Origin of the sequence: Methanobrevibacter sp. UBA212 (assembly GCF_905233225.1) — an archaeon.
In the GTDB taxonomy this organism is placed as follows: domain Archaea; phylum Methanobacteriota; class Methanobacteria; order Methanobacteriales; family Methanobacteriaceae; genus Methanocatella.
Map to the genome: position 1 here is coordinate 1 of NZ_CAJODJ010000013.1, position 54,884 is coordinate 54,884.

Annotated in this window: 54 protein-coding genes and 1 pseudogene; 42 read left to right on the plus strand and 13 right to left on the minus strand. The window is 36.6% G+C overall.

The features are described from left to right. The first annotated feature begins 504 nt into the window (after nt 1-504). The 4 genes from QZ138_RS04550 to QZ138_RS04565 all read left to right on the plus strand — a co-directional run bounded on the left by QZ138_RS04550 (nt 505) and on the right by QZ138_RS04565 (nt 5,810). Nucleotides 505-2,640 (plus strand): hypothetical protein, encoded by a 2,136-nt coding sequence (locus QZ138_RS04550; RefSeq protein ID WP_292886753.1) that lies wholly within the window; start codon nt 505-507, stop codon nt 2,638-2,640. Nucleotides 2,641-2,810: 170 nt separating this feature from the next. Then, nucleotides 2,811-4,373, plus strand: coding sequence for a hypothetical protein (locus QZ138_RS04555; RefSeq protein ID WP_292886754.1), 1,563 nt, complete (start codon nt 2,811-2,813; stop codon nt 4,371-4,373). An 8-nt stretch (nt 4,374-4,381) separates the two neighbouring features. After that, entirely contained in the window at nt 4,382-4,537 is a 156-nt protein-coding gene (locus QZ138_RS04560) for a hypothetical protein (protein ID WP_292602597.1), read from the plus strand. Nucleotides 4,538-5,165: 628 nt separating this feature from the next. Further along, a complete protein-coding gene (locus tag QZ138_RS04565; RefSeq protein ID WP_292886756.1) occupies nt 5,166-5,810 on the plus strand; it encodes a queuosine precursor transporter in 645 nt (214 codons plus the stop codon). Nucleotides 5,811-5,882: 72 nt separating this feature from the next. On the opposite strand, the gene QZ138_RS04570 is transcribed toward QZ138_RS04565, so the two are convergent. The 9 genes and pseudogenes from QZ138_RS04570 to QZ138_RS04610 all read right to left on the minus strand — a co-directional run bounded on the left by QZ138_RS04570 (nt 5,883) and on the right by QZ138_RS04610 (nt 15,143). Next, nucleotides 5,883-6,296 (minus strand): hypothetical protein, encoded by a 414-nt coding sequence (locus tag QZ138_RS04570; RefSeq protein WP_292886758.1) that lies wholly within the window; start codon nt 6,294-6,296, stop codon nt 5,883-5,885. A gap of 5 nt (nt 6,297-6,301) precedes the next feature. Beyond that, nucleotides 6,302-6,691 carry a hypothetical protein gene (locus QZ138_RS04575; RefSeq protein WP_292886760.1) on the minus strand — a complete coding sequence of 130 codons (390 nt, stop codon included), beginning with the start codon at nt 6,689-6,691 and terminating at the stop codon, nt 6,302-6,304. A 188-nt stretch (nt 6,692-6,879) separates the two neighbouring features. Beyond that, entirely contained in the window at nt 6,880-8,751 is a 1,872-nt protein-coding gene (gatE, locus tag QZ138_RS04580) for a Glu-tRNA(Gln) amidotransferase subunit GatE (protein WP_292886762.1), read from the minus strand. 9 nt (nt 8,752-8,760) lie between these two features. Next, nucleotides 8,761-10,031 (minus strand): annotated as a pseudogene (gatD, locus tag QZ138_RS04585) (Glu-tRNA(Gln) amidotransferase subunit GatD). 9 nt (nt 10,032-10,040) lie between these two features. Continuing rightward, on the minus strand, nt 10,041-11,480 hold the full coding sequence (locus tag QZ138_RS04590; protein ID WP_292886764.1) for a 2-oxoacid:acceptor oxidoreductase family protein: 1,440 nt from the start codon (nt 11,478-11,480) through the stop codon (nt 10,041-10,043). Between the two features lie 13 nt (nt 11,481-11,493). Beyond that, on the minus strand, nt 11,494-12,609 hold the full coding sequence (locus tag QZ138_RS04595; RefSeq protein ID WP_292886767.1) for a 3-methyl-2-oxobutanoate dehydrogenase subunit VorB: 1,116 nt from the start codon (nt 12,607-12,609) through the stop codon (nt 11,494-11,496). Beyond that, the gene (locus QZ138_RS04600) at nt 12,610-12,888 is read right to left on the minus strand and encodes a 4Fe-4S dicluster domain-containing protein (protein WP_292886770.1); all 279 of its coding nucleotides are present in this window, start codon (nt 12,886-12,888) and stop codon (nt 12,610-12,612) included. It lies immediately after the preceding gene. A gap of 15 nt (nt 12,889-12,903) precedes the next feature. Then, nucleotides 12,904-14,571 (minus strand): AMP-binding protein, encoded by a 1,668-nt coding sequence (locus tag QZ138_RS04605; RefSeq protein ID WP_292886773.1) that lies wholly within the window; start codon nt 14,569-14,571, stop codon nt 12,904-12,906. 20 nt (nt 14,572-14,591) lie between these two features. Continuing rightward, on the minus strand, nt 14,592-15,143 hold the full coding sequence (locus QZ138_RS04610; RefSeq protein ID WP_292886775.1) for a helix-turn-helix domain-containing protein: 552 nt from the start codon (nt 15,141-15,143) through the stop codon (nt 14,592-14,594). Nucleotides 15,144-15,369: 226 nt separating this feature from the next. On the opposite strand from QZ138_RS04610, the gene QZ138_RS04615 reads away from it, so the two are divergent. Further along, complete coding sequence (locus QZ138_RS04615) at nt 15,370-15,741, plus strand: hypothetical protein (protein ID WP_292886777.1); 372 nt, start codon at nt 15,370-15,372, stop codon at nt 15,739-15,741. Nucleotides 15,742-15,755: 14 nt separating this feature from the next. Here QZ138_RS04615 and QZ138_RS04620 read toward each other — a convergent pair whose 3' ends face one another. Further along, a complete protein-coding gene (locus tag QZ138_RS04620) occupies nt 15,756-16,562 on the minus strand; it encodes a CPBP family intramembrane glutamic endopeptidase (RefSeq protein ID WP_292886779.1) in 807 nt (268 codons plus the stop codon). An 11-nt stretch (nt 16,563-16,573) separates the two neighbouring features. Then, nucleotides 16,574-17,506 carry an NAD-dependent epimerase/dehydratase family protein gene (locus tag QZ138_RS04625; RefSeq protein ID WP_292886782.1) on the minus strand — a complete coding sequence of 311 codons (933 nt, stop codon included), beginning with the start codon at nt 17,504-17,506 and terminating at the stop codon, nt 16,574-16,576. 112 nt (nt 17,507-17,618) lie between these two features. Here QZ138_RS04625 and QZ138_RS04630 point away from each other — a divergent pair, with 112 nt between their 5' ends. From QZ138_RS04630 to QZ138_RS04795, 34 genes are all read left to right on the plus strand, one after another. Next, nucleotides 17,619-18,008 (plus strand): energy-converting hydrogenase A subunit A EhaA, encoded by a 390-nt coding sequence (locus tag QZ138_RS04630; protein WP_292886784.1) that lies wholly within the window; start codon nt 17,619-17,621, stop codon nt 18,006-18,008. Next, a complete protein-coding gene (locus tag QZ138_RS04635) occupies nt 18,001-18,498 on the plus strand; it encodes a hypothetical protein (protein WP_292886787.1) in 498 nt (165 codons plus the stop codon). Before QZ138_RS04630 ends, QZ138_RS04635 begins: the two co-directional genes overlap by 8 nt. A gap of 4 nt (nt 18,499-18,502) precedes the next feature. Then, a complete protein-coding gene (locus QZ138_RS04640) occupies nt 18,503-18,754 on the plus strand; it encodes a DUF2109 domain-containing protein (protein ID WP_292886882.1) in 252 nt (83 codons plus the stop codon). 2 nt (nt 18,755-18,756) lie between these two features. Then, on the plus strand, nt 18,757-19,026 hold the full coding sequence (locus QZ138_RS04645) for a DUF2108 domain-containing protein (protein WP_292886790.1): 270 nt from the start codon (nt 18,757-18,759) through the stop codon (nt 19,024-19,026). Beyond that, complete coding sequence (locus QZ138_RS04650) at nt 19,019-19,279, plus strand: DUF2107 family protein (RefSeq protein WP_292886793.1); 261 nt, start codon at nt 19,019-19,021, stop codon at nt 19,277-19,279. Before QZ138_RS04645 ends, QZ138_RS04650 begins: the two co-directional genes overlap by 8 nt. Then, the gene (locus QZ138_RS04655) at nt 19,276-19,869 is read left to right on the plus strand and encodes an EhaF family protein (protein WP_292886795.1); all 594 of its coding nucleotides are present in this window, start codon (nt 19,276-19,278) and stop codon (nt 19,867-19,869) included. Before QZ138_RS04650 ends, QZ138_RS04655 begins: the two co-directional genes overlap by 4 nt. After that, nucleotides 19,869-20,549, plus strand: coding sequence for an EhaG family protein (locus QZ138_RS04660; protein WP_292886798.1), 681 nt, complete (start codon nt 19,869-19,871; stop codon nt 20,547-20,549). Before QZ138_RS04655 ends, QZ138_RS04660 begins: the two co-directional genes overlap by 1 nt. 8 nt (nt 20,550-20,557) lie before the next feature. Further along, nucleotides 20,558-21,229, plus strand: coding sequence for a hypothetical protein (locus QZ138_RS04665; RefSeq protein ID WP_292886801.1), 672 nt, complete (start codon nt 20,558-20,560; stop codon nt 21,227-21,229). A 7-nt stretch (nt 21,230-21,236) separates the two neighbouring features. Next, nucleotides 21,237-21,452: a DUF788 domain-containing protein gene (locus tag QZ138_RS04670; protein ID WP_342765666.1), complete on the plus strand. Its 216-nt coding sequence runs from the start codon at nt 21,237-21,239 to the stop codon at nt 21,450-21,452. A 9-nt stretch (nt 21,453-21,461) separates the two neighbouring features. Continuing rightward, nucleotides 21,462-22,334, plus strand: a complete 873-nt coding sequence (locus QZ138_RS04675; protein WP_292886807.1) for a respiratory chain complex I subunit 1 family protein — start codon at nt 21,462-21,464, stop codon at nt 22,332-22,334. Continuing rightward, nucleotides 22,331-22,585, plus strand: a complete 255-nt coding sequence (locus QZ138_RS04680) for a hypothetical protein (RefSeq protein ID WP_292886810.1) — start codon at nt 22,331-22,333, stop codon at nt 22,583-22,585. Before QZ138_RS04675 ends, QZ138_RS04680 begins: the two co-directional genes overlap by 4 nt. Before the next feature lie 8 nt (nt 22,586-22,593). Then, on the plus strand, nt 22,594-22,905 hold the full coding sequence (locus tag QZ138_RS04685; protein ID WP_292603554.1) for an energy-converting hydrogenase subunit EhaL family protein: 312 nt from the start codon (nt 22,594-22,596) through the stop codon (nt 22,903-22,905). A gap of 5 nt (nt 22,906-22,910) precedes the next feature. Then, nucleotides 22,911-23,303, plus strand: coding sequence for a DUF1959 family protein (locus tag QZ138_RS04690; RefSeq protein WP_292886813.1), 393 nt, complete (start codon nt 22,911-22,913; stop codon nt 23,301-23,303). 35 nt (nt 23,304-23,338) lie between these two features. Then, nucleotides 23,339-23,788, plus strand: coding sequence for an NADH-quinone oxidoreductase subunit B family protein (locus QZ138_RS04695; protein ID WP_292886816.1), 450 nt, complete (start codon nt 23,339-23,341; stop codon nt 23,786-23,788). Beyond that, nucleotides 23,785-24,909 carry a nickel-dependent hydrogenase large subunit gene (locus QZ138_RS04700; protein WP_292886819.1) on the plus strand — a complete coding sequence of 375 codons (1,125 nt, stop codon included), beginning with the start codon at nt 23,785-23,787 and terminating at the stop codon, nt 24,907-24,909. Before QZ138_RS04695 ends, QZ138_RS04700 begins: the two co-directional genes overlap by 4 nt. Next, nucleotides 24,910-25,938 carry a 4Fe-4S binding protein gene (locus tag QZ138_RS04705; RefSeq protein ID WP_292886824.1) on the plus strand — a complete coding sequence of 343 codons (1,029 nt, stop codon included), beginning with the start codon at nt 24,910-24,912 and terminating at the stop codon, nt 25,936-25,938. Then, nucleotides 25,935-27,305: a 4Fe-4S binding protein gene (locus QZ138_RS04710; RefSeq protein ID WP_342765667.1), complete on the plus strand. Its 1,371-nt coding sequence runs from the start codon at nt 25,935-25,937 to the stop codon at nt 27,303-27,305. The genes QZ138_RS04705 and QZ138_RS04710 overlap by 4 nt, the downstream gene beginning before the upstream one ends. A gap of 3 nt (nt 27,306-27,308) precedes the next feature. Next, nucleotides 27,309-28,352, plus strand: a complete 1,044-nt coding sequence (locus QZ138_RS04715; protein ID WP_292886830.1) for a hypothetical protein — start codon at nt 27,309-27,311, stop codon at nt 28,350-28,352. Between the two features lie 8 nt (nt 28,353-28,360). Next, nucleotides 28,361-29,251: a formylmethanofuran--tetrahydromethanopterin N-formyltransferase gene (locus QZ138_RS04720; RefSeq protein WP_292886833.1), complete on the plus strand. Its 891-nt coding sequence runs from the start codon at nt 28,361-28,363 to the stop codon at nt 29,249-29,251. A gap of 9 nt (nt 29,252-29,260) precedes the next feature. Continuing rightward, entirely contained in the window at nt 29,261-30,199 is a 939-nt protein-coding gene (locus tag QZ138_RS04725) for a carbohydrate kinase family protein (RefSeq protein WP_292886836.1), read from the plus strand. A gap of 34 nt (nt 30,200-30,233) precedes the next feature. Continuing rightward, nucleotides 30,234-31,064, plus strand: a complete 831-nt coding sequence (locus QZ138_RS04730; RefSeq protein ID WP_292886839.1) for a 4Fe-4S binding protein — start codon at nt 30,234-30,236, stop codon at nt 31,062-31,064. A gap of 13 nt (nt 31,065-31,077) precedes the next feature. Then, a complete protein-coding gene (locus QZ138_RS04735; RefSeq protein ID WP_292886841.1) occupies nt 31,078-31,713 on the plus strand; it encodes an HPP family protein in 636 nt (211 codons plus the stop codon). Nucleotides 31,714-31,730: 17 nt separating this feature from the next. Next, nucleotides 31,731-31,994 carry a hypothetical protein gene (locus QZ138_RS04740; protein ID WP_292886843.1) on the plus strand — a complete coding sequence of 88 codons (264 nt, stop codon included), beginning with the start codon at nt 31,731-31,733 and terminating at the stop codon, nt 31,992-31,994. Nucleotides 31,995-32,192: 198 nt separating this feature from the next. Beyond that, a complete protein-coding gene (locus tag QZ138_RS04745) occupies nt 32,193-34,058 on the plus strand; it encodes an Ig-like domain-containing protein (protein ID WP_292886845.1) in 1,866 nt (621 codons plus the stop codon). Between the two features lie 118 nt (nt 34,059-34,176). Then, a complete protein-coding gene (locus QZ138_RS04750) occupies nt 34,177-34,611 on the plus strand; it encodes an EamA family transporter (RefSeq protein ID WP_292603891.1) in 435 nt (144 codons plus the stop codon). A gap of 11 nt (nt 34,612-34,622) precedes the next feature. Next, nucleotides 34,623-34,724: a zinc-ribbon domain-containing protein gene (locus QZ138_RS04755; RefSeq protein WP_292603893.1), complete on the plus strand. Its 102-nt coding sequence runs from the start codon at nt 34,623-34,625 to the stop codon at nt 34,722-34,724. 144 nt (nt 34,725-34,868) lie between these two features. Next, complete coding sequence (locus QZ138_RS04760; protein WP_292886848.1) at nt 34,869-35,306, plus strand: helix-turn-helix domain-containing protein; 438 nt, start codon at nt 34,869-34,871, stop codon at nt 35,304-35,306. A gap of 212 nt (nt 35,307-35,518) precedes the next feature. Beyond that, entirely contained in the window at nt 35,519-36,904 is a 1,386-nt protein-coding gene (locus QZ138_RS04765) for an MFS transporter (RefSeq protein WP_292886851.1), read from the plus strand. 469 nt (nt 36,905-37,373) lie between these two features. Continuing rightward, the gene (locus QZ138_RS04770) at nt 37,374-38,462 is read left to right on the plus strand and encodes a tocopherol cyclase family protein (protein ID WP_292886853.1); all 1,089 of its coding nucleotides are present in this window, start codon (nt 37,374-37,376) and stop codon (nt 38,460-38,462) included. Further along, a complete protein-coding gene (locus QZ138_RS04775; RefSeq protein WP_292886856.1) occupies nt 38,459-39,157 on the plus strand; it encodes a diacylglycerol/polyprenol kinase family protein in 699 nt (232 codons plus the stop codon). Before QZ138_RS04770 ends, QZ138_RS04775 begins: the two co-directional genes overlap by 4 nt. 126 nt (nt 39,158-39,283) lie before the next feature. Beyond that, nucleotides 39,284-39,535: a 2TM domain-containing protein gene (locus tag QZ138_RS04780; RefSeq protein WP_292886858.1), complete on the plus strand. Its 252-nt coding sequence runs from the start codon at nt 39,284-39,286 to the stop codon at nt 39,533-39,535. Between the two features lies 1 nt (nt 39,536). Next, a complete protein-coding gene (locus QZ138_RS04785; protein WP_292886860.1) occupies nt 39,537-39,809 on the plus strand; it encodes a 2TM domain-containing protein in 273 nt (90 codons plus the stop codon). A gap of 2 nt (nt 39,810-39,811) precedes the next feature. Further along, a complete protein-coding gene (locus QZ138_RS04790; protein ID WP_292886862.1) occupies nt 39,812-40,252 on the plus strand; it encodes a LytTR family DNA-binding domain-containing protein in 441 nt (146 codons plus the stop codon). 8 nt (nt 40,253-40,260) lie between these two features. Further along, complete coding sequence (locus QZ138_RS04795; protein WP_292886865.1) at nt 40,261-40,686, plus strand: DUF3021 domain-containing protein; 426 nt, start codon at nt 40,261-40,263, stop codon at nt 40,684-40,686. Between the two features lie 13 nt (nt 40,687-40,699). Here QZ138_RS04795 and QZ138_RS04800 read toward each other — a convergent pair whose 3' ends face one another. Further along, nucleotides 40,700-42,265: a hypothetical protein gene (locus QZ138_RS04800; protein ID WP_292886868.1), complete on the minus strand. Its 1,566-nt coding sequence runs from the start codon at nt 42,263-42,265 to the stop codon at nt 40,700-40,702. Nucleotides 42,266-42,837: 572 nt separating this feature from the next. Here QZ138_RS04800 and QZ138_RS04805 point away from each other — a divergent pair. Beyond that, nucleotides 42,838-45,819, plus strand: coding sequence for a right-handed parallel beta-helix repeat-containing protein (locus QZ138_RS04805; protein ID WP_292886871.1), 2,982 nt, complete (start codon nt 42,838-42,840; stop codon nt 45,817-45,819). Nucleotides 45,820-45,923: 104 nt separating this feature from the next. Further along, on the plus strand, nt 45,924-49,007 hold the full coding sequence (locus QZ138_RS04810; protein WP_292886873.1) for an Ig-like domain-containing protein: 3,084 nt from the start codon (nt 45,924-45,926) through the stop codon (nt 49,005-49,007). Between the two features lie 27 nt (nt 49,008-49,034). On the opposite strand, the gene QZ138_RS04815 is transcribed toward QZ138_RS04810, so the two are convergent. Next, nucleotides 49,035-50,513 carry a hypothetical protein gene (locus tag QZ138_RS04815; RefSeq protein WP_292886875.1) on the minus strand — a complete coding sequence of 493 codons (1,479 nt, stop codon included), beginning with the start codon at nt 50,511-50,513 and terminating at the stop codon, nt 49,035-49,037. 214 nt (nt 50,514-50,727) lie between these two features. Between QZ138_RS04815 and QZ138_RS04820 the strand changes: the two genes are divergently transcribed. Next, nucleotides 50,728-54,747 (plus strand): right-handed parallel beta-helix repeat-containing protein, encoded by a 4,020-nt coding sequence (locus QZ138_RS04820; protein ID WP_292886878.1) that lies wholly within the window; start codon nt 50,728-50,730, stop codon nt 54,745-54,747. The last annotated feature ends 137 nt before the right edge of the window (nt 54,748-54,884 follow it).

Here is a 54,884-nt window from a genome sequence, read left to right on the forward strand (position 1 = left end):
ACGGTAAATACTATATTCCAATGTTTTATTGTACACAAAAGCACTGGCATTAATATTAAACCATAATTCCTTTTCCATCTCTTCATCAGGAACAAATTCAACCTTATCAGTTAAAATAAAAGTTTTATCGCACATATTCAACATCTTTTTTTCACATTTTATTAAAATTATAAAAAAAATCCTAAAACATCATCCTAATGACTAAAAAAATAATAATCACTAAAAGGATTGTTTTTTTTTTAGAATATATTATTATGAAACCGTGCTTAAAAAAGAAAGGAAAAAAATTAACTTATTGAAGTTTTTCCCCATCTTTCTATATTACATATTATAAACCTACATATAATATAGCATTTATCCGAGAGCATTTGAAAAGTAATCTCACCACCCCATCCACATAAAAAAATAGACACTAACCCACTAAATGTGCAATTCATCCCCGGCTTAAAGAAGCCGGAGAATTCTTGCACAATAAAGTTAAAAGCGCAAGATTACAATGAAGAGATGATATGTGAATCTGATAATGTTCCGGTTTTCGATGACAATGATACCTTAACTGTTTCACAGGAGGATTTGTGTGAAAATTCATATGATGAAAACGTTTCCATCTCTGAAACTGATGTTGTTTTGGAAAAAGACGACGAATCTGTACAAAAAAGCGAATCTCCATTGTATGGTATTGTTGATATAGGTGCAAACAGCATGAAATTGGAGATATACAAGATTAAGGATAGTGGAAATCCTAAATCTGTACTCTCATTATCTGAAAAGTCTGTGACTTCAATTTATGTTGAAAACAACAATCTGACAAAAGAGGGAATTGATGAGCTGGTGTCTGTTTTGAAGGATTTTGATGAAGTGATGAACCTTGTCAATGTCAAAACAAAATTTGTGTTTGCAACAGCCAGCCTGAGAAAGATTGACAATTCCGCAGAGGTGATTGCAACAGTCAAGAAGAAAGTCGGATTGGACATTAATCTGTTGAGCGGTGAAAAGGAAGCGAATACGACTTTTAACTCTGTAAAGGATAGTGAATTGACAACCGATAAGGGTATTGTAATTGATTTGGGAGGAGGAAGCTGTGAAGTAATTGATTTTGTAAATAAGCAAATAATAACTTCTGAAAGCATTCCGATTGGTGCAGAGTCCTCATACCAGGAATATGTCAGCGGAATGTTTCCAAATCAAACAGAAATTATTAATATAAAAAATAGGGTATTGTCCGAGCTTGACAAGCTTGTTGTGGATAATTCAACTCAAAGGAATGATTTGTTTGGTATTGGAGGGTCAGTTAAAAAAATTAAAAAAGTTCTTCAGTATCTCGGATATATTGATGATGATAGTTCTATTCGGGTTTCAATGCTGGATGACCTGTTAAATGAATTCAGCGAGCCGACCGGGGAGAATTATGAAAAGATTCTCAATGTCGATGCGGAAAGGGTCAACACTTTCCTGCCGGGTTTAATCATTACGAAAACAATTGCCGAATATTTCAACGTGACATATCTTCATTTCTGCAAAAATGGCGTAAGGGAAGGAATCCTGATGGAAATACTTGAAAATGAAAGCCATGAATCTCAAAGTAAGCAGAATGTTTCATTGGATGTTGCAGATATCATCCTTACCGCTGATGAAAATGCTGAAATTCCAATAGTCCTTGCGCAAAACGCAACAGGAACAGTAACAGTTAAATTGGCAGATAATGTCTACACCGCTTCACTTTTAAACGGAAGTTGCATAATCGTTCTTCCAAAACTTGAATCAGGCAACCATTCCGCCAAAATAACATACAGCGGTGATGACAATTATGTGTCAAACAAGACAAAAATCAACATTTATGTCAAATCAGCATCACTTGATGCACATGACATGGTTCGCTCCTGGAATAGTGGCTATGACTATCAGGTTAAACTTGTTGATGAGAATGGAAACGGCATTGCAAATAAACTGATTTCATTTACTGTCCTGTCAAATCAATATTTTGCAATGACTGATGAAGGGGGAATTGCCAATGTCAGGGCAAACCTGAATGAAGGCACATATTCAGTGTTTGTTTCTTCAGAGATTGCGGGAAATGCGACAAGGACATTGAAGATTGTAAACCGCATTGAAAACAATAATGACCTGACAGTATATTATGCAGGCAATGCCGAATATAAGGCCAGAATCATTGGGGATGACGGAAATCCTGAAAGTGAAGGGAAAAACGTAGCTGTTCTCATTGACAACAAGATGCAAAACCTCAAGACAGATAAAAACGGATTTGTTACAGTTAGGATTGGCAGTAACTTTAAGGTGGGCACACATTCCATTGAAATCAGATATAATGGGGCAAGCGCCAAGAATAAGGTTGTCGTAAAGCATCTGGTGAGTCTCAAATCAGCATCCGTCAAAAAATCCGGCAAAAAATTGGTATTGACTGCAAGTTTGGCAAAGGTCAACGGCAAATATCTTAAGAATAAGATAATTGTCTTCAAGTTTAAGGGAAAAACCTACAAGGCAAAAACCAACTCTAAGGGTGTTGCAAAAGTATCAATTAAAAAGTCAGTCTTGAAAAAGCTCAAAGTTGGCAAGAAGGTAGCTTATCAGGCAACATACATTAAAGACACAGTCAAAAAGACTGTAAAAGTTAAAAGGTAGCTCGCTTCGGCGGTTACTTCTCTTTTTTTATTTTTAGCTGATTTCAGCTGATTAAATGCCCTAAGATTCATTTCATATTGTCACTATTTTTTGTTTATAATTCTGAGACATCAGTTTTTTTAAGTAGTTTAAACATAGTTATTTTATATAGTCTTAGGTTGAGGGTAATTATGAAGTTGAATTTCAAAAAGACTTTTAATATGGTTCTGATATTTTTAATTTTATTGTTTGCTTTGTGTGCCGTTTCAGCTCAGGATAACGATACACAAACTATTTCGCAGAACATGGCTTCCCCTGAAAATGGGGATAATGAATTAGGCATTGATTATATGGAAAATCCATGTGATGATTCTCAAATTGGCACTCAAATCGAGATGAATGAACTGGATTGGTATTGTAATGAGAATAATGTTCTTGAAAGCTATATAACAGATGCTGATGGAATTCCAGTTAAAAATAAAGAAATTAATATATTTATAGATGGAAAACAGTATAACAAAACCTCTGATGATTTGGGAAAAATCACATTGGATTTAAAACCGAACAGCTATGGGGATGTCAATAGTGATGAAAACAGGATATTTCCTTCAGATAATGATTTTAAGATAGGGAATTATAAAATGCCTGTTCAAATCAAAGATTCTAAAGCCAAGCTAACCTCAAAAGCAAAAGCCCCTGCTGGTGAGGACTGCTGTTCTTTTTATTTGCAGGTGAGTGATACCGAGGCAGTCGGAGGCTTTAGAAGGGACAATACCGGGGGAACTACTATCACTGTAAAACCCTGTAAAATAAAAGGATTGTCTGCCGTGAAACATTATAATTCCAACGGTTTTGTTCACTTAATTGTCTTTTCTAATGGATGGATAGTGGGTAATGGCGGACTCGACTCCGATGGTTTCATCAAAAGAATGCAAAGTCTGGCTGTGGATATGGTCAAGTCAAATAAGATTAAAATGTCCTCCATAAAAAAGATCTATAGGTATAAAAGAAGCATAAATTTCGGGCATTTTGCAATTAAGGCTCCAAACGGCAGATATGCTGTTGCATGGAAAAATAAAATCATCACAGGCAAATTAAAACCTGGCCAATTCCTTTGCACACCTAATTTTAAACAGTATTATCGTCACAGTACCTTTGGAAAATACAGCAAGAATCCTGCTAAAGCCGCAATCAAAGTAGGTGCTACTGACAAATATGGTGTAAACAGAAGGCAGATTGTAGTTCTTCATTGGAAAGCCACTTCAGATAAAAAGTATAGGGCAACATCTTCAGTTAAATGTTATTCTGCTAACGATAACGGCAGATATGTTGGCGTGTCATCAGGCGGATTGGTGGACACCGTTAAATTTAAAGGCAAGACTGTCGGTGGACATAAACTTCCAAAGGTTCCAAAAATGAAATATATGGGCCGTCATAAATTTGGAAACATTGACAGGCTTTTTAAGACTCCAACAACTGTAAAAGCTCCTGGTATAAAGAGCCAGTTCAATACTGACAAATACTTTAAAGTAAAAGTTAAAAACAAAAATACTAAAAAAGTCGTTAAGAGAATAAAAATTAAAATTAAATTGACTTCCGGAAGCGAATCAAGGGTATTCACTGTCAAAACAGATAAGAGGGGTGTTGCTAAATTGAATACTAAAACCCTAACTGAGGGAATATATAAGGTTAACATAAAAACTGCAGATTTTAGATATAAAATTTCCGGAAAAAGCAGAATAACCATTATATAATCAGGAAAATGTCTGATGAAATCATTTTCACAGGCATTTTCATTCCATCACCAAAAAACTTCAATGTATTGACTCTATACGGGGGTTTCTTGAACAAAATCAAGAATGGTAAAAAGGTAACCTATACTGCAACATACGGCAAAGTTGCCAAGAAAGTGCCGTGAAAGTTAAAAAGTAACTCGCTTCGGCAGTTACTTTACTTTTTTTTATTTTTTTTAATTAATTCTAGATTAACCATTCACAATATACATATTTTCCAACATGCTTCGTTATATTATCATGAATGGTAAATATTTCACTTACTTTTTAATTTGAATATGTATATTCTTAATCGTTAAATTGAGTATATGGTAATTATTTGTTGGAGCGAATAAAAAGAGAGAGTGTTGGTGTTTAAGTGACTAGTTTAAACACCGTGTGTTTTTTGAGGAAAATTATATATTGGTAGATTTTTTTAATTTTCCGACGACTTGTATCAAATTAGCAAATTGTGAAAATCTAATTCAACACAATTCTAATTTTGGAGAGTATTAGTATTTTTGACTAATAATGTAGAGTGTTTAGGTTTGCCTAAATTTTAACTCTATTAATTACTTTGTCACCATAGTATATAAAGCTTTGCATTTTTTTAGGTATACCTAAATTTAATCATGCTCTTTTTGGAGGTGATTAAAAAAGAAAAAATGGTGATGTTTGTGGTTTTTACAATATTTGCCAAATTGTTGCTATTTCTAAATCAAAAGATAGATTAATGCCCTATAACAGATTGATATTTAACACTGGTGATTTTGAATGTTTGAAAATTTGAATAAAACTAATGTATATGCATATTTGGCAGGAATATTTTTTGCCTGCATGATTGCATCCAACATATTGGCTACCCGGACACTGGAAATAGGTTTCATAGCTTTGCCCTGTTCGATATTGACATTTCCGATACTGTTTATCGTCAATGATATCCTGTCTGAAATATACGGTTTTAAACTGACAAGGGATGTTATCTATTTGGGTTTCATCATCAATGTTGTGGCGGTTGGGCTATATCAGGTTGCCATGCTGTTTCCTTCAAGCAGTCCCAATGCCCCTGCATTTGCAGCTCTTCTCTCAACAACACCCAGACTCTTTGTTGCAGGACTTGTTTCCTATATGCTGGGCAATCTCTTAAACTCCCGTGTACTTGTCAAATTAAAGGAAAGATACCATAATCTGCTTTTTGTACGTGTTGTCGGAAGTACCGTAATAGGGGAAACTGTCGATTCTGTTATTTTCATTTCAATTTCATTCTATGGAGTTCTGCCGAATGAGTTGGTCGTGACCATGATCTGCTGTCAGATAGTGTTTAAGGTATTGTATGAACTGATATTCTATCCGGTAACCCGTAAAGTGATTTTAAAAATAAGGACCTTGGATGAGGGGTCACTGTTTAGTCAGAATTAAAAAAATAAGGGTATTTTAATCAGATATTATGGATTTTTACCATAGTATTAGATTAAAAAACAATTCTTTAAATTAATTTAGTTCATCGAGCAGTTGTAAAACTCTTTCAGATTTAATTTTAGATTTTAACATCATCTTGTTTAATGAATCTGAAGTAATTTTATTGTAATCTGCGTCATTTCTCATTTTTCTTAACTTGTCTAATTCTTTAGAGATGGTTTTTCCAATATTATTCTTCTTGAATCTTTCATGCTTTCTAAAGATTTTTGAAGTTTCCCCATGAACATCTGATCTTTTGGAATGCATTGTTTTAGATTTTTCATTCAAAAAAATATCATTTTCGTTTAAAAAATCACGTGTTGTACAGAAAGTACCGTAATAATATCTACTGACACCAGTTCTTTGTTTTGCTTCGTTAGATTGATTAATATATGAATCTGCCAGATTGTTGAATTCACACCACTCAAATTCTTCGGATTGTTTCATTTAGATTACTCCATAATTAATAATATTTTGTCTGCGGAATTGCTTTCAAATAATTCGTATAATCTTTGTTCTAATCGGTCTTCAATTTTCAAGGAGATTAGGGTATCTATTGAAGTGAAGATGTTTACTTCTAACTGGAGATAATCTTCTTGGAATTCCTCATAGAATTTGATTTGTAATTTATCGTAGGTTATTTCTTTTTGAATTAAATTTGGCAGTTCAAAAATAATTTTTTCCAGTTCTTTGTCATGACTTACAAATTCACATATTTTTTTTAAATCATCATTTGGGATTTGAAAGTTTTCTTTTATGAACTTTTCTAATGTTATGGTGCTAGTTTTTTCTTCATAGGATGGAATAAATATTCTTTCTGTTTCTTGAAACTTTTGAATCATTAAATTAACCTCCTAATGGTGGTAAATTATAGAATATGATATGTTCTAAATTCTATATAAATATTTGCTATTAAATGAGGTCAATTTTCTTTAATGAGGTCAATATTGATGTCCTTTCTGTAAAATACATCAAAAATATTAATTTATATAATTAAAAAAAAGAGTTATGGGAACTCAATTGAGTTTCCCTAAATTAGTTTTTGAATTTCTTCACGAACGATTTGGTTTACAAGTCCGCCGTCCGCTTTTCCTTTAAGCTCTTTCATGCACATTCCCATCAATGGACCCATGGCACCCATTTGGCGTTCCTTAACCATTTCCTCATTGTCTGCAACGATGCCTGCAATGATTTCATGCACCTCCTCGTCGCTCATCATGACAAGATTGTTGTCCTCTGCGATTTGTGAAATGTCTGTGTTAGGTGCCTTGATGGTTTCAACGGCCAGCTTACGAACGCTGTCCTTTGCGATTTTGCCGTCGGCCAGAAGGTTAAAGATATCTTTGAAGTGGTCAAGAGTTAAGGCAGTAATCTCATGTCCTTCCCTTTTGATTTCCCTGAGGTCATATGCAAGAAGTGAGGCGACTGGTGTTGCATCAACGTCAACTTCAGCTAAAATGGCCTCAAATGTATCTGCAACCTGTCTTTTGACAAGCTGTGTTGCAAGGTCTTCACTTAACATGTACTCTGCAATGATCCTGGCCTGTTTGACGTCAGGCAATTCCGGAAGGCTGTTTGCAATAGGCTCGATTCTGTCTTGGGTAATCTTGAACAGTGGAATGTCTGTTTCAAGATACATTCTGTTTGCTGTAGGTAAAGGTCTCATGTATTCGGTGTTGCCGTCATCAAGAGCTTTTCTAGTCTCTTCAACAACACCTTCAAGACCTAAGTTTGCTCTTCTTTTAACCTCTTCAAGTGCAGATACAGCAATGTCCTCGTCATGAGCTACAATGATGAACGCATCCTCTTCACCGATGTTTAAGAACTCTGTGATTTTGTCAACTTCGTCCTGTTTGATTCCGTAGGCAGGAAGCTCGTCTGAGTGGAAGATTCCTGCAACTCCACGTTTTTTGGCATAGCTTGCAATTTCGGTACCGAACCTTCTTCCCGGCTGCACTTCACGGCCGATTAAACCGGCGTAACCTTTCAATACAACGGCCTTGATTGTTTCAGCGGATTTCAATATCTTGGATTCTGTGTCTTCAAGAAGCTCATCAAGGTCATGAATCTCTTCTAAAACTTCTGCGTTTCTTGCCTGAAGCTCATTTCTGATGTCGATCAATGCCAGTTGCCTTTGAACTTCACGGTTGACTATTTCGGCCATCAGGTCCAAGTCCTGAACACCCTTGATTTCCACACGTGCACCTTCGGCAATGGAAATATTCAGGTCCTGTCTGATTGTACCGAGGCCTCTTTTGACGTTGGTACTTCTCAATATCTGACCGAGCATGTATGCAACTTCCCTTACCTGTTCCGGATGATGCATTGAAGGGTCGGTTGTGATTTCAGCAAGAGGTATTCCCAAACGGTCCAGTCTGAATTCGGTAAATCCGTCTTTTGTTTCTACCCTTCTTGCTGCGTCCTCTTCAAGACCAAGGCTTTCAATGACAACTTTTCCGTAAGGGGTAAGCAGATAACCGTCGGTTGCAACCATACCTGTTCTCTGGAAACCTCCGGTGTTACTTCCGTCAATAACCTGTTTTCTCATTGTGTGGAATTCGTCAACTATGTGCATGTTCATGAGGCATGCGATTGTAATACATATGTCCAGTGCCTCTTCGTTCAGGCTGTGGGGAGGTTCGTCATCGTTTTCAACAAGGCAGGTGTGCTTTGCAAAGTTCTCGTATTTGAAATTGAGTCCTCTTAAGGATTCCTGCAGTGCAGCACGGTCGATTTCTCCAAGCTCTGACTGGGTCGGCCTTAGCTTTCTTTGAACGAGTTCATCAAAATCGTCATCAACAAGCTCTGTTTTACATGGGCAGAACAGCTTGTGCTGACTGTTCAACTGTTGGTGAATCTCAAGTCCCATTTTCAATCCTAATTTTTCATAATCATAATCCATGCTATCACCTTAGTTCAAGAAATCCCTGATTGTGGATTTTTCTTTAAATTCACCTGCAACATTTGTTTGCATAATCTCTTTTACCTTTGCATAATCGTCACTTTGACCTAATGCCCAGCATAATTTAACATATGTTGTTTCGGGGGTCATGTCACGGCCGGATATGACTCCTGCATCAAGAATGTTACGTCCGGTTGAGTAGACGTTCATGTTGACCCTTCCGTAAAGGCACTGTGAGGTCATTATCACAGGGATGTTTTCATCCTGTGCCCTTTTGAATGAGTCAATGAGGTCATTAGGCACATGTCCGAGACCGGTTCCCTCAATTACAAGGCCTTTGTATCCTTTGTCAATGTGATATTCGATGAATTCTTTGGAAATGCCAGGGAAACTTTTGATGAATCCGACTTTCTCTTCAATGCCGGTATTAAGCTCCAATTCATTTTCTCCACGTTTGGTATAGTTGTACTCAGGGTTGATTTCAACATTCTTGTTTTGGATTTTGGCTATTGGCTGAGCGTTTATGCTTCTGAATGTGTCCCTTCTTGAAGTGTGCATTTTCCTGACCTTTGTTCCTTTATGTAAGTATGTGTATTCGTCATTCAGGCTTCCATGCATACAGACGCAAACTTCTGCAATGTCTGATTTTGCAGCGATTACCGAATCGATCAGATTGATGTTGGCATCGCTTGAAGGTCTGTCGGAACTTCTCTGAGCAGTCTTAAGCATGAAGCTCAATGCGGCTGAAGTGTAGTGCATTGTGTCGGTACCATGTGCTATTACAACACCGTCAGAGCCATTGGAAATGTCATTTGCGACTTCCTCTGCTGCCTTAACCCAGTATTCAGGTTTCATGTCTTCACTTAAGATGTTATAGAGTGCCTTAACATTGTAGTTGGCATAATCCAATAATTCAGGATTTGCCTTTACCAGATCTGATGCGGTAAAAGCAGGGTGTACCGCTCCTGTCCTGTAATCGATGACGGAGGATACTGTACCTCCTGTTGAAACTATTGAAATGTTCTGTTTGGCATCATCATAGGGAATTTCGGTTTGGCCAAATCCTATTTTTGGCTAAGTTCCGCAGTGGTATCTTCGATAGCCACACCAATGTTGTAACCGCTTGATAATTTTATTACAATATATCCGTCGTCCGCATCTTCCGGCCTGTCAAGCAGAATACCGGTATAGGAGATGTCCTGCTTGTTGACTTTGATTTTGTCCCCTATACCTAAACCGTAATTTTCTATATAATTTTTAGCATTTTCTTTATAAGTCATCAAATCACGCTATGAATTGTTTTTTATCCATTCAGCTCCAGCTTCTAGAACTTCAATGTTCACATCAATGACCTTAGGTTTGGATGCAAACATTTCTCTTATTGCATTTTCGTAGGATTCGCGTTTTAAAACATCGCCCAGTTCGGTTAATGCTCCTAAAAGTGCAGTGTTTGCAGTTCTGGCATTGCCGTGTTCCTCTGCAATGTCCACACAAGGCATTGCAATGACCTTAACGTCACGGTCTGTTTCAAACTCTCCTATTTTAGCGTCATAAAGTATTACTCCGCCTTCTTTAACGTCCTGTGAGAACTGCTCTAAAGATGGCTTGTTTAAGGCAATGAGAATGTCAATGTCATCAACAACAGGAGTTCCGATTGTTTCATTGGAGATTACAACAGAACAGTTTGATTTTCCTCCTCTCTGTTCCGGTCCGTAGCTAGGATACCATGAAACATGTTTTCCCTCTGCACATGCGGCCTGAGCGATTGTCAATCCTGCACTCAATACTCCCTGACCGCCGAATCCGGAAACCTTGATGCTTACAGGTTCCATCTCATCATCGACATATCCTGTTCCTTCGCCTCTGTTAACATTGAATATCTTGTCCAGTGATTCGGTTGAAAAGTCACTGGCAGGTCTTTTGACAGGTTCCTTGGTATATAGATTATTCCTGAAGTTTTTGACTGGGAATTCCTTTTCCATCTGTTCCTCAATGAATTTCTGTGCACTTGCAACGTCCTGTTTGAGGTTGGTAGGACAAGGGGATAGGACTTCCACAAATGAATATCCCTTTCCTTCCTTTTGAACTGTCAATGCCTGTTTGATGGCATATTTTGCAAGTCTGATTTTCAATGGATTTGCAAGTGAAACCCTTTCGATGTATACTGGTGCCTTTAATGTGTTGATCAGTTCACACATGTGTGTAGGGTGTCCTGCATAGTCAGGGTCCCTTCCGGTCTGGCATGTAACTGTCTTTTCACCAATAAGGGTAGTTGGTGCCATCTGTCCGCCTGTCATTCCGTAAACTGTGTTGTTTACGAAAAACACTGCTATCTTTTCTCCACGGTTTGCAGCCTGCAGGGTTTCATTCAAACCGATTGAGGCAAGGTCTCCGTCTCCCTGGTAGCTCATGACAATTGCATTGTCTTCAGCTCTGGAAATTCCTGTAGCAACGGCAGGTGCCCTTCCGTGAGCGGTCTGGAAGTTGCCGCAGTTGAAATAGAAATAAGCATATACTGAACATCCAACAGGGGAAATCATAACGCATCTTTCCTGGATTCCAAGTTCGTCCATACATTCCGCAATCAGTTTGTGTAAAATTCCATGTCCACAACCGGCACAGTAGTGGGTAGATTGAATATTTGTTCCTTTTCTGGGATATTCTTCTAAAAGGGATTGTGGATTTCTACGTACCTGTAACTCATAATCTTTATTTTCCTTTTCACTCATTTTTCCACATCCTCTAATCAATTATATTTGGACTGGCCTTTTCCTCACTTCTTTCGGATAGGTCTATGTCTTCATCGTCAATGCCTGCTATCTCATAAATCTTAGCAAGTACATGTTTTAGTTCAATCAGGTTTCCGCCCATTCTGTTGACCAGATGGGTGTCATCTTTTCTGAGTGCTGCAAAATGCACGTCAGCCAAGAGTTGGCCATTGCTCATTTCAACTGAAATGAAGCTCACTCCTTTATCTGCCAATTCTTTCACTCTGTCAACAGGGAAAGGTGATAATGTAATCGGTCTTAAAAGTCCGACTTTCACGCCTTTTTCACGGCTTTTGTCAACAGCGGATCTTGCAATTCTTGAACTGATGCCGAATGATACCAGAACGATATCCGCATCATCAACCTGATATTCGTCATAGATTACCTCTTCAGCTTCGATTTGCGCATATTTTTCCTGAAGCTTGAAGTTGAAGTCTTCCAAGTCGTTAAAGTCATTATAAATTGAAGTAATGAGATTGTCCATGGTTTCTGCATTACCTTTCACTGCCCAAGGCTTGTCGTTTTTAGGTTCGATTGCCTTTTCCGGAAACACTAAAGGTTCGGCCATCTGGCCTAGGGTACCGTCGGCTAAAACCACAACAGGATTTCTCCATTTGTCTGCAAGTTCAAAGGCTTTCATGGTCAGGTCGCACATTTCCTGCACGCTGTTTGGAGCAAGAACTATGTTTTTGTAGTTTCCGTGACCTCCGCCTTTTACGACCTGGTTGTAGTCTCCCTGTTCAGGTCCGATGTTTCCAAGTCCAGGTCCTGCCCTCATGATGTCCACAATCACTGCAGGAAGTTCAGCTCCCGCAAGGAATGTGAATCCTTCCTGCATTAGGCTGATTCCAGGTCCGGATGATGAGGTCATTACTCTGTGGCCGGTTCCTGATGCACCATAAACCATATTGATTGATGCCTCTTCACTTTCAGCCTGCACGAAGTTTCTTCCAACCATAGGGAAGTATTTTGAAGCTTCATGCAAGATTTCACTTGCAGGGGTAATTGGATATCCGAAAAAACAGTCGCATCCTGCATACATTGCGCCGATGACAACCGCAGTATTTCCTTTTACCATCTGATTGCTCATTTATTTCCCTCCTGCTTTGACCTTAATCATTTTGGCCACTGAATCGTTTACTATCTTTTTATACTGATGTACTTCCAGCGCCAGTGGTTCAGGGCATGTAAAGTAGCAGTCCTTACATCCTGTACATCCATTGCCGCTGTAATAGGCAAATTGATATCCTGCGTTGTTCATGTCTTGTGAAAGTAATATTGCATTTTGAGGACATCCGACTATACATCTCATACAGCCTTTGCATATTTCCTTATTTATAACTGGATAAGATATCTCTTCTTCTGTCATTTATATCATCTGAATTTATTTATTGTAATCTTTCTCTCTGATTTCAACCCTTCTTGTTTTACCGCTGATGGTTTCGGGAAGTTCATCCACATATTCAACCATTCTTGGATATTTATAAGGGGCTGTTACTTTTTTAACATGATTTTGAATGTCTTTTGTAAGTGAATCTGATGGCTCGAAGCCAGGCTGCAAGACAATGCTTGCCTTTACGATTTGGCCTCTTATTTCATCAGGATAACCTGTAATTGCACAGTTTTGAACCGCTTCGTGAGATAAAACTGCACTTTCAACTTCGTACGGTCCTATACGATATCCTGAAGATTTGATTATGTCATCGTTTCTTCCGACAAAGTGGACATATCCCTCTTCATCAACCCATGCGGTATCTCCGCAGTGGTAATATCCGTGATGGATCTGCTTTCTGTATTTTTCATCATCATTCACATAATCTTTAAATAATCCCGGATTTGGACCATCCTGCAATTTGAAACATAGTTCTCCTTCATCTCCGATTTCCACTCTTTCATGGTTTTCATCGAGCAGTCTCAAATCAAATAGTGGTGAAGGCTTTCCAATGGAACCCACTTTTGCGTCCAGCCAGATAAATGTTCCGATTGAGAGGGTTGTTTCGGTTTGCCCGAACCCTTCCTTGATTCTCAATCCTGAAATGTCATAGAATCTGTCTGATACTTCAGGAGGAAGAGGCTCTCCTGCTGTGGTTACATAAGTGAAATTTGAAAAGTCATAACCCTGGATATTCTCTTTAATCAGGAATCTGTAAACTGTTGGTGGGGCACAAAAGGTATTGACCTTATATTTGATTACATTTTCAAGCAGTTTTATTCCGTTAAACCTGTCGTAATCATAAATGAATATTCCTGTTCCTGCAATCCATTGTCCATAGATGTTTCCCCATACTGCCTTACCCCATCCGGTATCTGCCGCACTGTGGTGGATTCCGTCCTCTACAACATTGTGCCAGTATTTGGCGGTTGGGATGTGGCCTAATGAGTAGGTGTGCTTATGTGAAACCATTTTTGGAAGGCCGCTTGTTCCTGATGTGAAATAGATTAGGAATATCTCTTCGGCATAGGTTTTATCCTCGCCGGTAGGCCTTTCAAATATAGGGCTTTGTTCTTTAATTGCCTCATTGAAATTTGTCCAACCTTCCCTGTCGGTTTCAATAACCACTTTTTTCAATTCATAGTCAAGGGTTTTTTCAGCTTCCTCATAATCTGGAAGCAGGGAATCTTCCTCGATTGAAACGACCATTTTAACGTTTGCTTCTTTTAATCTGAAGTCAATGTCATGAAGTTTCAGCATGTGTGTGCCTGGAATTGGTATCGCACCGATTTTATGCAATGCAACCATGCAGAACCACCATTCATATCTGTTTTTTAAGGTAAGCATTACGCAATCGCCTTTTTTAATTCCTAAACTTTTAAAGAGGTTTGCCGCTCTGTTTGAATATTCCTTCATTTCCTTGAATGTGAATGTGTGCTCCTCATCATGGTCATTGACCCAGATTAAGGCTATCTTTTCAGGGTCTATTTCGGCGTATTTGTCCACAACGTCGAATCCGAAGTTGTAGTCGTCATTATATTTCAGTTTAAAGTTTTCGTGAAAATCTTCATAAGAGTCAAAGTCGACTCTCTCTACAAAATCTCCTATTAATGAGCTCATTTAATTATCTCCTATAAATATTATATGATTACTGCTAAGAACTTAGCCGGTTTATCGTTAAGCGCTACCATTGCGTGTCTGTGTGTTGAATCAAAGAAGATGCAGTCTCCTTCGTTCAGTACGATTTCGTTGTTGTGTATATAAATTTTTAAGGAACCCTCAAGGACATAGTTGAATTCCTGACCGGGGTGTGAGTTAAGTGAAGGTGCAGGGTTCTTTTTGGGGTCGACCACCACAAGAAATGTTTCGGCCTTTTTGTGAATGAAGTTGGAGCATAGGTTTTCATGGGTATACTCTTTGCTTCTGTCGACTGAAACTCCCTTGTTTGCACGGGTGATGTCGAATATGTTCATTCTGCTTTCTTCACCGGTTAATAATAATCCTAAATCAACTTTAAAGATGTGTGCAAGTTCATATAAGAAACTTGCCGGAATGTCAATTTCAGCATTTTCATATTGGATGTAGGTTTCTTCTGTAATGTTCAATTCTTGCGCGATTTCTTTAATAGTAATGTCTGACAGTTCTCTCAATTCTCTAATTCTATTTCCAATATCTATGTTGTATTCATTCATGCATAAACACCTATTTTTTCATTGATTTTTTTTATTATAATAATATATATTATAATATTATATGTTTTGGATTTAACTTTATATAAACCTTTTTAAAAATCATGATAATTCGTTATAAATTTTCTAAACAAAAAATTTTGTTTTTAATTTTTAGCTGAAAATGTGGGAAAGTTTTAAATACTTCAAACTTTTAATGTTAATTTAATCATTTAAAGGAGAAAATCAAATGACATCTAATGAGATAGGAACTGACATTATTTTCAAAAAGCAGTTAGGTTTAAATTTAGAGATTGATCAGAAATATGTCGGTTTAAAAATGAAGGAGAATAATATTTTATCTTTTAATTTCAGAGTTCCTGGAGCTTTGAAAGATGAAGTTGAAGCTTATTTTAGACGATTCAAATTAGGGGAACCGATTCTTGTAGATATTGGTGGAACTGGTGATATTAAATGTGATTTTAAAGGAATTTCTCCAGTCTTAAAAAATAAGGATGAAATGGACCAGTATTTCCTGTCTGCCACCTTACAGGAAGACAAGCAGTATAATCCTCTTGAAGAGGAAAAATGTGAAACCTGCAGCGGATGCGGTTTCCATTAATCAATTCTTTTTTTTTAACTATGCTGTTTTTTAAGCTGTTTAGATTCTTTAATTATGTATTTTATTAGATAAACGGTTCCGATTATTGAAAGAATTGTGCATGGTACAATCCATGGCATTTGAGTCATCGCCACATCCAAACCGCTGACATTAAGAAGTGTTGCGGTTAAATTATTTAGGAAGTGCACGCTCATTGGAATCAGAATATTGTCTGTTTTTGTGTATAGTATGCACATGCAGATTCCGAATAGGATTGCACTAGTTATTCCTCCGAATTCGTGGCCAAGACCGAATATGACTGATGATATTATCATTGCAGGAATGATTCCGGTTCTGATTTTCAGTCGGTTGAACAGCACTCCTCTGAAAACCAATTCTTCAACAATAGGAGCAAAAATTATGGCGCCGATTGCATCAAGAATAACAACACTTGAATCAATATCAACGGTGTCAATGCCTGTGGAAATCCATGTCGGGTCATTTAGGCTTGCCATGATGTCTATTGAGGAAATCAAAAAGGTGAATAGGAATGCAAACAATAAATTTACTGCAAAAACATAAAGCAGTTCTTTTCGGTTATTCTCTTCAAATATGTTTTCAATATTTTGGTCAAGGCCTCTTGTTCCTCGGAGTGCCCACACAAACATCAGGGCTCCAATCAAAAAGAGAACTATAAAGAACAGTTCGTCTGACTCAAAAATTTCTGGAAAGATGACTGTCAATATTCCTGTTATGATTGCGGTTATGATTATTCCTACAATAAGGTCCCTGATTCTGATTGTTCTTAGGCGAACATTGAAATCGGTAACATTTTTATCCATCTTTTGACCTCCTATAGAATAGTTTTGAACCAGTTTATGGTTTCTATAAGTTGTGATTCGAATTCATTAGAATTAATTTTCAGGCCGATTTTTTCCATGTTGCTGATGTCTGCTAGGGAGTGTTTGATGTCTCCTAATCTTTTAGGCAAATATTTAGGTTCCAAATCACTGCCTAAGGTATCTTTAATGATTTCATATAATCTGTTGACGGTCAGCTTTTTGCCTGATGCAACATTGATGATGCCATTGTAATCGACTTCACAAGCTGCAATATTTGCTTTCACTACATCTTCAACATAGACAAAGTCCCTGGTTTGCTCACCGTCCCCATAGATTTCAGCCTGTTTGCCTTCAAGAAGTGCACTGATGAAATGGGGAATCACTGAAGCATATGGGGAATTCTTGTCCTGTTTCGGTCCAAAGACATTGAAGTATCTTAGCGCAGTATAATTCAAGCCATAGATTTCATAAAATGATTTCAGGTATAATTCGCAGCCTGCCTTTGATGCAGCATATGGGGATTTTGGCATTGGGATCTCTGTTTCTTTTAAAGGCATATTTCTGTTTTCCCCGTAAACGGAAGATGATGATGAAAACACTATTTTTTTCACATCGTTATCTGCAGCTGATTTTAAAAGTTTTACGGTTGCATTAAGGTTTATCTCATTGCATTCTTTGGGTCTTTCGACACTCAATGGAACACTTGCCATTGCCGCAAGATGGAAAATGTAATCAATATCTGAAGTTATGTCATCAAAATTAGTATTGCATATGTCTCCATTGATAAAATTTAAATTCTCATGTTCAGGGGCTTTTAAATTTTTAATGTTACCTGTGGAAAGATTATCAATAATGGTGATGTTGTTATCGTCCATTAACTCATTAGCAATATGAGAACCGATAAATCCTGCTCCACCAGTAATTAAAATGTTTTTATTTTTCATTAAGCCACCATTAATTAATTTAAATTATAATTAAGCAATTAATATTATTTTTAAGTAACAATATTTATATATTTTTATATGTATATTATTAAAGTAAGAGGAGTCTAATAATATGTTTGATTTGGTGTTTGATACCATATATTTTGCTTCGTTTAGTAACTTTTATGGGCTAAGCAATTTAAGTTTATCTTCATTTGATATTTTATTAGCTTATGTTGTAGCTATTGTTTGCTCTATCATTGTAGCTTTAGTTTTAAGGCTGCCTTTACTTCCTAGCAAACCATATAGGTATTCTTTTGATGTTAGTGCATTATATCCGACTCCAATAATTGCTATTGGTATTCTTTCAATATTTCTTGTTTTAAATTATACTTTCATGTATAACGGATTAGTTCTAGCAGTTGTTATTGGTGTTTTATCAGCATTATTTGTGAAATATTTATTTGATTTCGTATTTCCAAAACCTCTGGATGAAAATGCAGGAGAGGATATAAATGAATGAGGTAATTGGAATAATAATTGCCGCAATTCTTTGTTGGTTGAATTTTGTAATTGTGGATACATATTTCGGACTTCCCGAGCAGCCTGGCGTTAAAGGCGCCAGAATAATTGGTAAAGATGTCGAAAAAAGAGGAGGAGATATTGCTGGCGGATTTTTCCAAGGAAACATTTTATGTTCTCCGGATGCTTCTGCCGGTACATTAATGGCTTCTATTGGATACTTGCTTTTAGGAATTCCTGGCGGAATAATTGCAGCATTCCTGGTATTTATTGGAAATAGGTTATGTGCCGATCCTGGATATGCTGGAACTACAGGATGTTTGACAGCCACTGCAATAATATTTATAGCATCTTTCATAGGTTTGACACCTGAAATGTTCATTGTTGGAATGGTCATAGCCATATTTACAGTCATGGGCATTGATCAGGCAAAAATGTCTGTAGTTTTAGGAAAAATAGCCAAAAAATTCAATAGGCATGCTAGAGAGTGATTATATGTATGTTGAAATTATAGGTATTATAGTCATATTCGTAGCATTAAGGGCTCTAGTTACAAAAAACAGAGCTGAAAGACTATTATATTTAAATGTCATTGGTTTTGGAGTTTCTGCAATCATTGCATTGGTGATTAATACTCCATTTGCTCTTATTGTTGCTGCAGCGTTCTTCATCTGTTCAACAATCAGTGCTAATGCTATTGCTTATACATTAAATAGACTAAATGACGAAATATTGCTGGAGGAATGAAAATGGAATTTCTCGTATCAATAATTGCAATAGCTTTGATGGTCATTGGGGCATTTGGCGTCATATTTATGAAAAAACCATTAGACAAGATTATAATGTTTGATATAATGGATGCCGGATTTGTTCTGGTTGTTGTACTGTTCAAATATTTGGATGTTGCATTGTTTGCGGCATTGGCAGGTCCATTGTCAACTTTAGTATTCATTTTATCCATTGTGAAAATTAAGGAAATCAGAACCGATAAGATTGCAAGTGGTGAGGCCAATGATTAGCGTTTCATTGTTTTTCTATTTCGGAATATTTTTGGCAATTGTGGGAAGTATTGCCACCGCTTGGGGTCCGGGAGTCAGTGACCCTGTTGTCAGGACATTCAATACAGAAATCGCTTCAATAGGTGTCTGTCTGGTCTTATTATGTTACAATCATGTTCTGGCATTGCTGACATTGCTTGCAACAACTGTTATTATCACATTGATTTTATTCAGAGCAATCATTCGCTTAGAAGAAATGGGGGCAGATGTATGAGGATTGGAGCATTATGGAACAAATTGGCAAAGCCTAAAAATATTCCACGCCTTTTTGCATTTAGCCTTGGAATAATTTTGATAATCGGTCTGATAGTGCCTCTGGCATTGAATCCGGACCAATTGTATGTCAGGCCTGCTCCTCAGGAGCAGGTTGATGAAGGTTTGGCCATTGCACCTTATGACAGAGGTGGAGTGCCTTTAAAAGAGCCAGGTAATATTGACCCTCAATATCCTGAAAATGCAGAGAGCTTGGGTATGATTACGGGTTATATGTCACCGCTGGCGGAATTTGTCTCTTCAATTTCACCTTACTTCGGTACATCAATATATTCATCTCCAGGAGGACTCATAGATGAAATACTGTACTATACAAGGGGTTTCGATACCATTCTCGAATCCAGTATCCTTATGATGGCATTCATCATCGCTTCATGGTTGTCCATCAATTATACCATGAACAGGAAAAATGATGAGGGCGAAATCAAAAAAGATGTGAAAAAGGCTATTGATGATTCAAACAGGGTGGCCAGTCATGTCAAGGCAAATGACGCTAAGGCAAGAGCTAAACAGCTGAGGAGGGATAACTGATGTTTGTTCCTCAGGCGTTCATTAGCATGTATCTGCCAGCAATCTATGCTGGTTTGATAGTTGGTTTTATAGGAACCATGGCAATTGCAATAAACAGAAGGGAATTGCATATTCTCATACTGACAGATATTGTCGGCCTTGCCATGATATTTGTCGTTTCTGCGGTTGGAACCGACTTGGCTGAAGCATTGATTTTGCCTGGTCTGGTAGTTGAGCTGGCTGAAACCTTGGCAATTTCTGAAATTTTGATTACAAGGGAAATGCGTAAAATTGAACAGGATCCAAGAGCCAATTTGGCCAAGTCTTCTTCAATTTTCCCACAGGCATTCTCTCTGGATATGGAAATCATGACCACTGCACCTAATTTCATTGCATTGGTCCTGATTGGATATGGAATATTCCTCACTGGTTTTACTGGAGGAGCAGTAGCTGGTGGAGGAATTGTATTGTATGCATTATCTAAAAAAGCAAGAGGACTTCCAGTATTGATGTTGGATGGCATTGCCGGTGTTTCCGGTATTGCATGGTGTTTATGGATAATAGGATTCCTGTTGTTCTTCGTAGCCCCTCAATATTGGTTATTAAGTTTATTCTTAGCTGCATGTGGATTATTATTAAAAGTAGCTTCCAAAGTAGGCTTGATTGGTCTGCTTATGAGAGAGGATATCGATAACGAGTAGGTGAGAAAATGGATTTCGTTACACTTGGAGGAAATTTGCTTGGAACAATCCAACTTGGAGACATTGTATTGTACCTGACTCCATTCAGCTTGTTCCTGTTTGCGGTTTTACTTGGATTTACAGTATTGATCGGTTTAAGCAAACCTGAAACTCAAGTAGAAGCTACTATGCATTATCTGAATAATACTGAAGTTAAGGTAGGTCAAAAAGAGCTTAAGCAAAGAAGATTTTTAGCAGTGATATGTGGTATTGCCTCTGCTGGAGCTATGATTACAGGCGATCTGTTCAACTTCACACTGTTCATGGCTTTGGTGGGTATCCTGAATATAGGTATCGTATCTGCTGTAAAACAGACCAGCGTATTGGATTCCGCATTCAATTATGGTCTGATTGCCATGATGTGCAGTTTGCCTTTGTTTGGTGGAGCCGCCATTATCCTTGCAGCGACAGGCACATTGTCACTTGCAGTACTGTCCCAAATGCCTGCAAGTCCTATGGTGGTATTGGGTGCGGTGCTGATGTTGCTGGGTATTTTGGGTGAAAGCGGAGTAGCGCCTTTCTTTGCAAGTAAAGCGGAAATGTTCAGAACCGCAGGATCTCCATATATTGTTATTATTCACTTAAGTTCATTGTTTATTATTGTAAGAGCTGTTGAAATATTATTATTGGTATTGTGGTAGTGGGAGTATGGTAAATCAAAAAATTACATGTATCATATTATTGGTTTTATCAACATTAGCTATTCTCGCATGTCTGGTTATCAACTTTGAGGCATGGATAGTCTATGCTGTAGCTATATTTGGTATTCCAACATGGATTTTATCTCTTGGCTTATTGACCATGGCCAAGCCAAAACCTGAAGATGTGGAAGAAAGAGTGAAGGAGCCATTCACTGGGTATTAAAGTGGTATTATGAATTTGATGGCAGAAATATTGATTCAAGTTATTATTGCATTCCTGGCAGGGAGCCTGCTTTTAGGTTTGCACAGAAAAGTGATGGCACGTGTACAGAAACGTCCAGGACCGCCTATTGTCCAGCAGTTGATACACTCTTTGAAATTCTTCTTTAAGGAAACTGCATTTCCAAAAACAGTATCAAAAGTATTTTATATTGGAATCGTATTTATCTTAGCATTGATTTGGGTTGTTGGGGTAATTGTAGGTCCTGTAGCCAAGGATTCCCTATTGATATTGTTCGGCGTTTATGCGGTCTATAAGATTGTTGAGCATAACTCAGGTTCAAGTTCCGGTTCCCCATACGGTAAGCTGAGCTGTGTGAGGGCAGTGCTTTCAGCGGCAACCGAGCTTCCATTGTTTGCGGCAATAGTGTTCGTTTACATGGTGACCGGCACAATGAATATTGGGGAAATCATTACATACCAGTCAGTGCATGGTCCGTTGATATATTCAATTCCTCTTGCAGCCTTGATGTTCTTTATGTTAATACTTACTAAATCTCCATACTCTCCGTTTGCAATAACTAAGGATAAGGTTTTGATTTCCGGATTTGAAACTGAACACTTCGGATTCCTGAGGGGATTCATGCTGTTTTCAGAGGCTATCGCATGGTATGTTCTTCTTTGGGTGTTCCTGACAATATTCTTCGGTCCGCTGAATGCCGTGGGATATCTGATTGGAATGATTGTGATTTCATTCATCACAGGATTCATTAATGCGACAACCCCATTGTTAAGTCCGAATCATTCAGTAATGACTCAAATTACCATAGGAGCAATCTGCTTTGCAGGAACCGTATTGATGATATTTACAGGAGTGGTAGCATGAACAGCGAGGATGTGATTGTTTATTTCACAGCACTGGTGGCTATTGGAATAATCGTTGTGGGATTGTTGACTACTGCACTTCATTCATATCTCATCGCTCCGATAGTTATAATTGGAATTGTCCTTGCGGCTTTTGTATTGCTTTCAAAGGGCAATTTTGCACATAAGATAGAAAGTATAGAGAAAATATGTTTTATAATAACATTTTTGGCAATAATTTGTTCATTTATATTGCTTTATAAACCTATGTAGGAGATATTATGTTAGACTATATGATTTATTTAATTGCATTTGCTGCCGGATCCATTCTTGGTCTGCTTTACAGCTATAAGCAACATGGGGAACCATTTGTTGCAGTAACCAAGTTCAATGTTCCATTTGCTATTGTTTCAATTGCAGGATGGGTTTTAGGATTTTGTTCAGGCAATGTTATTTTATCAGCAATCGGTTTTCTCCTTGCAGGTTTTGTAATGGGTGAAAGGCCGGGATACGGTAGAAAAGAAACTGCCGTCGGTTTAATTATTGCAATTATTGTATATGTATTATTGAAAAGGCCATTATGTATGATGTGATAGAAATGGATGACGACGCTAAATTAGAATTGATGCAAAGAAGAATCGTTAAAAGTTATGCAGTGCAAAGAGATGTCATAGTTCCTCTTTCTGAGGAATTTGACTGTACTGTTGAAGAGCTGGAAGAGGTTTTCTTCCATTTGTTTGACATGTCATCTCTTCAGGCATTACATGCAACATTCGAATCGGCTCAGGACATCTGCCTATACCAGAAGTTAAATGCTGATTTAAGATTATGTTGGTTTAATGGCACATTGGAGATAATATCTGATGAAGATGCTAAAAATCTTAAAATGAAATTGGTTAATGAAGTTAAAAACGGCAAATCTTATGAAGATGCCTTAAAGGAAGGACAATTAGAATTATTTGAATTGTTAAAAAAGGAAGCAAAATATTGATGTTTATTTAATTATTTGATAAAAGAGGGAGTACAATGTTGGATGCTATTAAGGATGTTGTGAGAAAAAGCTCAATTCATGTCTGCATAGTCAATTGCGGAGGATGCAACGGCTGTGATGTGGAATGTGTTGCGCTTCTGTCTCCAAGATATGATTTGGAGCAGTTCGGTATTTATGTTCACAACAATCCTCGTGAAGCTGATGTTCTATTGTTGACCGGTGCCGTAACCGAACAATGGAAAGACAATTTAAAAAGAATTTATGATAAGGCTCCTGAACCAAAAATAGCTGTAGCTGTTGGAAACTGCCCGATATCAGGGGATGTATTTGCCCAGGAAGGAGGTCATGTAAATGCTCCTGCATCTAATTTCATCCCTGTTGCAGCAGAAATTCCGGGATGTCCGCCAAGACCGAATGAAATATTGGAAGCGATTTTGGCTGTCGGACCTCAAGCTATTGCTGACAGAGGGAGGGAACAAAAATGATAGTGCCTATTGGTCCAATTCACCCGGCTTTAAAGGAACCTATCAGATTGAAACTGCAAACTGAAGGCGAAAGAGTAGTTAAGGCAGAAATTGAATATGGCTATGTTCATAGGGGAATTGAAAAGATTATAGAAGGAAAAACTTGGCAGAAAGGGATTTATCTTTCAGAACGTGTATGTGGTATCTGTTCATATGAACACACACAGACGTTTGCGGAAACAATTGAAGCAATTTCTGATGTTGACGTTCCTCCAAGGGCTCAATTCTTAAGGGTTATAGCAAATGAGCTTGACAGAATTCAAAGTCATCTTCTTGCAAATTCCACATTTTTCAAGTCAATGGATCACGAAACCCTGTTCATGCACGTGTTGGAATTGAGGGAATATGCAATGGATTCAATTGAACTCTTGACCGGAAACAGGGTCAATATGGGTTGGAATGTTGTTGGGGGCGTTAAGATGGATGCAGATGAGCGCCACTTCGAACCGATACTTGAAAACCTGAAGAAAATTGAAGAACGCTTTGAGATTGTTCGTTCATTGTTTGCAGAAGGTCCTGCACTGGCTTTAAGATGCAAAGGCATAGGATACATGTCTAAAAAAGAGGCGATTAAGGGAAGGGCAGTCGGCCCTATCGGAAGAGCTTCCGGTGTAAAGGAAGATTACCGTGTAGGTCACTATACATATGATGATTATTTTGATTTCAAGGTCATAAGAAGAACTGAAGGGGACAATTACGCAAGAACATTAACTAGATATGACGAAATTCCAGAATCAATTAGCTTGGTCAGGCAAGCTATTGAAAACATACCTGATGGTGAAGTCCGTACTCCTGCTGAAATCAAATCAGGTTATGCAATGCGTAGAAATGAGGCTCCCCGTGGTGAAGTGACATACATGATTGAAACCAACGGAAACCTGATAAAGAACATTTCAATCAGGACTCCAAGTATTCCGAATATGGATTCCTGTGCAAAATACATGATTCGTGACGTTCCGACCGTTGCGGATGCGGTATCCACCTATGCATCATGCGACCCTTGTGTGGCATGTGCCGAAAGGGTGGCTATTACCGATGAAGCCGGAAAAACCCTTGTAAAAAGATGGGACGAGGTGATATAGATGTCATCTCTGATGTGGTACATATTTGATTTTGCCCGAAAGGCATGGGCTGATGCATTTGCAAATGCAAAAAATGAACCTGACATATCTGAAAAGCCCGACAGGTTTAGGGATTTTCCAACAGTGAACAAGGAATATTGTATTGGATGTGGAGCATGTGTGTCTTCATGCCCTTCGCCGAATGCGATAAAGCTGATTCGTGATGAGGATTCCGAAAGTGGAGAAGGATTTACATATCCTGTAATCAAATTGGGTGCATGCATACGCTGCGGCTTTTGTGCCGAAGTTTGCCCAACCGATCCAAAGACACTGGAATGCGGTGAAAATCACCTGCTAATGCCTGAATTCAATATTATTCCATCAAAAAGACAATATCTTGTTGATGATTATTTATGTATCAAATGTAAGAAGTGCCTGAAGCAATGCCCTGTTGATGCAATCAGCGAAATTGACGGAAAGGTTGTTGTGGACCAGCTCAAGTGCATCTCCTGTGGGGATTGTGTAGAGGTCTGTCCGGTCAGCGGGGCAATGAAGGCAGTATTTGTTGATAACCTGCAGGACCAAAAGGACCTTATTCTTTTATGTGTCGATTATCTTGAGGAATACATCAATTCCAAGGAAGAGGATTTAAGGTCTCTTGAAAGGAACGGTCTACTGCAGTATGACGTGCCGTTGTCCGATATATGGGACAAGGCATTGAAAATCATTCCCGATGAGGAGGTGGCCCTGGAAATCATAACCAATGCGGTTAACAGGCTTAAGGTCAGAATCATCGATTGGGATAAATCAAAATGTAAGAAATGCCAATTATGTATTCCTGACTGTCCGACAGGATGCATTTCATTTGACGAGAAAGAGGATACGATTGTAAGAGATAAGGATAGATGCTTGAGATGCAGTATTTGTTACCAGACATGTCCGTTTTCAGTAATCAAATACTTCATTTCCAAGTTCTCACTGGACGACGGTGAAAACATTCATGTTACTGTAAAGGCATCTAATCTGAATGAGGATATTTTTATGGAGTGAGTGTTATGATTGACAGTTTTACCAAAACACCAAGACCATTAAGGCATGTCGATGTCGATTTCGTCATTGACCAGACCAAATGTGCAGATTGCAGGGATAAGCCATGTCTTGAGTCATGCCCTATCGATGCGGTCTATTTGGATGAAACAGACGGCCTTATAAAATTGAAAAGCACCTGTTTTGGATGTGTGCTGTGCCGTAACGCCTGTCCTTATGATGCGATATCCCTTGATGTCAAGATGGATCCTCCTTTAAAGGAAAACGTTCCGAACATCAACACCAAGCTCTGTAAGGCATGCGGAGCATGCGTTCAGGCATGCAAAAACGGGTCTATTCATATTGTTGCAGACGGAACCCATGAACCTCACAGTGAAATAGACAAGGACACTTGTGTTCGATGCGGATACTGCTTTAGGGTGTGTCCTACAGATGCAATCAAGTATGGTGAGCTGCTTCCTAAAACCGTCAAGGGAGGAAAGGCAGTTGTCATCAACCAGCCTAAATGTATTGGCTGCATGACATGTACAAGGGTGTGCCCGTCAATGGGTGCAATTAACGTAGGCAGAACCAATAAGCTGCCTTATATCAATCCTGGATACTGTGCAAGATGTGAGGAATGTATGCATTCATGTCCTTCAGGGGCAATCAGGTATTCTTCACGTAAAAAGGCATATAAAATGTACAGTGAAATAAAATCATATGATATTGTATCCAGCATCATTGATTATGACGTTAAGAAATTGTCCCTTGATTTGATAAGTCTGAACAAGGTTCTCCAGAAGGTGGGTAAGACAATCGCCTTGGAATTCAATGACCAGAACTTTGAGCATTTCATTGAATGCAAGGTAAATGACATGATGGAAAGGGAGTTAAAAATCAGTCTCAACACCAGCATTGAAATAGACAAGTTCACAAAGCTGGTCGGATCATATCTGATGGACAGAAACATTGAGGTTTATGAGAAGAAGTGCATTGCTTGCGGTGAATGCTATAATGTATGCCCTGTGGATGCCATTGAACAGAACGGTCCGAATCCAATAAAAATCAATGATAACTGTATATACTGTGGAAAATGTGTTGAAGCTTGTCAATTTGATGCCATCGGCGCTTATGATGATTATTTCTACAGCAAAGATCAGGATTTATATTATGCCAGGTCATTTTTATACAAGCAAAGGATTGGAGACTTTTCACTTTCAGAGGACAAGTGTCAGGCATGTGCAATCTGTGTCAAGAACTGTCCGGTTGAAGCATTGACACTGAATGATGACGATAAGATTGAATTTGATGGTGAAAAATGTATCTACTGTAGAAATTGTGAGGCAATTTGTCCTTTGGATGCGATTAGAATTGTTAATTTCAGGTGAATCATGTTTGAAAAATCATTTATTACAGATTGTGAAGGTCCGCTGACCTTAAATGATAATGCTTTTGAGATATCAGCCAAATTCATTGAAGACGGTGGGGAACTGTTTAAGATTCTCAGCTTATATGATGATTACTTGGTTGACATTGTCAAAAAGGAAAATTATAAGGCGGGAAATACCTTAAAGTTGATTCTGCCTTTCTTTGTAGTTGAAAAGCTCACAAATTCAGATTTCATTGATTTTTCAAAAAACAATATCTATGCAGTCAGCGATTCAAAATTCCTGTTGGAATACTTGAAGGAAGCCATGAATACATACATTGTCAGCACCAGTTACGGCCAATATATTGAAGCGGTCTCTGATTATATGGAAGTTCCTTTTGAAAACACATTTTATACAGATGTTGATATAGATTCCCTGCAACTCAATGATGAAGAAATTCAAAAAGTTAAGGAATTCAAGAAATTGATTTTAGATAATCCTGATGATTATGAGCTGTTTGACGACATTTTTTTCGGCCAAATTGCCAAGATGGGAATTTATGATAAAATCAAAGATATAGAAGTTGTTGGGGGGCAAGGCAAAAAGCTTGCTATCGATAAAATCATTGAAAGGGACGGCATTGACATTGAGGAAATCCTATACATCGGCGACAGCATAACCGATGTCGAACCCCTTGAATTTGCCCGCAAGAACAACGGTATCAGCATATCATTCAACGGCAATGAATATCCTTTGAAAGTGGCTGAAATTGCTGTTGTATCACCAAGTGCAGTAACGAATGCTGTAATTGCAAATGTATATGCAGAAAATGATAGGCAAAAGGTTTTAGAATTTATTGAAGATTATAATATTTCACTAGATTTAGAAAAATTATTCGATGACTACAATATTGACGAAAAAATCAGAAACAGGTTTTTCTCAGTGTTTGCCAGTGAATATCCATTGATTCAGGCAGTGAATGAGGAAAACTTTGAAGATATACTGAAAGTCAGCAAGGAAATGAGAAACAATATTCGTGGTCAGGATATAGGCGGATTAGGTTAGGTGTAAAAATGGATTATGATAAAGTGGAAGATACATTCTTTGAAGCTTTCGAAGGCAAATATGTAAGGGCTCTAATTACAGGGCCTAATGAGGCTATTGTAAAAAGGGCAGCATACGATTCAACTTCAACTCCAAGTGCAGTAATCGGAAGGGTTGAAGGTGGAGTAGAAGGCTTTTTGGATGAGTCACAAACTCCGGATAACAGATTCGGAGCAATTGTGCAATACTGGTTAGGCGGAGATGATGTGAAAAAGTTCGCATTTGAGCTTTCTTACAGATTGAGGCAGGACGTATTGGTCAAGCCGTTCACACGTATTTTTGACTACTCAGACAAGGACGGCGATGAGTATATTGAAATGATGGACATTGTAGGTCACTGCGGTGACGGATACGAATGGATCGTTGAAGAGTACGGAAGAAAAATGATAAACGTGCCTATTGCAGTGCCTGATTTTCAGATTGAGGAGAAATTCAAAATAAACGACGGAACCATGGGAGGAAACTTCTGGTATCTGTGCGAAACACCTGAAGCGGTCATAGATGCGGGAGATGCAATCATCGAGGCCATCATGAATGTTGAAGGTGCAACCGCACCATTCGATATCTGTTCAGCGGCTTCAAAGCCTGAAACAAATTTCCCTGAAATCGGTCCGACAACAAATCACTTTTATTGCCCTTCACTTAAAGGACGTTTAGGTGATGAATCTAAAGTTCCTGAAGGGGTTAATTACATTCCAGAGGTTGTAATAAATGCAATCGATGGGGAATCAATGAATAATGCAGTAAAGGCAGGAATTGATGCTGCCTTGAAGTTTGAAGGAGTAATTGGAATATCTGCAGGTAACTTTGACGGCAAACTTGGAGATAAGAATATAAATTTATTGGATATATTGAAGTAAGGTTTTAAAATGGAAATATTTGACAATGACTTGAATGCTGAGGTTATAGGATTTGGAGCATTGAATGTGGACAAGCTCTATTCGGTAGAAAACATTGCCTCAAAGGATGAAGAAAGCTTCATCAAAAGTGAAACTGACACTCCTGGAGGGTCAGCGGCAAATACCATAGTGGGATTGTCTCGCTTAGGCTGTTCCACATCAATCATCGGAAAAATAGCTGAAGACGAAGACGGTGATTTGATTGAGTATCATCTGGCCGTTAATGGAGTTTATTCAAATAATCTAATCTATTCAGAAACCGGTTCAACAGGAAAATGTCTGGGCTTTGTTGATGAGAACGGCGAAAGATGCCTATACATCGACCCGGGGGTCAATGATGAAATCAAAATTGGCGAAATAAATCCATTGAATATTATGAGATGCAAGATAATGCATTATACATCATTTGTTGGAGATTCATTCAATGCACAAATAGAATTGTTGGAAAAGCTTAATGACCAGTGTGTATTGAGTTTTGATCCTGGAATGCTCTATGTTCAGAAGGGATTTGATGAGCTAAGGCCTATACTTGAGAGAACCAATATATTTCTGATAAACGAATCTGAATTAAGATTATTATGTAATAATAATGAAAGTCCTTTAAAGGAACTGGCAATTGGATTTTTGGATTTGGGAATTGAAACCGTTGTTGTTAAAAAGGGTGCAGAAGGAGTGTTTGCAATGAATAACTCATCCGAATGTGAGGTCGAACCGTTCAGGTGTGATGTTGTAGACACCACCGGAGCCGGAGACAGTTTCAATAGCGGATTTTTATATTCATATCTGAAGGGATATGACCTGGAGAAATCCTGCCGAATCGGAAATTGGGTGGCCAGTAAAGCCATTGAAGGATTTGGAATGGAAAAATTTCCGACCCTAAAGGATTTGGAGGATTTTTTTAAAATATAAATTTTATTAAATAAATTATTTAGTTGGTATTAAAATGAATGTATCTTTTATAAAACAGATAAAGGACCTGGAACGTGAAGTTCTTCTGAAATCTGTTGAATTAGATGATGATGGTGATGACTTCCAATTTGAACTGGATGATTTCAGTACAAATGAAGAAATATTTGCTGTTTCACCGAGATGTGTAAGGTGCAATACCTGCGTTGGGGAATGTCCGGTTAATGCAATTGAACCAGCTAATATTTTCAGAATGGCCAAGATAACAGATAAGTGTGTAAAATGTGAAATCTGTATTCAGACCTGTCCGGTTTCAGCAATCAAGCTAATTGACAATTCAATCAGTTATGACCATGAAGACGAACGGGAAGTCATTGAATATAATTTGTCTAATGTCAGTTGTGCTCATAGAGTAATTCGCATGAATGATATTTCAATTGATTATACAGTAGAGGATAACAATTGGGATGATTGTGCAAACTTATGTCCAACAAACGCATTTACCATGGAATTTAAAGAATTCTTTGAGAATTTAGATATGGATTTGGGAATAGAGCTAATCGATGATGAATTATATCCATATATTAATGAAAAGATGTGTATTGGATGTGGAGCCTGTCGCGAAATCTCACTAAATGACTTTGCAGTCAATCTGGATAGGTACATCGGACCTATAATTCACTCCAGATTGATTGAAATTAACCATGAATCTTGCGTAAACTGTTATTTATGTGAAGAAAACTGTCCAACAGGTGCTATAGAGTTAGTGGATGGTGAAGTTGTTCTTGACAATGATAAGTGTATAAGATGCACAGAATGTACAAATCATTGTCCTGTAGGAGCATTGAAACGAGTAGAAATTGAATAAATGGAGGCTGTTTATGAAAGCTAAAGAATTAATGGATAAAGACTTTGTATATTTGAATGCTGATGACAGCGTTATTGACGCTTCAAAAGCTATGGAAAATGTCAGACGTTTTACATGTCCTGTTGTAAATGATAAAAAACAATTGATCGGATGGATTACAGCGTTTGATATTACAAAAGGTTTAAGGGAAGGTAATGAAAAGATTTCAGAAATAATGAGCAGTTGTGAGGAAGTCGCATCAGTTCATGAAGATGATCCTGCAAGAAAGGCGGTAATTTTGACTGCCAACAACAAGTTTGTAACCGTTCCTGTCGTGAATGATGACAATCAAGTGATAGGTATGGTTCGCGCATGTGACATTGTGGAGCTTTTATCAAACCTTTATGACATCAAGGTTGTAAAGTTATACAAGGCGATGCAAAATCAGCTTCATGGAGTGACATGGGAAGAGTTGATGGCTGCTTCTGCTCTGGTATCTAAAAAGACCACCGGTAAAAAGATTTCTGCCGAGGAATATGAATCCAACATCATGAATTCCACTTTTGGAGAAGCCATCTGGGCAACTGGAGGATTAGAAAAATTCTTTGCAGGTCTGATTTCCGTTGGTGAAATGGTGATTGCTCGCAGAGTCGGACGTGCCAAAAAATAAATGATTGTGATAATCCTGTGCGAATTAATGAGTATCGGGACAATCCATGTACCGTTGTGGCAGGCTGTGCTGAAAATAACTTGGTTCATAAATTTGCAGATTTTGGCGCAGTAAATTATCATATCTCTCATCAGCTTACGAATGGAATATCTTTAAAAGGAATTTGTCCAAGAGAACCTTACACTAACCACTTTCATAACTTATATGACAACATCGTAAACGCAAGATTCTTTAAGCATTCGGCCCGGAAGTTCCTGGAAAAATACAGAAATGTAATTTAAAACTTCATCCTAAGGTATCATTATGTGTGGGCCTTGAAAGAACTCATGACTGGTTTTGTGGCACTGGGAAAACATTCACAAATCAGCAGAGTTCTATAAACTCTTTTTTACCATTTTAATCCTACGAAATGGTTTTTTCTAATTTTCATTAATTATTTATATTCACTTATACAAAATTCATTATAGCTAGGTGAATTTATGCTAAGTAAAAGGATGCTTTTTTTAATATTACTGGTTTTCATATGCTTTAATATTGCAGCTGCATCTGCCAAAGACTTAAACTCAACAGATGATTTGGAATTGAATAATGAGAGTGCAATTGAATTGGAAGATGAAACTGCTGTTTTAAATGATGGCAACGGTTCTGATGATGAGGTTAGTGTTGAAAAGACCACTCCTTCAATCACAATCAGTTCCGATAATGTCAAAAGCAGGGACACATTGGAAATCTATCTTAAAAATTCAACCGGAAGTCCTTTGAAATCAAAAGAATTTACTGCAATTCTTAACAATAAGCAATATTCACTTAAAACCAACATGGAAGGCTATTCGAAAATAAACATTGACCTGCCTGCAAAGACTTATAGATTGGATGTGGTTTTCAATGGTGATGATGAGTATAACAGTGTCTCAAAGTCATTCAACATTGCGGTATCAAAAATGAATACCAAGTTCACCGAATCTGCCAATTTTATCTTGAAGAACAGTTATTTGTATTTAACTTTAACTGACAGTAACGGCAATCCGGTTTCAGGCAAAAAGGTAACCATAAAAGTCAACGGCAAAAAATATACCAGAAAAACAAATTCAAACGGAAAGGTTTCAGTAAAAATCAAATCTTCAAAGTCTAAAAATTCAGTTAAAGCTAGTTTTGGCGGTGACAATCAGTTCAAGTCTTCTTCTAAAAAATTCAACGTTTATGTGATAAAAAAATCACTTTCAATTAATATAGGCAATTCCAAATTTCTCACAAACGGTTTCATAAGGGTTTACCTGAAATCTTCCGGCAAGGCATTGTCCAAAAAAAGGGTGACCGTGTATGTTGGAGGTAAGAAATTCGCTCTTAAAACCAGTTCCGAGGGCATTGCGGTCTTCAAACCGATGGTTAAGGAAGGTCATTATACAGTCAAGGCCAAATATGGCAAATATTACTCAGCCAAGTATCTCAAATGTTACGAAGGCAATGTAAAGGACCCTTTAAAGGAAAACATTACATATAAGAATGGAAAACCTGACATTGACCTCATGCCAGGAAATTATGTGATGGGTGATGGAAATGCCAAATACACCATCAAGAAATCACAGTATCGTGAAGTCTTGAAAAGGGATAGCTATTGTCTGTTTTTATTTAATAAGTTGACTAAATATACGTTCTTTAAAACAAAGTCTCATCCTAAGCTATACCATATAATCAAACGTGAAAAATGGAATGTCATCGAAAGGGCAATCAATGCCAAAATGGTCAAGAAGAACAAGCAGGGATATTGGCCTGGCAAGATATCAGTTTCACTTAAGGGCAAGTCGTATAAATATCCTCTGGTGAGGGATGCTCAGAATAACGGCCATACCTGTGGTCCGACATCATGCAGCATGTGCAGTCAGGTCCTGAAAAATTATGTCTGTGAAAGGTACCTTGCAAAGCTATCAAAAACCGACCGTTACGGAACCAGCTGCGATGCCATGATCAAGGCATTGAAGAAGAATAATTTCGTTGCCACATATTTCTACAAATCCTCATTTGGAAAGGCATTGAATGAAGTCAAAAAGGGTGGTGCAGCTTTGATTTTCCATGCATACAATCATTACGTAAGTATTTTGGACATCAGCAAGAACGGCAAGAAGGTTTTGGTAAGCAATTCCTATGGCACTTATGACAATATTCCGACAGGATGGGTAAAGGTCAGCTATATGAAAAAGAAATTCTCCAACATTGATGAAAGCCTGATTGTCAAGCTGAATTATAAATTGTCAGATTCAATGATAAACAGCATTAGCTGTTACTATACAAGCATGGGCAAAAATTGGGTTGCTCAAAATACTCACCAGTCAATCGGAAGGGTATGATGAGTTTTTCATTTTTTTCTAAAGCAATGTTTCAAAATGGAAAATATTTTATCATTTCTTTTAGAAATATGTAATCAGAATATGCTGATGTGCTGTTATTCGTGTGATAGGAAATCCGGTGATTAGTTTGTGGAATTTGATTTGGCCTATTTTGATTGTAATACTTGCGAATACATTCTATAATGTGTGCATGAAATCGATGCCATCTGATGTCAATCCGTTTGGCGCATTGATGGTTACCTATTTGGTTGCAGCATTGATTTCAGGAATGATTTTCGTATATTCTGTTGGACCATCAAATATAGGTGCAGGACTGTCTAAAATCAACTGGACATCTGTCGTTTTGGCGTTGGCAATTGTAGGGCTTGAAGTCGGATACGTATTTGTATATCGTGCCGGTTGGGCGGTAAGTTCCGCTTCAGTTGTTGCAAACATTGGTCTTGCATGTGTCCTGGTCTTTGTAGGATATTTTTTGTACAGGGAAAACGTTTCAATAAATCAGATTGTTGGAATAATTGTTTGCATGTTTGGTTTGGTTTTGATTAATATTTAAAAGGTGATAATATGAGATGTCCGGTATGTGGTGCATGGGTAGAGGAAGGAGAAGAGTACTGTCCAAATTGCGGGTATGATGTTTACTGCATTGATGAGGAAGACAATTTTTAGGGTGGTAAAAAAATGAACTGCCCTATATATTGATTTTGGATTGATTCCTGTGAGCCATTTTGTCATGAATGTGGATATGGCGGTTTTGATGATGATTATGTATTGACATAAAATTTTTATAGTATTTTTTCATTAAATTATAATATGAGCAGACAGGCCTATGTTAACAAGGATATTCCAATAACTCAAATTCGCCGTGTAAAACGTGATTTGCAGAAATTTGTTGAGTTATATGAGAAAGTGACATTTATAGAAGAGTTGTATTGTGATGAAACTGTCAAATCTGCAATGGAACGTAGGGGAAAAACTCCCCAAACAGGTTATAAATGGTTGAAATCCTGGAATGATGAGGGCTTCGATGGTCTGTTTAGAAAGGAAGGATCTGGAAGGATTTCCAAATTGTCAGATTATCAATTGGAAATTTTAAAGAAAAACATTATTGTAAAGGGGTTGTCAACTGTTTCTGAAATTAAAAATGAAATTCAAAGAGAATTTAGAGTTACTTACTCTGAGAGGCACTTGCGCAGATTGATTTTTGAGTTGGGTCTTTTGGACATTATCAATTCAAACAAAATTAAATAATCATTTACATATACTTTTTTATGTCCATTCACTTTTTTTTTAATAATGTTTTTTCAGTAAAATATATTTCACTTCATCTTATTTCTATTTGAATTCGATTTGCTTAGTTAATTGTTCAATAATAATGTTGCTGATATATTAAAATGTTTTATAAATTAAATTTATATAATATTTTTGATTAATATATTTCTAGAACTACTAGAGTGTGTATTATGAATGAAAACATAGACAGAGGAATGTCAACATTAATTATTTTCATTATTGCGGCGGCCATATTGAGCGCTGCCCAGAGTGTAGTGACAACAGCTATTGCAGGGATAATGGCTGATTTCCATATTCCTTCGACAACAGCACAATGGATTTATTCTTCATTCTTGCTTGTGTTGGGTGTTATGATACCATTATCCGCATTTTTTACCCGTAGATTTAAAGTGAAAACGATTTTGATAGCTTCATTGGCTCTATTTTTAATAGGATCCGTTTTGGCATATTTTGCCCCAAACATTGAGGTATTGATTCTGGCAAGAGTGATTCAGGCCTGTGGATCTGGAATATTGCTTCCAATTACTCAAATCGTATTGTTCAAGGTTATCCCTGAGGAAAAGTGGCAGGTCTACATGGGACTTTTCGGATTCATCATAGGAATTGCCCCTGCATTGGCTCCAACAGCCGGAGGATTCATAATCGATTCCGTCGGATGGAGGTCAATCTTTCTGATATTTGCAATAATGATTGCAGTATTGATTTTAGTGGCAGCAGTTGTGGTTAAACTTGAATTTGAAACAGGACATTACCCGCTGGACATCACTTCACTTATACTTTCTGTGCTTGCATGTGTCGGCATAATGTTTGGATTTTCAAACGTCGCCCAAAACGGATTCGACTTGGTTTGGGTGGTATTGCCTATTGTAATCGGTACTGTGTCTCTTGTGCTGTTTTCGAAAAGGCAGTTCGGCATTGAAACTCCATTGCTTGACTTGCGTGCCCTTAAAAATAAGTATTTCTTCTTTGGAACATTGTTTTCAGCGATTTTATACTTTACCATGTGTGGTTTGAATGTTATCATGCCGCTGTTTGCACAAAGCATAGCAAATTATGATGCAACAACCGCAGGAATAATACTGCTTCCGGCAACCCTTGTGATGATTGTGTTCAACTTTATAGGTCCAGTTATGGCCAACAAGTTCGGTGTTCGCAAGGTATTGCTTTTATCATGTCTCTTCTCCATTGTAGGTTATCTGGTGATGATGACATATACAAGATCAACATCCGTGGAGTATATGGTCGTAACTCAAATTGTTCGTGCAATCGGTGCGGGATTAGGATTGATGCCTGCAGTTACATGGACAATTGCAGTTGTTTCAGGTGATGTTGAGGATGCAACAGCAATCAACAACACCGTAAGGCAAATCATAGGTGCAATCGGTTCAGCGATTGCAGTTGTGTTGATGGCTGTGTTTGCAGGGGGAAATGTGGGTCATAACTCCATTTCAGTATCTGCATTTGCGCAAACTTCACTTGTGATGTCAATTCTTGCCGTCATTATGGCGGTGATTGTGGTATTATACATTAAGGATGAGATTCACGATTTAATGTGAATTCATTTTTATTTTTATTTTTTTTAACCATTTTAATAATAAATTATTTATTGTCTGTTATTTTTTGAAATTATTATTTAAAATTAAAAATGGCAATAATATATGCTATTAAAAAGTTTCACAATCTGAAGGTCTCCAAGTCACTTCACAGACCGGAGCATCCGATGCAGGCCAATCCCGTGACTCAAGTTAATATCTCCGATCTGTTGTTAAACAAATTTTAATTGATAAAGATGAATTTTTTAAAGTTTCTGGAATTTCATTTATAATATTGTTAATAATTTTGACAATAGGATTGTATTATCGTGAAGATATACGCGAAATGAAATCCAAATTATAATTTTCATCTCTTTTTTCTATTTTTTTCTAGTTTTATAAAAAATTATTTAAAAGATTTTAAATAAATATCATATTATCTTACCTTTGGAGGAGTAATATGAATAAAAGCGATTTGAAAAGAAATTATTTTATGCTTAAAGGCCCACTTGCCAAAAAAGGTTATGATTGGTGGTGGCATTCATTCACGGGTTACAATAAAAAAACCGGTGAGGCAAGACCATTTTTCATCGAATACTTTACATGCAACCCAGCATTGGCTGAAGAAGAGCCTGTCCTTGGTCAAGACCCTGAAAACCAAAAAGCAGGAAAACAACCATCATATTGTATGATTAAGGCTGGAGCGTATGGTAAAGATCCAAAGCAGATTCATAATTTTTATTCAATGAAATACTTCAACTGCCCTGATGATGAGCTGAACATACAGGTTGGGGACTGCAGTTTGACGGAAACACATATGAGCGGATTTTCAAGGGTGTCTGAAGAGGATGCCAAAAATCACCCAGAATACATGTCTGATGCAGGAGACATGATGTGGGATTTGGATATTGACAAACAAATCACATTCAATGTGGGTTATGGTGCAAGCTCATTATTCAGAAAACTGAATTCATTTGAAATGTTCTGGCATGCGGAAGGAATCAAGACCCAATACAGCGGAACCGTCTGGCTGGATGGTGAGGAATATGAAGTGATTCCTGAAAAGTCCTATGGATATGCCGATAAGAACTGGGGAGGAAACTTTACCTCACCTTGGCTTTGGATTTCCTCATGCAATATAACAAGCCTCATCAGTGGTAAAAAACTGAATAACTCTGCTTTTGAAGCAGGAGGCGGAAGGCCAAAGGCATTTGGTATTGAACTTCCTCGTAAACTCCTAATCGGATTTTACTATGAAGGAACAATGTATGAATACAACTTCGCCAGATTCTGGAATATGGTAAAGATAGACTTTGATTTCCAGGAAGGGGAAGACGTTCACACATGGCATGTCAATGCAAGCAACAGAAACTCAAGAATGGAACTGGTGCTTTACTGTAAGCGTGATGAAATGATGCTTTTCAACTATGAATCACCAGACGGTAAAAAAAGGCACAACCGCCTATGGAATGGTGGAAGCGGATACGGTGAAATCAAGCTATACAAAAAGGACGGAACATTAATTGACCATGTTAAGATAGAAAACGCTGGCTGTGAATACGGGGAGTATGATGACGAATGATATTCACAGACATAATTGCATTAATCATAGTATATGTTTATGTGGCAGTCATTTTCGTTGTAGCTGAAATGGTTTTAAAGACAAGGCCTGAAGTTTCACGTAAGTTTCTCCACATCATGGTAGGTAACATGATATTTGCCATGCCGTTTTTCTCAGATCCATGGGTAATGGTCTGGTTTTTAACACTGCCTATCACAATAGGACTGTTCTTTTTAACCGAATACTCACCAGTCAAGATAGAAAACAGCGTAACCGAATCAGGTCATGCACTGGGATTGTTTTTCTATGCACTGATTTGGACAGTATTGATTGCAGTATTTACAACAATCGCTCCTGCAAACGACCCTAAATTCTTCATATGGATTGTAGCACTGGCTATCGTTCCTATGGTTTATGGTGACGGATTTGCAGCATTGATCGGTCAAAAATTCGGAAAAGTCAAATACACAATATTTGGAGGCACAAAATCTCTTGAAGGATCACTTACCATGTTTGTCATTACCTCTGTCATGAGTGTATTTGTCTGGATGGTTTTCACATCAATCGGTTGCACTATGCCTGAATTCAATCTGGTCAACATATTGCTGATTTCGGCTGTGGCAACAATATGTGAGGCATTCAGTTACGGTGGAATTGACAACCTGACAGTTCCTGCAGTAACTTCAATTTTATATTATCTGGTGGCTGTATTATAGCTGCCAATTTCAATTCTTATTTTTTGCATTTCACTGGCCAATTTTTGCATCTTGGAAACATCGCCAAATAGCCATTTATATAGACTTTTACCAAGTTATATTATCGAATGGTTGATAGGTGAAAAAATGAATTTAAGGCAGAGAGCTGAAAGAAGAGTGGATGCAAAAATCGAATTTCAAGAAAATCTATATAAATATATTATTGTAAATGTAATAATAGCAATTATTTGCCTGTTATTCATGAAAAGTTTTTGGCTATTGTTCATTGTAATGTTTTTCTGGGGATTTGATGTCTTGGATAAGTTTTTCAAAGCCTATTCCATTAAAGACCATCGTGAAGAAATGATAGAAAAGGAACTTTCAAAAATGGGTGAATAAGATGTCTGATAATTTATACAAAATAGCTGAAGATCGAGTGGAGAAAAAAATAAAATTTTATAGGAACTTGCAAGCATACATTATAGTCAATGCATTTTTGGCAGTTATTAATTGGTTTTTCACACCTGAATTTTGGTGGGTAATGTTCCCTCTCTTTTTCTGGGGAATAGGCGTGTTGAAAGACTTCTTGATAGCATTTGTATTTGTCGATCGGTTCAGTGACGATTACAGAGAACGCAAAATCAGAGAGGAAATGGAAAAATTGAAGGCATAAATATGAAGGTAAATCTATTTGTTTCAAGAGATATTGAAGAGCCCCATGCAGATATTCATACGAATGAGCTAACGGATAATGTTACAAAAGCGATATCAATTTTGGAAAGCGATGAATCATCTGATATGGTTGCAGTAAAGAAAGGATCTGACATTGCACTTCTGCAGATGGATGAAATATTCATGTTCAGGGTTGAAGACAAGCAGGTTAAGGTGTACACTGAAAATAATGAGTATCTGATTAAAAAACCGTTATATCAGGTTGAAGAGACATTAAGCAGCGATTTTGTCAGAATCTCTAAAACTACTGTCGTTAATCTTAAAAGGATTGAACGTGTTGCCCCTTCACTTAGGGGGATGATGTTTATAGAATTGAAAAACGGTTTAAAGGACAATATCTCAAGAAAATATTTGCCTGACTTCAAACAGGCTTTGGATTTATAGGTGAAAATATGAAAGTGGATTTGATTAAAAGATTGGCAATGGGCGCTTTTGTAGGATGTTTTATTGTAATGCTTGTGATGGTTTTCATGTCTTTGGAAAGAGGCCCTCAAAATATTCAATTTGATGGTATGACAATTATAAATGCATTTTTAGGATCAATTGTTGTCGGTTGGGGATTTTCCCTGACAGGATTGATTTATGAAAGGGAAGATATTGCATTTCCTCTTCAGATTGCATTCCAAATGGGTATAGGAATGGCGATTCTGTTTGCAGTTGCCGTTTATCTTCAGTGGATGCCGGTTAACTTGGGAATCGGAATAATCATTGAATGGATAATCATAGCATGCATATTTGCGGCTGTTTCATGGTGCGGCTTTTACATCTATTATTATCTTGTCGCACGTGACTTGAATAAAAAAATAGTGAATAAGTAAATAGCTTGGCTATTTACTCTAATCTTCTGTTTCTTTTGTATCCTATGGCTAATAAAATCAATACTATTGCTGTAAGCGCAATCAGATATGGGATATTTGAACTAATCTGTTTTGCTACTGAACCACCGGTTTCATTTAGCTCATAGGCTTTTTTGTCTTCACCATGTGATGTGGAGTTTCCAAGAGTCAGTTGGTCATTTGAAGTGGTGACAGTTGTTTTGGACTCGGTTTTTGAAGGAGGAGTATTCGCCTCATCATTTTTAGTATCTGCATTTGATTTAACTATATTTTCTGGTTTTGCGGTTTTATAATCATTTGAAACTTTATTTGCATTGCTATTGCTGCTTTGACCGTTATTTGCATTAGGACTTTTAAACTGTTCCTTAAGATTATTAAGTGAGTTTTCAGGGAAATATCCTTTAAGCAAATCGCTGTATTTATCCAATAGATTCAAATTCAATCTTTCAAACAAATCGGATTTGATGGTTCTGGAAACTTTGCTTCTAGGAGTTATGCCGTCCGGATCGATTAGGGATGAATCATTAGGGTTTTCATCTCCCCAGTCATTATCGTCAAACTGTGTGTAGAGATTATATGCATACTCTCTTTCCCAATGGATATAAATTTCCTTGCCGTATGGTGAAGAGTTATTGGTTATCAGATTATTGTGGACATTCATGACTGTTTTGGTATCATACATCGGATTTTGAATGTAAAATGAACCTCCGGTTTCACCACCATTATTGTTCGCGATGATTGAGTCCTGAAGATTGATGTTTCCTGAAACCATTACTGCTCCACCATTGGTTCCGGCAGTATTGTTCATGAAAATGCATCTTTCAATATTGGACTCGCCAGACCAGCTGTAATAGGCTCCACCCCATTCATCAGCATGATTGAACATGAAAATGCAATCCTGAACATTGCCATATCCAAAAACACTCACCCTTATTGCACCACCGTCACGGCAGGCGGAATTATTGATAAAGACACAATTGTAAATGTCGGAATTGGCATAACATGTTGTAACTGCTCCGCCATCATGATCTGCATGGTTATTGATAAATAAGGAATTATTTACATAAAGATATGCCTTATTCTCTTTAGTTCCATAGTTTGATATTGCTCCGGCATTTGTATCGCTTAAAGCGGTGTTGTTTGCAAAAATACATTCATCCACATAAACATTTCCGGTCTTTATTGAGATGGCTCCTCCAAAATCATGTGTCAATCCGTTTATGAATGTAATATTTTTAAATGTCACATGTACATCCGGATTGCCTATAAGAAAGATGCTGGATTTTTTTTCACCATCAATAATTATGTTTCGGGCGTTTCCGTTGCCCTGGAGGGTGAGATTTTTATCAATTGTGATATTGTGAATCTTGTATGTTCCAGGATCAATCAGGAGTTCATCACCGTTTTTCGCAGAATCTATTTCATTTTTTAAATCTGCTGACTTGTCGGTAAGATCTGCTTGCTCAATATGTGCAATCCTATCGGGATTTGCCGAATCCGCCTTTTGGGTTACATTTTCACTGGCTGATATCAGGGGCATTGAAATCAAAATCAAAAACATGATAGTAAAAATGAACATATGGTTTCTTTTTATGTTTTCACCTCCTTTATTTCAATTCGTTAATTAATAGAATTTATATATCTTATTAATATATAATTTTTTTCGCATCGTATTTATTTTTATATTCAATTAATATTATTATTTATTTAATTATTTTCAATTATAAAATATATATTAATTAATATTATTCAATAATATATTTAATTTTTTGGATTTTTTAATAAAATTTATCTTATTTTTTTATATCATCGAAGTGAAATTAAATTCATTTATAAAATAATGATTTTAATTCATTTATTTTTTATTAATTTATTTCAATTCAGTTAATTTATTATTATAAAAATTTTTAAAGATTTTTGTATTGTTTTAACATGTTATAGTATATTAAATTATAAAATAATCCTTTTAATATTTTTTTAAATTTATCGATGAATAATAATATTTATATTAAATGTCGATTATAAATAATAACACTAATATGGATAATAAGGTAATCAATCATCGATTTCGTTTATTTTTAACTATCAATATTAGTGAAAAAATTTTATAAATTAATTAGGGAGAGAAAATTCATGGATAATAAAAAGATTTTTGTATCTTTTCTTTTGGTTGTTTTGATTGCATTATCTGTGGCTTCAGTTTCTGCTGAAGATGCAACTGATGTTGTTGCAGTTTCACAAGACACAGATGACACTATTGAAGTGACTGATGATGCAGATGTTATTTCAGCACAAAACTATCAGCCTGCTGCTAATACATCCGAGGCAGTGCAAAATGCAATTAATTCAGCTACAAACTCTGGAGATACAGTAGATTTAAGTAATTACGCTGAATATGATTTCGGCAATAGTTCTGTAACTATCGCCAATTCCAACATTGTTTTAAAAGGTGATGGAAATACCATTATCAAAGGTCACGGCGCTAACGCTCAAGGTAAAGGAAATGCATTAATTATGATTTCCGCTTCAAATGTCACCATACAGGGAATCAAGTTCATTGACACACACTCAAAGAATAATTTCACTTATGGTGGAACTGTCTATGGTGCTGCAGTGCAGTTCCAGGGTGCAACTGGAGGATTATTGTCTGGTTGTACCTTTGAGAAGTTCAACAATGCAGCTATTGTTCAAAGATCAACCGGTGTTGTTCTTGAAAACAACAATATTACAGGTGGATATACTACTCTTATTGCTAACGATCCTACCGTAAATACTGAAACCGGTTCCAAATCATTCAACATTTACGGACAATCCAGTGGAATCACTGTTAGGGGCAATACCTTTGAAGGTCAGCTTCTTGACGGTGTATCCATTGCACAAGGTAGTGGTGCAAACATTGTGGAAAACAATGTTTTCATCGGCAACACTTATGGTATCTACTTCGGTGGAGATGCTACCAAAAAATCTGTAATCAGAAACAACACCTTCCGTAACTGCGGTTACTTCAAAGAAGGAGAAGTTGAATGGAAAGAATTACCTATAATCAGTATTCAAAAGGCTTCCAATGATATTTCAATCGTAGACAATAAATTTGAAGTAATCAATGACACTATAGCTATTGCTGCTGAACAAGGTAATGAAGCTCACGGTTTCCCATCCTCATTAGGTAACATTAATGTAACAGGCAACAATGTAACTAAATATGTCGAAGATGTCAACGAATCCAGTGTTGTTCTGTTCCACATCTTAGTGAGAAATGACAACAAACTGCACATTTTTGCTCCTGTAAAAATTGAAGGAAATACATTATTATCCGGAATGGACGGATATCAAGTTGAAATTAAAGATTTAGGAGCTATTGTTTTAAGAGGAGATGAAGTCACTTTTGAAAATATCAATACATATTTCCCTACAGCAAACACTGCCGCTGCAGTTCAAGCTGCTGTTGATGCTGCTGTAAATCCTGGAGATGTTGTTGATTTAGCTAATTTTGAAACTTATGACTTTGGAAATGAAACCATATTTATCAGAAACAGTAATATTATCATTAAAGGTAAAACATTCGCTGATAAAAATGGAGTCTTCCAACACTACACCACCATCAAAGGTCACGGCGCTAATAGTGCAGGTAAAGGAAATGCTATCTTTGAAATCAGCGGTTCCAATGTAACAGTTCGTGAATTCGACTTTTATGACACACACCCAAAAAACAATTACACATATAATGGAACTGTCTATGGTGCTGCTACAAGATTTGCAAGTGTAACCGGAGGATTATTGACCAGTTGCAGATTCTATGATTTCAACAGTGCAGCAATTGTTCAAAGATCAACTGGAGTTGTTCTTGAAAACAACAATATTATAGGCGGATATACTACTCTTATTGCTAACGATCCTACTGTAAATGTAGAGACCGGTTCCAAATCATTCAACATTTACGGACAATCTAACCATATTACCGTTAGAGGCAATACATTCCAAGGTAAGATTCTTGACGGCGTATCCATTGCACAGGGAAGTGGTTCAAACATTGTGGAAAACAATGTTTTCATCGGAAACACTTATTCTATGTACTTTGGTGGAGATGCTACCAAAAATTCCATTATCAGAAACAACACTTTCCGTGACTGCGGTTACTTCAAAGAAGGAAATGTTGAATGGAAATTATTACCTATAATCAGTATTCAAAAGGCTTCCAATGATATTTCAATCGTGGACAATAAATTTGAGGTACTTAACAATACCATTGCTATTGCTGCTGAACAAGGTAATGAAGCTCACGGTTTCCCATCCTCATTAGGTAATATCAATGTAACCGGTAACGTCATCAAAAAAGATGCTGATGTTTCTAACGTAACATTATTCCATGTCTTAATTAGAGACGGTGACAAATTAAATACCTTCGCTCCTTTAGTTGTTAAGGATAACACTTTAGATGGTGCAACAGGTTTCATTGTAGAAACCATGTCTGGTGATGTTTTAATCAATGCTAATGAAGCGGTGATTCAACCTACAATATCTGCTGACACAACTATTGAAACTGCAGATGTGAATTATACTGTTGGCGAGTCAGGAACTTTAACAATTGCATTAAAAGATGCTAAAGGAAACGGTTTAGCTAATAAAACTTTATCCGTTTTCATTAATGGTGAAACTAAAAATCTCATCACCAATGCTAACGGTAGCGCTACATTAAATGTTACATTTGATAATGCAAATACTTACTACGCTGCCATTTTCTTCATGGGAGATGATGACTTTAAACCATCCACTGGTAGTGCAAAAATTACCGTAAATGCAAAACCTGCTCCTGCTCCAACTCCTGCTCCAGCTAAAAAAGCAACCACCCTTACTGCTAAAAAAGCTACATTAAAAGTTAAAAAAGCTAAAAAGATTAAAGTTACTTTAAAATCCAGTGGAAAAGCAGTTGCTGGAAAAGTTATAACTATTAAAGTAAATAAGAAAACTTTCAAAGCTAAAACAAACAAAAAAGGTGTAGCTACAATTAAAGTAAAAATCACCAAAAAAGGTAAATTTACTGCAACAGTTAAATTTGCCGGTGACAGTGCTTATAAGGCAGTAACTAAAAAGGTAAAATACACAGTTAAAAAATAGATAAGTAATAATTAATTATTACTTCTCTTTTTTCTTTTTTTATAATTTAATTATTTAATATTGATATATTTTAGTTATTTTTTTGATTTAATTGGATTTAAGGGGTGATTAAAATAAAAAAAGTAAGATCTAATGTTATTTTTATATTCATATTATTTTTTTCTATATTACTGGTTAATGCAGTCTATGCAGAGGATATCGAGGGTAATCAAACCGATAACAGTTTTGATTCAATTCAGATTTTAATCGATAATGCAAAGTCTGGAGATTCGATTTATTTACAGGAAAAGACCTATGAAAGCAACGGTACTGTAATTAATATCGATAAGGATATTTCAATTTACGGATCCAAGTCTGCAGACACTATATTGGATGCTAAACAGCAATCCAGCATATTTGTCATTTCTGAAAATGCAAATGTCAACTTTTTTGATTTGACACTTGTCAACGGCAAAACCACAGCCAATGGTGGAGCGATTGACAATAATGGAAATTTAATCATCCATTCTTTAAAATTTATAAATAACACTGCGTATAATTGGGATAAAGGAAAAATCAATGGAGACGGTGGAGCAATAAACAACAACGGAAAATTACATGTTTATAACTCTCATTTCGCAGATAACTATGCTTATAATGGAGGGGCCGTTAGAGGGTCACAACATTCACAAATTACTGCATATGATTGCACATTTGACAATAATAGGGCAACATTCGGCGTTGCACTCGATACATACTTTTCAAATTCCATAATTAAAAATTGCATTTTCACAAACAATGTCGGTCATGAGGGAGGTGCAATTTACAATAGATTCAGCGATTTTTATTTAGTCAACTCAACATTCGTTAACAATTCAGCTACCCGTGGCGGAGGAATCTACAATAATAGAGGTTATCTGGTAATAAATAACTCAAGATTCATCTCAAATTCAGCCAGCCATCTGGGAGGTGGCGTTAAGAGTTGGGGAGTATGTGAAATTTACAATTCCCTTCTTAAAGGTAATGAGGGTGAAACCGGAGGAGGATCATATATCTCCGAATATGTCATGACAGTGGTAAACTGCACTTACGAAAACAACGTTGGAGTTGAAGGCGGAGGAGCAGCTGCGGATTCACACGGCCATTTGGATGTCAGGGATTCGAAATTTATCAATAACTCCGCTGAAAATGGTGGTGGAGTTGACTGCACTTGGGGATATTTGAATTTGGATAATTGTATTTTAAATAACAATTCCGCTACCAGTAAAGGTGGAGGAATTGCATGTCTGTTTTTCGAATCAAATGTGACAAATGCAATTTTAAATGATAATCGAGCCCCATATGGTGGAGGATTATATATTGGGTCAATGTCCGTTAATTTCACTAATGTAACTTTAAACGGTAACTCCGCTACATATGGTGGAGGACTGTATAACATCGGAAACTCGATTTTAAGCAATTTTAATGTAAACAACAACATTGCTGAAAATGGTGGTGGAGTTTACAATAAGGCCAATTTAACATTATCTGATTCAAATATTAACTTTAATCATGCAAAAAACGGTGCGGGCATTTACAATGAGGCTCAGGTTAATGTTTATAATTCTAATGCAATAGGAAATGAAGCAATTTCCAATGGGGGATTTGCATATAATGTGAATGAATTAGAAATAAATAACTGTAATTTCAAGTCAAATGCGGCTGAATGTGCAGGTGTAATATATAATAATAAACTCACATCAATTGACAATTCCCAGTTGGACAATAATAGGGCTGAAAGGGGAGCAGTCATTTTCAATACTAAAGATTTACTCATAAAGGATTCAAAATTCCTGAATAATGTGGTATTGCATACTCTTGGAGTAATTAGTAATGTAGATGGCAATATTAATATTTCACGTTCCATTTTCAATTCAAATAAGGGTTCTGATGAAGGTGGTGCAATATTTAACAATGAAGGAAAAATTGTTATTTCAGATTCCAAGTTTGTTTCAAATGCTGCTTTGAGTCATGGCGGTGCCATTGACAACTCAGGTGAGCTAACAATAAGCAATTCTTTATTTGATAGTAATCAGGCATATGGTGCAGGAGCTATCGATAACGGTGGAATAGTCAACATATTCAATTCCACTTTCACCAATAATAAGGCCACTATAAATGGCGGTGCAATTGACAATAACAACATTTTAAATGTTGTGGGTTCCGTTTTTGAAGCTAATATTGCAGGAGGCCAAGGTGGGGCCATTATTGCCCGAAAAGATATAAATCTGTCTCATAGTTCTTTATTCAATAATAAAGCGTCTCAGGCCAATGCAATATATGCAAATAATCAAAATAGCAACTTGACTGATAACTGGTGGGGAATGAATGATCCTGATTTCAGGCAATTGCTTAACTTCAATATTTCCGATGAGTTCAGATGGATTGTCATGAGCGTTGAGTCTTCTTCTGGAGTGATGCAATATGAAAATACACATGTTATTGTCAGTTTAAATGAAGTTAAAGATGCTAAAGGAAACATATCAAAATTGGAGAATTCAAATTTATTGCCTGATTTCATAGTTTATTCTTCCACAGGAGATTCTATAATTGTTGATAAAGGTATTGCTTCAAAAGAAATAACTGTTCCTGGTGTTTCTTCTATTGAATTTAAATTGCACAATCAAACCAATTCCCTTAAGACGTCATCAAACCCTTCAAAAATCAAGGACAATAAGGATGTTGTGGTTGACTATAGCGGCAAAGTCACATTTAAGGTTCGCGTATATGGTGTTGACGGTAAGCCTGTCGGCGAAAATCAGGTTGTTGTAATGACCATATCCGGAAAATCATACAATGTCAAAACTGACAGTAAAGGTTATGCATCTAAGGTGTTTAGTTTACTTCCGGGCAAATACAAGATTACAACCACATTTAAGACAATTACAGTTAAAAACACCATAACAGTTAAAAAGGTATTGAAGGCTTCAAGCAAAACAGTCAAAAAAAGTAAAAGGATTAAATTTAAGGCAACTTTAAAAACCAGCAAAGGCAAAGCGATAAAAGGCAAAAAAATCACATTTAAAATCAAAAACAAAATTTACAGTGCAAAAACAAACAAGAAGGGAATAGCCACTGTTACCTTTAAAAATTTAAAGGTTGGAAAATACTCTGTTGTCGTTAAATACATAAAGTCACAGGCAAAAGTAACTTTAAAAGTCAAAAAATAATTATATGAGCTTAAATTCATATAATTATTATTTTATTTTTATATAAATAGTTTTTTTGGATGATACATATGTTGCATCGCCTTTGAAGGTTATGATGCCTTTGAATTTGCCTTTTTTTCGAATTTTAATCTTAAATATTGCCTTTCCTTTTTTATCTGTCTTTGCGGTGTATGTTTTTCCATTCAGTTTAAGATATAATTTCTTAGATTTTAAGATGTTTTTTCCGGCTTTCAGTATCACTGAATATTTTTTGGCTTTTGTTTTTAATTTGAATTTTTTGGATTTGGCAGTGATTGATGTTTTTTTCTTGGTTTTAGGTTTAGGTGCTGAATCATCTTTTTTTTCTGAATTTGGATTTATTGTTTCATTCTTTTTGCTTGGTTGGGTAATGTTTTGAAAGGTCAGATTGTTGAAAGTGGTGTTTTTGCTGATCATGCAGATTTCAGATTCGAAATCAGTTTGGTTGTTTGTAAATGAAATGTTTTCAATTCTAATGTTTTTGCCGTTTATGTATAATGATGAGCCCTGTTCTGCACTATTGTATTTAAATTTGCTGTTTGCAATGTCAATATTATTGGAGTAGATGGATACTGCTCCACCTAAATCAGCGGAGTTTTCAGTAAATGTGGAATGTTCAACATGCCCACTTCCTTTAAAGTAGATTGCCCCTGCAAATTTTCCGGTATTTTCAACGAATTGGGAATTATTTATGATGAGTTTATCTTCGTTTGTTATTGCTCCCCCATATCCGATGGCATTGTTCCTTTCAAATATTGAATCTTCAATCAGTCCGGGGAATTCAAGGTAAATTCCTCCTCCGTCTCCAGCTTCATTGTCAGAAAATCTTGAATTGAAAATATCAATTCGTCCAAGATTATAGATTCCGCCTCCAAGATATTTTGCATAATTGTTTTCAAATGTGCAGTTGTTTACATGGCCTTCTCCATCAAAATTAACTCCTCCACCAAAAAATGCTGAATTTCCTATAAATTTTGAGTTTTCAATTGTTGCATCCTTTTCAAAGAGTATGGCTCCGCCGCTGTTGGGTGATGAGGAATCCATAAAAATACAAGTGGATAGTGTTCCATTAAATCCTTTCCAGCATATCGCACCACCATGTGAGGCGGCATTTCCATTAACTATCTTGATGTTTTTTAAAATAACGTTATTTGACTGGATATTGAATATTCTTGCTTTTTTATTGGCGTCAATAGTGTGGCCCTGGCCGTCGATGACTAAGTTGTCGATTGCAATTGTGATTCCATCAGAAAAGTTTTCATCATTTTGAGTGTTAAACAGATAATCTTTGGTCAATTTTAGTGATTTGGTTTCTATGCTGGCATTGATTTCATGGGATAATGCTGAAAAGTCTCCCTCATTTTCATTTAAAATTTCATGTTCGCTTTCAAGATTTCCAATTGTGTCATTATCTGATGGCTGATTGATTTGTGCAGCATCAATTGAGGATATGCTTGTTAAAACTGTTATCAGCAGTATAATGAGCAATAATTTTTTTCTAATAAAAAACCCACCTATTTTTATTTGATTTGATTTTTATTTTAATTTCTATATGTATTTTTCTTCATTTCACTTTGAATAATATCAATAATTAATAAATTATATAAGAATAAAACCGAAATATATTAATTATATCGAAAGTATAATATGTCATATTGATAAATTTATGTCAATTGTTATAATAAGAATTATGGGTAAAAATATGAAATTTAATAACTTCTTGTTTATATTTTCTTTATTGCTCATTGCACTAATAAGCTTTAGTTGCGTTGTAGCTAATGAAGACACGAATATTACTGATGATTCACATGTTTTAAAAATAAATGATGAATCAGATTGTAATTTAAACGAAAATACTTTAAGTACAAATGATGAAGATTCAGTGTTGTCTGCTCAAAGCATCGTTGTTGATGAAAACGGCAGCAATCACAATGAAATGAACGAACATACAATTAGAAGTGCGGTTAATTCTGCTAATGACGGAGACACTATAATTATTAGGGGAAGCAATTACGTGCACGTTCACGTCACTATCGACAAGCCAATCATAATCAAAAGTGAACTAGGTACAAATATGGATCCATGTTCCAGTTCTGCAGATTCAAACTATAGGGGCATCTTTTATCTAACTTCAAAGGCCAACGGCACTATAATTGAAGGTTTTAACTTCAATAATGATGATGGAAGAATGTGGGATAGTGGAGATTATGCAATATTCATCAATGGCGCATCCAATATCATAATTAGGAACTGCACATTTTCAAATAATGGTGTTGCTAATTCAATTCGAATAGAAAACTCACAAAACATTATTGTCGAAAATGTGACTGCTTCAAATGCGGAAAGAGCTATATCAATCAGGAATTCCACAGGAGTAACAGTCAAAAATTCAATCTTAAAAGATTCAGCTTATGGAATTTATGATGAAAATTCTGCTAATACAATCATTACTTCAAATACCCTTTCCAAAAACAAGAATGCAGGTATTGGAATTGCGGGAAGCTCAAACAATCCGACAATATCCTATAATAATCTGACTGAAAACAAGAACGGTTTTGAGCTGGCTTCATCAGACAATATTAATATCTTAAGCAATTATATAGCATCAAATTCCGATTTCGGTGTTTTGGTTGACTGTGAGGTCATTCAGCTAAATGTTATTGGAAATTTCTTTAATCAGAATTTGAAAGGGGAATTATACTTCAATAAAAAGGTGTTTGTTTCAGGTGGAGAGCTTCTAGAGGTTGTAAACAATAATTACATGGTCGGTGTTGGTGAAAGGCCTGTTGATGCAGCAGTTGGTGGAGGTGCGTTTTTAGGCTATGCGTTCATACTTAATGAGAATGTGTACTGTCCGAAAATCTATTTCACCTATGGCGAAAAGCACTGGGAAGATGGAAACTATTTCCTTAAGTTAACCGATATAACCCAATCCAAAAAGGGAGTTTACTCAATTTCAATTGTTGATTCAAACGGAGATATTGCAAAAGGATTGAATTCAGTTCCGGTAACATTCTACTTGAATAAAAACAACAATTATGCAGCGCCTCAGGAGGGTGATGTTTATAAGACTGTGATGATGGTTGACGGTACTGCAACAGTCAGATTCTACTCAGAGGACTTTAAGGAATCAGGTAATGTTGTAACTGCAGTTCTGCCCGGAACTTCCGCTTATATCACTGGTGACCAATTTAAAAACGTCAAAAACTTCACCGTGGGTGATGAATATATTCCTGGAAATGTTTCTGCAACAAGTATTGGAATGTCAGATTTAACAACATATCCTGGCTCTAATGCTGATTATACTATTACATTAAAGGATATTTACAACAATCCTGTTGCAAATGCAGAAGTGACATTTAACATAAACTCTAAAAACATTAAAGTCACAACAAATGCAAATGGTAAGGCAACTGTCAAAATTAATGAGAATGCAGGAACATATGTCATTAAAGTTAATTATCCTGGCGATGATAGTGATTATGCACCAAGTTCTGCCCAAGCAAAAGTGACAGTTAATAAGGTATCTTCCAGGATTGTAGCTTCAAATTTTGCAATGTTTATTAAAAAAACAGATTATTATCAATTCACTTTAAAGGATTCTAATGGAAAGGCAATTTCCAATCAAAAAGTTACAGTCAAAGTAAATAAGAAAACTTACACTGTAAAAACCAACGCTAAAGGCGTGGGCAAAGTAAAACTTAAGCTTAAGAAGGGAACCTATAAGATTCAAATGACTTATAAAGGAAACAGTCAGTTTACTGCTGCCAAAGCTACCAAGAAAATTACAGTCAAAAAAGTTCTTAAAACAAAATTGACCGCTCCAAAAGTCACTGTTAAACCAAAAACTTCAACAAAATATGTTGTCACATTAAAGGATGAAAACGGCAAGGTTCTCAAAAAGCAAAAGGTAACAATTAAAATCAATGGCAAGAAATACGCCAAAAAGACCAACGGCAAAGGCCAGGCAACCGTTAAAGTTAAATTTTCCAAACTCAAGACATACAAAGTCAAGGTAACCTATAAAGGAAATAAGAAATATAAGAAATCATCTGCCGGCGGCAGGATAACTGTCAAAAAGGCATCTGCAGTTGTTCCAACTCCTGCAAAGCCTGCTGAGGAAACTAAAGTCAAAACCCAATTGACAACTTATGACAGATCATTTTCATTGAACTCCAGTGATGATTACATTATCTCACTGAAGGATTCTTCAGGCCAGGCCTTGGCAAATCATTTAATCACCTATACTTTGGACGGTCAATCCTATTCCCAAAACAGTGACGTAAAAGGTCAAGTTAAGGTTAACGTTTCCTCTTTGGGTGTTGGTTCACATATAATCAAAGCAAGTCATCCGCTTACGGGAAATTATGAGGCTTCTTCATCCTCAAGCACAATTCATATTTTAAACAAGACAGGTGTTTCATATGTGGATGGAGGATTGCCTAATGAGCAAATGCAAAACATTTTAGACAAATCAACCAATCCTGTTGTATTCTTGTCAAATTCATATGATGATGTTAGCTTAACCATTAACAAGGCAATGAATATTACATTTAAGGAAAATACTGCCTTAAACGGTAAAAACAACAGTCCTGTTTTGACAATTATGGTTTCCAACTTCAATGTTTCAGATTTGATTATCAATGCAAATTCAGGTTCAGGAATCATCATCCAAAATGCCGATAACGTTTGCATTTCAAATTGTGTCATTTCAAACAATCTGGATTCGTCAAAATCAGATAGATATAATTCCGGTGAGGTCGAAATTCCTGGAAATGGTATTGGGTTATCAAATGCAAATTGTGTCAGAATCATTAAAAACGATATTAAATCATTTGGAAATGCAATATTTGCCGAAAACACTGATGATATGGAAATAGTCAACAGCACATTATCCCTAAGCAATTATGGAATAACTTACGGTTTGGGCGTTAAGAATACCAATATCTCCAATAACCTGATTACCAAAAACATCGGTTTGTATGTTATGGATGTTCCGGAAGGTCCTCTTGGATATGGAATTTTCCTGAATCAGTCTGCGGTAAACGTGTCCATAACCAACAATAGGATTTTAGACAACTATATGGGAATTTCCGTTGATTCTAATTATTCAACAGGCATCATCATTTTATACAATTGGATAAGCGACAATGCGCTTGAGGGAATCAGATTCAATGCAGGATATGATTTGGCAGAAAATGCCGTTGAGCCTAATGTCAATGACAATGCTATTTACAGAAACGCTAGGGGGCCTAGTATGATGATACTTGGTGAGCTAAGCGCAAATCCTAACGGAATCTATCATTATGGCGAATTCAATGATACCAAAAGACTGCAATTGGGTACCAACTGGTATGGTAAGAATGCCCGTATAACCTGGGATATAGAAACCAATACCACAGGTTATGGAACAATGTGTCCTAGGATTGCAACTACATATATTTCCGTTAAAGAGATTGAAAATGTAGGTTCAGGCACTTATCAGGTCAAGTTCTATAAAAACGACACTGTTGCAGATAAATTGCCTGAATTTGAGATGTTTGCAACATTAAATGATGATGTTGAAATCAAATTCAATGTTGTTAATGGTGTCGGTACATTTTCATTTGATTCAGGTTATAAGATTGGTGATAATGTAATAAAAGTTTCTATTGGTTCCCTAAAAGACCAGTACAGGACTTTTGAAGTGTTATTGAATAGCACAATTGAAATCTTACCTTAAACAAATATGTTTTTAACATATTTGTTCTTTTTTTGTTTTTGAAGATGGGACGCAAAATTTTTTAACTAATTTTTATTTTTAGAAAAAATTTTGTTTGTTTATTATTTTTTAGTTATTTTTCATGTTTATTTCATTAT

Coding starts and splice junctions, on each gene's coding strand:
- QZ138_RS04550 (WP_292886753.1), top strand. CDS start 505: ATGATATGTGAATCTGATAATGTTCCGGTTTTCGATGACAATGATACC.
- QZ138_RS04555 (WP_292886754.1), top strand. CDS start 2,811: ATGAAGTTGAATTTCAAAAAGACTTTTAATATGGTTCTGATATTTTTA.
- QZ138_RS04560 (WP_292602597.1), top strand. CDS start 4,382: ATGTCTGATGAAATCATTTTCACAGGCATTTTCATTCCATCACCAAAA.
- QZ138_RS04565 (WP_292886756.1), top strand. CDS start 5,166: ATGTTTGAAAATTTGAATAAAACTAATGTATATGCATATTTGGCAGGA.
- QZ138_RS04570 (WP_292886758.1), bottom strand. CDS start 6,296: ATGAAACAATCCGAAGAATTTGAGTGGTGTGAATTCAACAATCTGGCA.
- QZ138_RS04575 (WP_292886760.1), bottom strand. CDS start 6,691: ATGATTCAAAAGTTTCAAGAAACAGAAAGAATATTTATTCCATCCTAT.
- gatE (WP_292886762.1), bottom strand. CDS start 8,751: ATGGATTATGATTATGAAAAATTAGGATTGAAAATGGGACTTGAGATT.
- QZ138_RS04590 (WP_292886764.1), bottom strand. CDS start 11,480: ATGAGTGAAAAGGAAAATAAAGATTATGAGTTACAGGTACGTAGAAAT.
- QZ138_RS04595 (WP_292886767.1), bottom strand. CDS start 12,609: ATGAGCAATCAGATGGTAAAAGGAAATACTGCGGTTGTCATCGGCGCA.
- QZ138_RS04600 (WP_292886770.1), bottom strand. CDS start 12,888: ATGACAGAAGAAGAGATATCTTATCCAGTTATAAATAAGGAAATATGC.
- QZ138_RS04605 (WP_292886773.1), bottom strand. CDS start 14,571: ATGAGCTCATTAATAGGAGATTTTGTAGAGAGAGTCGACTTTGACTCT.
- QZ138_RS04610 (WP_292886775.1), bottom strand. CDS start 15,143: ATGAATGAATACAACATAGATATTGGAAATAGAATTAGAGAATTGAGA.
- QZ138_RS04615 (WP_292886777.1), top strand. CDS start 15,370: ATGACATCTAATGAGATAGGAACTGACATTATTTTCAAAAAGCAGTTA.
- QZ138_RS04620 (WP_292886779.1), bottom strand. CDS start 16,562: ATGGATAAAAATGTTACCGATTTCAATGTTCGCCTAAGAACAATCAGA.
- QZ138_RS04625 (WP_292886782.1), bottom strand. CDS start 17,506: ATGAAAAATAAAAACATTTTAATTACTGGTGGAGCAGGATTTATCGGT.
- QZ138_RS04630 (WP_292886784.1), top strand. CDS start 17,619: ATGTTTGATTTGGTGTTTGATACCATATATTTTGCTTCGTTTAGTAAC.
- QZ138_RS04635 (WP_292886787.1), top strand. CDS start 18,001: ATGAATGAGGTAATTGGAATAATAATTGCCGCAATTCTTTGTTGGTTG.
- QZ138_RS04640 (WP_292886882.1), top strand. CDS start 18,503: ATGTATGTTGAAATTATAGGTATTATAGTCATATTCGTAGCATTAAGG.
- QZ138_RS04645 (WP_292886790.1), top strand. CDS start 18,757: ATGGAATTTCTCGTATCAATAATTGCAATAGCTTTGATGGTCATTGGG.
- QZ138_RS04650 (WP_292886793.1), top strand. CDS start 19,019: ATGATTAGCGTTTCATTGTTTTTCTATTTCGGAATATTTTTGGCAATT.
- QZ138_RS04655 (WP_292886795.1), top strand. CDS start 19,276: ATGAGGATTGGAGCATTATGGAACAAATTGGCAAAGCCTAAAAATATT.
- QZ138_RS04660 (WP_292886798.1), top strand. CDS start 19,869: ATGTTTGTTCCTCAGGCGTTCATTAGCATGTATCTGCCAGCAATCTAT.
- QZ138_RS04665 (WP_292886801.1), top strand. CDS start 20,558: ATGGATTTCGTTACACTTGGAGGAAATTTGCTTGGAACAATCCAACTT.
- QZ138_RS04670 (WP_342765666.1), top strand. CDS start 21,237: ATGGTAAATCAAAAAATTACATGTATCATATTATTGGTTTTATCAACA.
- QZ138_RS04675 (WP_292886807.1), top strand. CDS start 21,462: ATGAATTTGATGGCAGAAATATTGATTCAAGTTATTATTGCATTCCTG.
- QZ138_RS04680 (WP_292886810.1), top strand. CDS start 22,331: ATGAACAGCGAGGATGTGATTGTTTATTTCACAGCACTGGTGGCTATT.
- QZ138_RS04685 (WP_292603554.1), top strand. CDS start 22,594: ATGTTAGACTATATGATTTATTTAATTGCATTTGCTGCCGGATCCATT.
- QZ138_RS04690 (WP_292886813.1), top strand. CDS start 22,911: ATGGATGACGACGCTAAATTAGAATTGATGCAAAGAAGAATCGTTAAA.
- QZ138_RS04695 (WP_292886816.1), top strand. CDS start 23,339: ATGTTGGATGCTATTAAGGATGTTGTGAGAAAAAGCTCAATTCATGTC.
- QZ138_RS04700 (WP_292886819.1), top strand. CDS start 23,785: ATGATAGTGCCTATTGGTCCAATTCACCCGGCTTTAAAGGAACCTATC.
- QZ138_RS04705 (WP_292886824.1), top strand. CDS start 24,910: ATGTCATCTCTGATGTGGTACATATTTGATTTTGCCCGAAAGGCATGG.
- QZ138_RS04715 (WP_292886830.1), top strand. CDS start 27,309: ATGTTTGAAAAATCATTTATTACAGATTGTGAAGGTCCGCTGACCTTA.
- QZ138_RS04720 (WP_292886833.1), top strand. CDS start 28,361: ATGGATTATGATAAAGTGGAAGATACATTCTTTGAAGCTTTCGAAGGC.
- QZ138_RS04725 (WP_292886836.1), top strand. CDS start 29,261: ATGGAAATATTTGACAATGACTTGAATGCTGAGGTTATAGGATTTGGA.
- QZ138_RS04730 (WP_292886839.1), top strand. CDS start 30,234: ATGAATGTATCTTTTATAAAACAGATAAAGGACCTGGAACGTGAAGTT.
- QZ138_RS04735 (WP_292886841.1), top strand. CDS start 31,078: ATGAAAGCTAAAGAATTAATGGATAAAGACTTTGTATATTTGAATGCT.
- QZ138_RS04745 (WP_292886845.1), top strand. CDS start 32,193: ATGCTAAGTAAAAGGATGCTTTTTTTAATATTACTGGTTTTCATATGC.
- QZ138_RS04755 (WP_292603893.1), top strand. CDS start 34,623: ATGAGATGTCCGGTATGTGGTGCATGGGTAGAGGAAGGAGAAGAGTAC.
- QZ138_RS04760 (WP_292886848.1), top strand. CDS start 34,869: ATGAGCAGACAGGCCTATGTTAACAAGGATATTCCAATAACTCAAATT.
- QZ138_RS04765 (WP_292886851.1), top strand. CDS start 35,519: ATGAATGAAAACATAGACAGAGGAATGTCAACATTAATTATTTTCATT.
- QZ138_RS04770 (WP_292886853.1), top strand. CDS start 37,374: ATGCTTAAAGGCCCACTTGCCAAAAAAGGTTATGATTGGTGGTGGCAT.
- QZ138_RS04775 (WP_292886856.1), top strand. CDS start 38,459: ATGATATTCACAGACATAATTGCATTAATCATAGTATATGTTTATGTG.
- QZ138_RS04780 (WP_292886858.1), top strand. CDS start 39,284: ATGAATTTAAGGCAGAGAGCTGAAAGAAGAGTGGATGCAAAAATCGAA.
- QZ138_RS04785 (WP_292886860.1), top strand. CDS start 39,537: ATGTCTGATAATTTATACAAAATAGCTGAAGATCGAGTGGAGAAAAAA.
- QZ138_RS04790 (WP_292886862.1), top strand. CDS start 39,812: ATGAAGGTAAATCTATTTGTTTCAAGAGATATTGAAGAGCCCCATGCA.
- QZ138_RS04795 (WP_292886865.1), top strand. CDS start 40,261: ATGAAAGTGGATTTGATTAAAAGATTGGCAATGGGCGCTTTTGTAGGA.
- QZ138_RS04800 (WP_292886868.1), bottom strand. CDS start 42,265: ATGTTTTTGATTTTGATTTCAATGCCCCTGATATCAGCCAGTGAAAAT.
- QZ138_RS04805 (WP_292886871.1), top strand. CDS start 42,838: ATGGATAATAAAAAGATTTTTGTATCTTTTCTTTTGGTTGTTTTGATT.
- QZ138_RS04820 (WP_292886878.1), top strand. CDS start 50,728: ATGAAATTTAATAACTTCTTGTTTATATTTTCTTTATTGCTCATTGCA.